The sequence below is a fragment of the Rothia sp. HMSC068E02 genome, assembly GCF_001813565.1.
Classification (GTDB): Bacteria; Actinomycetota; Actinomycetes; order Actinomycetales; family Micrococcaceae; genus Rothia.
Window position 1 is genome coordinate 335,066 of record NZ_KV812882.1, and the last position, 57,671, is coordinate 392,736.

The window sequence follows — 57,671 nt, forward strand, 5'->3', positions numbered from 1 at the left end:
TTATCTCTCGTGGCCAGTTTGTGGAGTATTTGTACCGTCTGTCGGGTTCTCCTGAGGTGAAGAATCTTCCAGCTCAGTCACCGTACGGTGATATTAAGACTGATGATCCGCGTTTTCCTGTGGTGATGTGGGCTCGTGAGCGGGGCATTACCTGGGGTTGGAGTGATGGGAATTTCCATTATGATACCCCTGCTAGTGAGTCTTCTACTGCCTTGATGGTGTATCGGTTGGCGGGCAGTCCAAAAGTAACGGTAGCTGCATATGACCCTGAGAAGTATTTCCCCCCTACTCCTTGGAAGGAAAAATGGCCGAATATGCCATATAATTCGGAGCTTCATAAGGCATACACCTGGTTACACTATGGTCTTCAGAATCCAAATAATGAAGATTCTATTGAGAACGTATCGTATCGACGGTATGGTATCGTATCGCCTAACGATGAATTTGAATGGTTGGCTTACGCTACTTATGAGCAGGCTATCGAAGTGATTCGTCTAGCAGATAAATCTTTCAAATTTAAATAAACTATGTGCGCCTCACCTAATGTTAGGTGAGGCGCACATTTTAGTAATTTTTATTCAGTGATTGGAAAATCTTTTTTATTAGAAATATCTGCTGAATCCTCAGTAGATTTATAGACATACTGATTAATTTCAATCTTGTAGGGTGGGTTCAGGGAATTTTTAATAGAAAACTTCCATTTATCGTTCAGAACCTTGGGTTTAGGTTTGTTATTGTCTTCGTAGTCCATGTGGCATTCGTCGTATGCGTTTGCTCCAATAATATTCAAACGCCTAACACTACCTTCAAGATAGAAGCCCCACAGTGAAGCGAGGATTCTTTCACGGGAGTACGTTCTGATAATCCCTACGAAGATAGTGACAATCCAGAGGATAAATTTTCACTTGATACGGCTCTCGCAGCACAATGGGGGTTCTATCTTGAAGGTGGTGCAAAGCGTCTTAGTATTATTGGCGCAAATGCTTTCGATGCTTGTCAGATGAGTGATAAGACCAGAACTGGGGCCCAAAAGAAAATTATGGGGGATAAATGGGTTCTTAAAATCAACTCTGAGCTTTATGAGCTATTAAGGATCGAAATTAATAATTTTAAATTTGAGGGAAAGCTTGTAGCGCCGAGAATCCCTAAAGCCGAGAATGAGTCCACAGAAAACTAGAAAATAGTTTGGTCCCCTGCATAGAAGAGCAGGGGACCAAACTATTTTTATAATCTTTTAAAATACGCCTCGAGTATCCGCCATGCGCAATACTTCAAAAGCCTGTTCATATGTTGCTTGGAAAGTCCATTGACTCACTCGTCGACCTTCAGAGTCCATGCTCGCTACGTCATGGTACCTAACTGATTCGTGGAAGCCAGTGTACTTCTTATCAGAGCCGGCTCCAGTGTATTTCAACCAAACATAGGCCCGATGCAACTCTGAGCCGTAAGGAAGATTGGGGTTCCGCTTGGTCCAGGGCTCTTCCTCATTCGGAGGATTCATATCGGGTAGCTTGACCGCCGGACTACCAGCTAGGCGGTATGCCATGATTACTGTCGTCGTTTCATGTGCGGGGGCATCGTAATGGAAATTCCCATCACTCCAACCCCAGGTAATGCCCCGCTCACGAGCCCACATCACCACAGGAAAACGCGGATCATCAGTCTTAATATCACCATAAGGAGACTGAGCCGGAAGATTCTTCACCTCAGGAGAACCCGACAGGCGATACAAATACTCCACAAACTGGCCACGAGAGATAACACTATCTTTCTTGACCATTTGGTGCTTCTGATACTCAGAAATCAGACCAATGCACTGCGCCCAATTAAAGATAACGCGACGCCCCAATTCACCATCGTTCCGATAGTACTCATATTCTGCACGGTCGTTACAGGTCACTGCCGGTTCATTCGGGTGCACAATGGGGGTCACCTGGCGAGGTTTCAGAACACCAAGAGAATATGCTGGCACGCTGCCGCACACCATGGCGCCTGCCAAGAGCACAGTGCCACCGGCCTGGATAGCCCGCTTCGTGGGGTGGGCGAATAATTGTCGAAGCATCATAGCTCCTTCAAAATAAGAGGGGAGGCACAATCTTTGTGCACCCTCATGAGTAGAACGTTCTCAGCGTATCAAAAATCCTAACCTTCAGGTAGAGATTTAGAGAATATGCAATGAGGTGAAAACAAAAGAGTGTGGGGCGGGTTCCTTATTGGGAATCCGCCCCACACTCTTAACACGTGCTCTCACGAATACGTGGAAAAGACCGCCTAGACGCTCTCACGCGACGCATGATGCTGCAACACCGCACCCGCAGCCGCCGCATCCAGCTGAGCAGCCGCACGCGCCGCACGAGCCTTAGCCCGCGCCTGATGCTGACGCTGACGACGCAACTCATCACGACCATCAATACGCATCTTCTTATCCACCGCATCCATCGACCAGTGACGCACAAACCGGCAGGACGCACCCTCAACCGGCTGCGTCGTCTCCGTCAACGTATCCAACACAGCCTTCAACGCATGACGGCTCGCCGCCGTCAACGCATCACGACTCGTACCGCCACGAACACCCACCGTACGCTTCGGCGTGAACAGCACACTCGCCCCACGCGGAACACCACGATACTCAGCGAACGACACCGGATCCACGCCCAGGCGCTTAGCCATCACCTCAATAGCCGGCGGATTCTGATCCACACACACGAACTTACGACCCAGCTGAGCCGCCGCCGCACCCGTAGAACCAGAACCAGCGAAGAAATCCAACACCCAATCACCCGGGCGGGAACTCGCCGCAATCATGCGACGCAACAAACCCGTAGGCTTCTGCGTGGGATAACCCGTCTTCTCCTTACCCGTCGGCGACACAATAGTATGCCACCACACATCAGTAGGGAGCTTACCGCGAGAAGCCTTCTCCTCAGTCACCAAACCGGGAGCCATATACGGTTCACGATCAACCTCCGCAGTATTGAAGTAATAGCTACGGTGATCCTTCGCGTACACCAAAATATTGTCGTGCTTCGTCGGCCAGCGGCGCGTAGACTTCGCACCGTAGTCATAAGCCCAAATCAGCTCATTAATGAAGTTCTCACGACCAAAAATCATGTCGCACATAATCTTCACATAATGAACCTCACGCCAATCCAGGTGCAGGTACAGGGTGCCGTCCTGCGCGAGCAGACGATGCGCCTGCTCAATACGCGGCGCTAGGAACGCCCAATAATCCTCGAACGAGTCGTTATAGCTCGCCAGAGTCTGCAGGGTGCTCGAATAGCTCTTGCCCTTAAAACCGGTGCGGTCACCCTTCTCAGAAGCTTCCGCGCTCAACGTGCGGCGCGTCTGCTTCTTACCCGTATTGAACGGCGGGTCAATGTAAATCACGGTGAACGCACCATCGGGCAGCTCACGCAGATACTCCAGGTTATCTGCCTGTACCAGCAGCGAGGGGCCCTGCGGATCGAAAACCGTCGAATCCGTGCGGGGCGACTCAGCGGCAGGGGAGGGCGCGGCGGGCGCCGGGGATGCTGAAATACCCAACCCCGGCCCTAGCCTTCAGAACCAGCACGGTCAGCGCCACGGCCCTTACCGCGAGAACCCTCAGCACGAGAACCCCCATCACGAGAACCTTCAGGGCGGCGGCGGGTACGGCGGCGGCCCTCACCCTCCACGGGCTGACCCTCAACACGGCGGGTACGGCGACGCTGACGAGGCGCACGCTCAGAACGCTCAGAAGAACGTTCGGATGCGCCCTGCTCGGTACGCTCCGCACGCTCAGAAGAACGCTCAGAACGCTTGCGGCCCTCGGAGCGGCTACGGCGCTCGCCGCGGCCCTCACCGGAACGACCGTCGCGGCCACCGCGAGAACGGCGCGAACCCTTCTCACCGTCACGACCGCCAGAACGGCCACCCTCACGGGAACCGTCGCGGCCACCGCGAGAACGAGCCGGACGGCCATCACGAGAATCGCGGGCACTCTCAAAGAACTCGTCGCCCATGCCCTCAGCCACACGCTCCTCGCGCGGCAGGCGACCCTTAGTGCCAGCCGGAATGTTCAGGTCGTAGAACAGGTGTTCAGAGGAAGAGTACGTCTCAACCGGCTCAGGAACACCCAGCTCCAGGGCGTCGTTAATGACCTTCCAGCGCGGCAGGTCATCCCAATCAACCAGGGTCACAGCGGTACCCTCATTGCCCGCACGACCGGTACGGCCGGTACGGTGCAGGTAAGTCTTCTCATCCTCGGGCACGCGGTGGTTAATCACGTGGGTCACGTCTTCAACGTCAATACCGCGAGCCGCCACGTCGGTCGCAACCAGAATGTCGACCTTGCCGGTGCGGAACGCCTTCAGCGCCTGCTCACGCGCAACCTGGTTCAGGTCACCGTGCAGGGGAGCGGCAGCGAAGCCACGGTTCACCAGCTCCTCCGCCACGCGGGCAGCGTCACGCTTGGTCTTGGTGAAGATGACGGTGCGGCCGCGGCCGGTAGCGCGCAGAATGCGGCCAATCATCTCGTCCTTGTCCAGGTGGTGCGCACGGTAGACGACCTGGCGGATCGACGCTTTAGTCTTCGAGGCGTCCTCGGGGTCAGCGGCGCTAATGCGCATGGGCTTGGTCATGTACTGGCGTGCCATTGCAATGACCGGGCCGGGCATGGTTGCGGAGAACAGCATGCTCTGGCGGTCCTCCGGCAGGTAGCTGAGGATCTTCTCAACCGACGGCTGGAAACCCAAATCCAGCATCTCGTCTGCCTCATCGAGGACCACGATCTTGACCTGCTTGAGGTTCAGGAAGCCCTGCTGGTACAGGTCGATAATACGGCCGGGGGTGCCCACCACAACCTCCAGGCCGCGGCGCAGCAGCTCAGCCTGAGGCTCAATCGGCACACCACCGTACAGGGTCGCGACGCGGGCGTTGCGCAGCTTCGCAGCAATCGCCAGGTCCTCGCCCACCTGAATGGCAAGCTCACGGGTCGGAACCAGAATCAGCGCCTGAGGTGCGCCGGGGTACTCCAAATCAGCCCAGCCCTCATCGTCGCGGCCGACCACACGCTGAATGGTGGGCAGACCAAAGCCGAGGGTCTTACCGGTACCGGTCTTCGCCTGACCAATGATGTCCTGGCCAGACAGAGCCACGGGAAGAGTCAGTTCCTGGATGGGGAAGGGGGAAGTAATGCCAACCGCCGCGAGGGCGTCGCTAATATCCTGGCGAACGCCGAAGTCGGCGAAGGACTTTGCAGTCTGAGTGGTTTCCTGCGTGTTCGTTTCAGTCACTGGACCGTATCTTTCTACCCCTGTTCGGGGTGTGTTTCTCCCCAGAATTGGGGGTGTACCAGCCAGCGCCCCAATGGTGGAGGCGGTGACGGGCGGGCGTCGAAAGCCGGCCGCGGGAAATTCTTACTCGGGAAATTCTTACAGGGGAAATTCTTGCCGAGACGCCGCCTGCACGCATGGTCAATGCACATGGTTAGTGCTCATGGTTATTCATGATGAGAAGGCGGTGCAGCCTCGGGGTCTTGAAAGGGGTACGACCGGTCATTCACTTAACCCCTCAATATTAACCCGGATTTGCTTCCGGCGCACCCCCGACCGGTTGTGGTGTGCGCCCGTGATGGGCGATATACCGCCCCAAAACCGGGTATCGCGAGGTTTTCGTGCGGGCGGTTTAAAACGCAAACCCCCGCATCCGGCACGGCGTAACCGTACGGCGCATACAGCGCGGTTACGCATCGTGACGGATGCGGGGGAAAGCTCAAGCTAAAGGGTAAACAGCTACCGAACTAATTAGGCGCCGATACCGAAACCAACGTGACGCTTAGCGTCGGAACCCAGCTCGACGTAGCCAATCTGAGCGCCAGAAATCAGGGTGGTGTTGCCCTTATCATCCATAATCTGCAGCAGCGAGCCGTCCTCAATAGCCTTCGAGACCTTCTCCATGAGGATTTCCTTAGCCTCACTGGTCTCAACAACGATTTCACGAGCAATGTGGCGAATGCCAATCTTGATTTCCATGAGTCTCCTCGCAGAATAGTCCGGTGCAACCAAACGTGCGCCGGGTATGGGAACTGTCTTATCTAGCATCTACTCTAGCGTGAATGCGCCCATCGGCACCGTGAACGGGCGGCACTTCGCCGGGGGCTAATAAAATACTCGCCGCAGGATGCGCAGAAACAGGCGCGAAAGTAGCGCCAAACAGTACAGGACACAGTGCAGGACAGGGGAGGGGGAGCGCAGGCTCTTAGGACTCCTCCACCTGAATACCGTAGAGAGTCTCCAGGGCCTGCACGTAATCCTCTGCGCGGCCCTCCGACGCCAGCTTCTTAGCGCGCACCGTCGGGGTGTGCAGAAGAGACTTCACCATGCGGCGCATTGCCAGCTCAAACTGCTCCGTCGCCGCCCCGCAACCAAACTGGTTACGCACCTTCTCCAGCTCGGAATCCAGTACATCCAGCGTGTGCGAGCGCAGGGCAACAATCGCGGAGTCAATCGTGCGGGAACGCTGACGAGACACAAACGCCGCCAGCTCAGACTCCACGATGCGCGTAGCCGTCGCCACGGATTCCTCGGTCTCCTCGGGTGCGGCAAGGCGTACCGACTCGAGCGTAATCAGCTCAACGTTCGGCAGGTCAGCGACCGACGGATCAAAGTCACGCGAAAGCGCCAGATCGAGGATCGTGTGGTGACCGCCCGGAATCTGCTCGGGAAGCAGCGGATCGGAGCCGCCAGAGCAGCCAATAATGACGTCGGCAGAAGCCATGGCCTGCTCCATGCCGTCCACCGGCACCGCAGAGACCTCGCGCTTTGCCGCGAACTCGGCGGCACGACCCGAACGGGAATTGACCCAAATATCGGTGCAACCGCGCTCACGCAGAGCCGCAATGGTTGCACCCGCGTAGGCGCCGGTACCAAAAATCAGGGCGCGGCGGGTCGACCAGTCCTTCTCGGCAACCTCATCCGCAAGATCCAGGGCAACAGACACAATCGAGCGGCCCTGGGCGCCAAGCGCCGTGTGCTGACCCACCTGACGAGCCGTATGCGCCGCATGCTCAAACAGCTGCACCAGCTCACCGGGAAGGGGGACGCCGTCCTCTTGCGCCTTCGCCTGCGCGGCAGCCAGGGCGCGGCGCACCTGACCGGCGATTTCGCGCTCGCCGACCACGGCAGATTCCAGGCCGGAGGCGACCGTCAGCAGGTGGCGTGCCGCCTCCTCATCTTCGAACAGGTCGAAGCTGGAGGCAACTAGCTCCTTATCCAGCCCGGAGGTCTGAGCAATCGAATCAACAATCAGCTCACGAACCATGGGGACATGGGCAGACACGTGCAGCTGAACATACATTTCAAGACGGTTACAGGTGGCAAGAACTACTGCACCCTTAACACCGAGCTGACGCGCTACATCCGCCGCCAGAACATCGGGTACGCCAGAGGCACCGGCGCTCAAGGCAGCGACGGTGGTCAGATCAACGGTGTGGTGCGATGCCACAAATGCATAAGTACTCACTAGAGATTAATCATAACCACGCCGACTAAGCCCCTGTAAAGCTCATAGAACCTAAGTTCCATCATCGTAGGGGGCAAGAAAATCTGTACGGTGGGGGAGCGGGCACGAAGAGTAGGTGCAAACTAAGGTTTCCCTCACCACTAAGAAAGCCACCATTAGGTAAGAGTCACCATGACATAGTGTCGCAAAAACGCCCACATAAACCTGTCACACTAGAGACTATGAGCGAAAACCAGCACACCACTCCCGCGTCGGCACAGGGCACCGCACAGGCACCTTCCCTGCCCGCACACCCCACCGACGCCCAGCGACCCCTACTCACCGACGAGCAGCTCGCACACCTACCCGCCAACCACCCCCTGCGCGCAGGCACCACCGCCGACTCGCCCATGCTCCGCGCCCTCACCGGCCGCCCCTCCAGCCACCGACCCGTCTGGTTCATGCGCCAGGCAGGCCGCTCCCTGCCCGAATACCGCCAGGTACGCGAAGGCATCCCCATGCTGGACGCATGCCTCACCCCCGACCTCGCCGCAGAAATCACCGTGCAGCCCGTCCGCCGCCACAAGGTCGACGCCGGCATCTTCTTCTCCGACATCGTCATCCCCATGAAGCTCGCGGGTGTCAACGTCGACATCGTGCCCGGTAAGGGCCCCGTACTCGACCAGCCCGTACGCACCCTCGACGAGGTGCGCGCCCTGCCCGAACTCAAAGACAGCGACCTCGACCCCATCCGCGAAGCCGTCGCCGCAACCGTAGAAATGCTCGGCGACACCCCGCTCATCGGCTTCGCTGGAGCCCCCTTCACCGTCGCCGCCTACATGGTCGAAGGCGGCCCCTCCCGCGACCACCTGCGCCCGCGCACCATGATGCACGCCGACCCCGCCGCCTGGCACGAACTCGCCGAATGGGCAGCCCGCACCGCAGGCCAGTTCCTCCGCGCGCAGATCGAGGCGGGCGCATCCGCCGTGCAGCTCTTTGACTCCTGGGCAGGATCCCTCGGCGAAAGCGACTACCGCCGCTACGTGCAGGCACACTCCGCAACCGCCCTCGATATGGTGCGCGAATACGGCGTGCCGCGCATCCACTTCGGCACCGGCACCACCGCCCTGCTACCCGCCATGCACGAAGCCGGCGCAGACGTCATCGGCGTGGACTACCGCCTGCCGCTGTCCGCAGCGAACACCCTGCTCAACGGCGCCGTACCCCTGCAGGGCAACATCGACCCGGCACTGCTCGCCGCAGGCAGCGAAAACCTCCACGCACACGTAGACGAGGTCCTCGCAGAAGGCAACGCCGCCCCCTCGCACGTGGTCAACCTCGGCCACGGCGTACCCCCGACCACCGACCCGCAGGTGCTCACCGACCTCGTGGCATATATCCACGAACGCACCGCGCAGGCATAGGATAAATAACGATAAATAGACGGCGCAGATGCTGGAAACCCTCCGGCATCTGCACCGAACATCTGCACCCCGAACCAACCACCACACCCGTTACCGCAATGGGCAACTCCACTGCAGGCAGACCAAAGGAGAACCACCATGGGCCACACCAACCAGGCACCGCACCGCACCGCACAGGTCAGTTCCTCCGCCGCGCCCCAGAACGCACGAGCTTTCACCCGCAACGAGAAGGCACCCACCGCCATCGTTATCGGCGGCGGCCCCTCCGGCCTCATCTCGGCACGCCGCCTCGCCGCAGCCGGTATGCGCGTCACCCTGCTCGAACAGCGCCACCACCTTGGCGGTGCGGTTGGTGCCCATGAAGTTGGCGGCCTTCTGCTGGACTCCGGCGCAGAATCCTTCGCAACCCGCAGCCCCATTGTCAGCGACCTCGTCAAGGAACTCGGCCTGGGCGACCAGATCGTCACCCCCAACTCCTACGGCTCGTGGCTGTACCTGCCGCAGGGCGCCCGTCGCACCCCCAGCACCGGCATCATGGGCATCCCCGGCAATGTGAACGATAAGTCGCTGATCCCCGTCATCGGTAAGAACGGTCTGCGCCGCGCCCAGGTGGACAAGTTCCTGCCCGTCTCCGCAGGCGAGAACGCGAAGACCCTCGGTGAGCTCGTGCGCATCCGCATGGGCCAGAAAGTGCTCGACAACCTCGTCGCACCCGTAGTCTCCGGCGTGTACTCCACCCACCCCGACAAGCTCGACGTCGATGCGACCATCCCCGGTCTGCGCGAAGCCTTCCGCAAGCACCGCTCCCTCGCCGCCGCAGCGCACGCTTTCCGTTCGGCAGCCCCCGCAGGCTCACAGGTCGCCGGTATCGTGGGCGGCATGAACCAGCTGTCCGAACGTCTCGTCGAAGACCTGTACGCCGCCGGCGTTCGCATCGTCACCGGATTCGACGTCATCGCCGTTGACCGCGACGAATCCACCGGCCAGTGGTTCATCATCCAGCGCCACACCACCGACGGCGAAAACACCCCCCTCTACGCCGACTACCTGGTGCTCGCCACCGACGGCCCGACCGTGGCACGACTCATCGGACCGCACGTCTCCACCGCACTACCCGCCCTGGAGCCCGGCCCTGAAGTCGCCCTCGTCACCCTCGTCGTTGATGCCCCCGCCCTGGACAAGCACCCCCGCGGCACCGGCCTGCTCGTCTCCGAAGAAGCCACCGCCGTACGCGCCAAGGCACTCACCCACGCCACCGCCAAATGGCAGTGGGTCGCCGAGGCAGCAGGCCCCGGACGCCACGTCGTGCGCCTCTCCTACGGCCGCGGCGGCGAAGACGCCCGCTTCTCAGAAGTGGCGCTCGCCGACGAACAGCTCATCACCCTCGCCCTGCGCGACGCCACCCGCATGATGGATGTAGCCCTCACCCGCAGCAACCTCGTTGACGCGGACGTCGTACGCTGGCGCGGCGTACTGCCCGCCTCCACCCCCGGCCACCGCGACCGAGTCAAGGAATTCCGTGAACGCGCTAGCGAACTCGGAACCCTCAGCACCGTCGGCTCCTGGGCGGCAGGCTCCGGCCTGGTCTTAACCGTCAAAGACACCTACGAGCAGATGGACCGCCTCATCTACCACGCGGCACAGGACTGGGAAGGCGTCACCGCACCCAAGGCCGCAACCGCCAAGTAGACGGCGCAGCGGCGGCAGAAGCTCAGCCAATAACTCAGCTCAGCCAGTAACTAGACCAAAAAATTGAGAAAACGCGCAGCTACGGAAGCCGCGCCTCCAGCACAGCGAACCCTCGCTGAAGAAAGGAACACACAATGTCTCACGATCACGCAGCACACGGCCACGGCGGCGCACACGGCGCAGGTCAGGGCGGCTACACCCACGCAGGCCACGGCTACGGCGGCGCACCCAAGGGCTACGCAGTCCAGCACTCCGCAGCTGACGAGAACCGCCGCGGCCGCGAAGAAGGCGAAACCCTGCACTACGCCCTGTACACCGTGTTCGCACGCTCCGGCGCACGCCCCGCAGAGTCCAACACCGACGAGGCACGCGCCGAATTCGAGCAGGTCGTTGAAGCACTGGCAGCAGACGGCGTGACCCTGCGCGGCATCTACGACGTCTCCGCAATGCGCGACAACGCAGACGTCATGATCTGGACCCACGGCGCAACCCCCGAAAAGCTGCAGGCAGCCGTCCGCAAGATCCGCCGCACCGCGCTCTTCGCAGGCACCACCATCGTCTGGTCCACCATGGGTGTACACCGCGAAGCAGAATTCACCCGCAACCATGCACCCGCCTACGCACGCGGCAAGGCACCCGAAGCATGGGTCTGCGTCTACCCCTTCGTACGCTCCTACGACTGGTACTACATGAACCCCGAACGCCGCGCAGAAATGCTCAAGAACCACGGCATGAAGGCAATCGACTTCCCGCAGATTCTGGCAAACACCGTCGCAACCTTCGGCATGAACGACTACGAGTGGGTCCTCGCCCTCGAAGCACCCCAGCTCGTTGACCTCGTCGACATGATGCGCCACTTCCGCAACACCGAAGCACGCCTGCACGTACGTGAGGAAACCCCCTTCTACACCGGCCGCCGCATCGGCGCAGACGAAGTAGCAGAGGTTCTGGCGTGAGCCATCAGCCGAACAACGGCGTAACCCTCAACGGCACGCTCCTGCCGGACGACGTGGTACCCAACCGCACCGACCCGGCGAACACCGCCTCCAACGGCCCTGCCGCGCTCAACGAGCAGACCCTCGGCGACTACCGAAGCGAACGCAGCATCACCCGTGAGCGCGCCGAAGAGGCGCGCCCCTACGACCTGGTGATTCTCTCCTCCTTCGGTGGCCCCGAGGGGCAGGAGGACGTCATCCCGTTCCTGCGCAATGTAACCGCTGGCCGCGGCATCCCGGATGAGCGCCTCGAAGAGGTCGCCACCCACTACCGCGCCAACGGCGGCGTCTCGCCGATTAACGAGCAGAACCGTGCCCTGCTTGCCGCGCTGCAGCAGGCGCTCGCCGAGCGCGGCCCGCACATCCCGATCACCTGGGCGAACCGCAACTGGAAGCCCTACGTGAAGGACGTGCTCGCCGAAGCCTACGAGAACGGCCACCGCAACGTGCTCGTGCTGGCGACCAGCGCCTACCCGGGCTACTCGAGCTGCCGCCAGTACCGTGAAGACTACGGTATGGCGATTGAACAGCTCGGCCTGGAAGGTCGCGTGCACGTGGGTAAGATCCGTCAGTTCTTTGATGTGCCCGGCTTCTCCCGCGCTTTCGCTGACGGGCTGAAGGACGGCCTTGCAACGGTTCGTGAACAGCTTGCCGCACGCGATAGCGGTTCGCTGAACCCGCGCCTGCGCATCATGTTCTGCACCCACTCGGTGCCGACCTCCGCTGCGAACGAGGCAGGTCCGCGCGGCGTGAACTACGAGGGCGGCTCCGCCTACGTGGAGAAGCACCTGCAGGTCGCTCGCGCCGTGCTTTCGCTGGTTCGCGATGAGGCCCCGCAGCTTCTGCAGAACGTCGAATGGGAGCTGGTGTACCAGTCCCGTTCCGGCCCGCCGTCCATGCCGTGGCTGGAACCGGACGTCAACGACGCCCTGGAGGCGCTGCCCACCCCCGCCAACCCGGCGGAGGACGGCGAAGCCCCCGTGGAAGGCGTCGTGCTGGTGCCCCTCGGCTTCGTCTCCGACCACATGGAAGTCAAGTGGGATCTGGACACCGAGGCGCTGGACACCTGCGAACGCCTGGGCATGGTTGCCGTGCGCACCCCCACCCCCGGCACGCATCCGGCGTACGTGGAGTCGCTGCGCCGCCTCATTGAGGAGCGTGTGGAGAACGGCGTTTCAGCCGACCTGCGCCCCGAAAGTGAGAGCGTCCTCGCCCCGAGCGCGAGCGGCCAGTACGGCTGGTTCGACGAGTGCGAACCGGGCTGTTGCAAGCCCGGTCGTGGCGCGCCGAAGCCGGTCATCGCCGAGTACACAGCCGGTGCTACCGGCGCTGAGGACAGTGCTTCTGCGACCAGCGCTTCTGAGAACGCACCCGCCAGCCGCTCCGGCGGATGCGGCTCCGGCGGATGCTGCTCCCACTAACACCACCCCTGTAGCTCCGGCTCGCCCCAACACCCCCCTGACCGGGGCGTGCGGGCGGGTCGGAGCGCACGTGCCTACAGGCTACCCCCCCCAGAATTTAGACAAACACACAGCGTCGCAAACACACAGCCTCTGGGGGAAACGCACACGCCTACGGGCTATCACACACATCACCGAAAAGGAGAGATATGAGCCATCACGAGTACATCTTGGGCACCCGCGGGTCTGCTCTCGCCCTGACCCAAAGCCGTATCGCTGCTGAAACCGTCACCGCCCTCTATGCCGAACACCAGACACACCACGGCACCGCAGACCACGACGCCGCTGAGGTCGTGGACTTCACCCTGCGCACCGTCAAAACCGAAGGCGACGTGCTCACCGGGCCCCTGGCAACCCTCGGCGGCACCGGCGTATTCGCCGCGGCACTGCGCCAGCGCCTGCTCGACGGCGAGAACGCCTCCGAAGAAAACCGCGTGGACATGGCAGTACACTCCCTCAAGGACCTGCCCTCCGCGCCCTGCCCCGGCCTGGTCGTCGCCGCAACCCTCAAGCGTGAAGACCCCCGCGACGCCCTCGTGGCACGCGACGGCCTGACCATCGACACCCTGCCGGAAAGCTCCCGCGTGGGCACCGGCTCGCCGCGCCGCGCCGCCCAGCTGCGCGCCCTGCGCCCCGACCTTGAAATCGTGGACATCCGCGGTAACGTGGGCACCCGCATCGGCCGCGTGAAGGGCCTGGAAGAGCACGCCGGTAAGCAGGTCGTGCTCCGCCAGAACACTGAAACCTCCGAACGCGCCGACCACGGCGTAGGCACCGAACGTAGCGGCGACTGCGATGCCGTGGTGCTCGCCGTCTCCGGCCTCAAGCGCCTGGGCAAGGAACACCTGATTACCGAGTACCTTGACCCCAGCCGCATGCTGCCCGCCCCCGGCCAGGGTGCGCTCGCCCTGGAAGTGCGCGAAAGCGAATTCGAGAACCCGGACCCCGCCGTACTCGCCGACCCCGAGGTAGCACGCCCGGTGCGTGCCCTCGGCCGTGCCCTGCTTGCCGCAAACCACTACGAAACCCGTCTCGCCGTCAGTGCCGAGCGTGCCCTGCTGCGCCGCCTCGAAGCCGGATGCGCCGCGCCCATCGGTGCCTACGCGCAGGTGGTTGAAGGCGACCTGGTGCTCAACGTTGTGGTGGCGTCCCCGGACGGCACCGACATGCTGCGCCACACCTCGGCAACCGCCGAGCTGGATGTGCCCGGCGCCGAACGCCTGGGCGTGCGCGTGGCAGAAGACCTGCTGCAGATGGGTGCCGCCGCCCTTGCCGGTTTGGACCTGAAGTAGGCGCCATGTCTGCCCCGCCTTCTGATACCCCGCGTTCTGAACCCCGGCAGGCTGATACCCCGCAGGCTGATGCCCCTCGCACGGTTCTGCTGACCCGCTCCGCCGCCCAGGGCGCCGCCTTCGCACGCGCCCTCGCCGAAGAAAGCGCGCAGAACGGGTTGGGGGAGCCCCGGGTACTCTTCGCCCCGCTACAGCAGGCACGCACCGTCGAACCGGGCGCAGACCACTCCGCCGCGCTGGAGGCGCTCGCCTCCGGTCACTACGCGTGGGTGAGCTTCACGAGCGCCAACACGGTTCGCGCCTGCGCGCAGCTGTGGGATGACGAGTTTGCCCGTGCGGTTCACGCCGGGGGAGTGCGGGTTGCTTGTGTGGGTGCGGCAACCGCCCGTGCCGTGCACGCCCAGCTGGGGCTGGACACGGATTTTCAGCCGCAGGTGCAGAGCGCCGCGGGAATGCTCGCGGAGTTCGAGCAGCCCGTAGCTGAAGCCCCCGCTGTGCTGGTTTTGGAGGGCTCCAACGCCCGCCCGACCCTGCGGGAAGGCCTCAAGGACCTGGGCTGGGACAGCCGCCGCTGCGTGCTCTACGACATGGTGCCCGCCGAGCAGGTGGCGCCCGGCGAGCTGAGCCTCAGCACCGCCCGCGCGCTCGTACAGGGGAATGCCGTAGATGCCGCCGCCCCGGAAACCCCCTCGCCGGATGTGCTGGTGGTGACCGCCCCCTCCCGCCTGCACGCCCTACTCGACGGCGCACCCGCGCTACCGCCCGAATCCGTGCCGCCGGTGGTGGCAATTGGGGCGAGTACCGCCTCCGCATGCCGCGCCCTGAACCTGCGCTACGTGCAGGCCGATTCGCCGTCACCGCAGGATTTGGCGCGCGCCGCAGTATCCCTCATTTACTAAGACCACATATTTTTATCGAGTTTTCAGGAGAGATCATGAACCTCACCCGCCGCCCGCGCCGCCTGCGCACCACCGCAGCCATGCGCTCCCTCGTCGCCGAGACCACCCTGCGCCCCGCGCAGCTGATTCAGGTGTTCTTCGTTCGCGACGGCATCGACGAGCCGCAGCCGATTCGTTCGATGCCCGGTCAGTACCAGCACACCCTGGAGAGCATCATCCCCGCCGTGCGTGAGGCGTACGAGGCGGGCATCCGCTGCATTGACCTGTTCGGCATTCCCCGCGATGAGGATAAGGACGAGGTTGGCTCGACCGCCTGGGATCCGCAGGGCATCCTGAACCGCGCGATTGCCGTGTGCCGTGAGGAGTTCGGCGACGACCTGGTGGTTATGGCTGATACCTGCCTGGATGAGTTTACGAGCCACGGCCACTGCGGCGTGCTGGTTGATGACGGCCACGGTACGCTCGTGGTGGATAACGATCAGACCGTGGAGCTGTACTGCAAGATGGCGGTTTCGCAGGCTCGCGCGGGTGCGCACACCGTTTCGCCCTCGGGCATGATGGACGGCCAGATTGCCGCAATGCGCGCCGCCCTGGACGAGGCAGGCTTTGAGGATGTGTCGATTCTGGCGTATTCGGCAAAGTACGCTTCGGCGTTCTTCGGTCCGTTCCGTGACGCGGTAGAGTCGACCTTCAAGGGCGACCGTAAGACGTATCAGCAGGATCCGGCGAACCGCCGCGAGTCGCTGCTGGAGGTGCGCGCTGACCTGGAGGAGGGCGCGGATATGGTGATGGTGAAGCCTGCCGGCAGCTACCTGGATATTGTGCGTGAGGTGGCGGAGTTTTCGCCGGTGCCGGTGGCGGCGTACCAGGTGTCGGGTGAGTACGCGATGATTGAGGCGGCTGCGGCGAACGGCTGGATTGACCGTAAGGCTGTGGTGCTGGAGTCGCTGCGTTCGATTCACCGCGCCGGTGCGGACGTTATTCTGACCTATTACGGTACGGAGGCGGCAGGCTGGCTGCGCGAGCTGGACGCCTAACCCCTCCCTGTTAGACGCTGAGAAGCCACATGTGTTTCGAAAAGCCACGTCTTATGTGGCTTCTCGAAACACATGTGGCTTCTCGCCGTTTATGATTGTTCTTCGCTGACTGGCTTGTACCCGAGGGAGGTACACACAACGTTGCCGTTGGTGAAGTATTCCGCGAGCTTTTCGCGGTCGGCGGGGGAGCGCAGGTCCGCCCAGCGTTCCTGCTCCAGGTAGAACGCAACCTGGGAGGTCAGGCAGACGACCCGCTCATCGTGTACCGCCACAATGTGCCTGCGCAGCCACGGCATACGCTTGGCAAGGTTCGGCGGGATTCTGGACGGCACCTTGATTTCTATCTGCCACTGCGAGGGCTCGTAGAAGGTCGGCTTGATCTGTTCGGGGTTCTTCGGGAAGACGCAGAACTCCTCAATATCGGTGTATCTGTACTTCTTCGCGGGTAGGAAAAGCCGCCCGACGTAGAACGAGTCGGGGTTGAACAGCAGGTACCGCCTCATATAAACCCACCGAGTTACTGCAGTTACGGTGGTAACAATTGCCAGCGTTATGGAAGCTCCACCAATGGGCATTGGCTGAACACCTAGAACTGTCCAACCGACAAGCGAATAGAAGAAGACGATGAGAGCCACAACCAACACAAAGTGGGTTTCAACGTAGAAATCATTCTTTGCCCGAACCGGTTTAGCTTGAGGATGAGCCCCATTCGGCACAGCAAAAACGTTGAGACGCATCAACGCTGTGCTATAGATTTGAGGCAACCCGGCTGTCATGTCATCCGTATCGATGCTGCGGGCTTTACGCCAAGTGCGGCGACCTGAACGTGCACCCACGAACACCATGTAGAACGGCAACAACAGAGCCGGTAGCAGAATGCCATTATGGGCAATATCTGTGTACAGACGAAAGATGGACCGTGCGACAAGGCATGCCCACACATACATGAGCACGTGGAACCACGCCTCAATCGAGGAGATACCGTATACGCTATCGATTTCTTTGCGGGCACGGGTGAGGTTAGAGCGCAGTTTATGTTTTGGTAGCGGGTTACCCTCCAGGGAACGACGTTCGGCATACCTCATTGCATTGTTGACGGGGGAGCCGTAACGGGCGATGTAGAGCTCCTTCGCCTTTTCCGTGCTGATTGTTGCGGGGTGAGTGATAGCGGGTACTATGCATAACCCTATGTAAACGATAAAGGCGATGAGCCATATGTAGCGCAACGGCTCTAGGGGTATCCCAAAAGCGCTTAGCTCCATGAATTGTCCTCTCTACGGGTATCGGTGATGGTGTGTCTACGGTGCTGAGAAGCCACATGTGTTTCGAAAAGCAACATAAAACGTGGCTTCTCGAAACACATGTGGCTTCTCGCGGTATGTAGGCTACAGGTTTACTTGTACTGCGCCTTCTGGAAGGACGCGCGGCGTGCCGCCTCCTCCGCATGCTTACCGGCAGGCTTGTACCCCATGGTCGTGCAGATCACGCGGCCGTCCACGAAGTACTTCGCCAACATTTCACGGTCCGCCGGCGAATCCAGCTGCGCCCAGCGTCCCTGCTCAATATTGAACGCAATCTGCGCCACCAAACAATCAATCTGGTGCTCATTCAGCGAATAGTCGTGCTTGCGGCCGCCGGGGAGCAGAATCTCCAGCGTCCACTGGCTCGCGTCCTTCGGGTTCAGCTTGATAGCGTCCGGGTTCTTCGGGTACACACGGAATGCGCGAACCTCAGAGTAGGGGCGGGACTTCGCCGGAAGGAGCAGACGCCCAGCCTGGAACGAATCCGGGTTGTACAGCACGTAATCGCGGCTACGCATCAGCAATATGATAATCAGCAGAACGCCCGCCGCCAGCAAGAACCAGGATGCGTGACCGATATAGATCGCTTCCCAATCCTCGTCAATGCTCCAGCCCGCCAACGAAACCAGGAAGACCGAGGCGAGCAGGAACGCAATACCGCCGAGGATCCAGTAGGCGGTGCGGTCGTCACGGATCGGCTCTACACCCGGCACCGTGCCGCGCACACGGAACGGTGCGCTCAGCTTACCCAGCGTCGCCGAGTAGATGCGCGGCATGCCCAGCACACGGTCGTCCTTGCTGTATCCGCGAACTGCACGCCACTGACGGCGGCCAATACGCGCACCCAGGTACACCATGAGGAACGGCAGAATCAGCGCCGGTAGTACAACACCGTCGTACACGATATCCCAGTACAGGGTGAAGATAGAGACCGCCACAATCCAGCCCCACAGGTACATGACCACGTGGAACCAGCCGCTAAACACGCCGGCGCCCTCAATAGAATCCAGCTTCTTCTTCGCCTTCTTCGTGGCGCTACCCTTGCGGGAGGAGCTCAGCGGCGCACCCATCGCGGTGCGTTCCGCGGTGGCGCGGCGCGCCTCATCAACGGGCGAGCCGGACACCTCAAGGTACAGTTCGGCTGCCTTCTCCTTCTTGATGGGCACCGGGTAGGCGATATCCACCAGCAGGCACAAGCCCAGGTACACCATGAAGGCGATCAGCCACACGTCGCGTAGCTGCTCCATAGGCAGTCCCAGAGCGCTCAGATCCATGAGCGGCTCACCTCCTTACGTCTCTCAAACTCCTACGCGGATGCGGCAGCAGCTGCGGCAGCCGGAAGAGCCGAGATGATGCGGTCCATGGCCGCGTCATCGTGAGCGGCAGAGACAAACCAGGCCTCGAACGCGCTCGGCGGCAGGTACACGCCGGACTCCAGCATCGAGTGGAAGAACGCGGTGTAACGGTTGGTGGCCGAGGCTTTGACATCCGCGTAGTTGTGCACGCCCTTCTCGGAGGTGCCGAAGGCCACCGAGAAGAGGTTACCGGCGTTCTGGATGGAGTGGTCCACACCGGCGGCGGCGAACGCCTCGGTCAGGGCTCGGCGCAGCTGGGCGCTGCGGGCATCCAGGGTCTTGTAGACCTCCTCATCGGCCAGGGTCAGGGTCGTAATGCCGGCGGCTACCGACAGCGGGTTACCCGAGAGGGTGCCGGCCTGGTAGACCGGGCCGACCGGGGCCAGGTACTCCATGATGCGGCGCTTACCGGCCAGGGCCGCGATGGGCATGCCGCCGCCGATGACCTTGCCGAAGGTGAAAATATCGGGAACCCAGCCGCCGTCCTCGGGGGCGGCGTAGCCCCAGTAACCGGCAGAGGAGACGCGGAAACCGGTCAGCACCTCGTCAAAGATGACGAGCGCGCCGTTGGCGTGGGCAATCTCGTGCAGGCCGCGGTTGAAGCCGGGTTCGGGGGCGACCACGCCCATGTTGCAGGGGGCCGCCTCGGTGATGACGGCGGCAATCTGACCCTCGTGGGTTTCGAAGGCCTCTCGCACGGCATCCAGGTCGTTGTAGGGCAGCACGATGGTCTCGGCGGCGGTCGCGGCAGTCACGCCGGCAGAACCCGGCAGCGCCAGGGTTGCCACGCCCGAACCGGCCTCGGAGAGCAGCGCATCCACGTGGCCGTGGTAGCAGCCAGCAAACTTAATAATCTTGTCGCGGCCGGTCACGCCGCGGGCCAGGCGAATCGCGGTCATGGTCGCCTCGGTACCTGTGGACACCATGCGCACCTGCTCAATCGCGCCGGGGATCGCGGCGTTAATGCGGTTGATGACCAGCTCGGCCAGCTCCGCCTCGGGGGCGCTCGCCGCACCGAAGGACAGGCCGCGCGCGGCGGCCTGCTGAACGGCCTCCACGACCTGCGGGTGCGCGTGGCCCAGAATCGACGGGCCCCAGGAGCAGACCAGGTCAACGTACTCGTTGCCGTCCGCGTCGTACAGGTAGGGGCCCTTAGCCTTCGCCGCAAACGCAGGAGTGCCGCCCACGGAGTTGAAGGCGCGCACCGGGGAGTTCACGCCGCCGGGAATCACCGCGCGGGAACGCTCGAATAGCTTCTCGCTGGCTTCGTGGTGTAGCGGGTGGGTGGGGGAGAGAGTCATCGTATCGGTGCCTTTCAAACGAGACGGCGAATTCAAGAATTACAGGGGACGAGGCGTGCCGGGCGGCAGAGCCCTCGCGCCGCTAACGTCCCGTACCCTAACCATCATAGGCGCTACAGATGAACCGCAGGTGACAAGCACCTGAACGTACCGAAAGGTGACGATAAAACACAACAGACAAGTTAGGGAACAGAGAGGACGCGCAACGCGCTAACGCAGGTGCCGGTCGGTATCCAGGCGGTTCAGAACCTGGGTGTCCTGATCGAACAGCCAGTTCTTGTCGAAGATTAGACGCACGAAGGCCAGGCCCATACCCAACGCCATGAAAATCAGCAGGGACTGCACGAAACCGCTTGCCGCCGAGTACATGTCACCGCTAGCAAAATGCGACATCGAACGGTAGAACGGAACACCCGGAACCATCGTCACCACCGCCGGAACCGACAGGGAAATACGGGTGTACTTACGCTGATGCAGCGGCGCCACAATCTCAGCCAAAATACCCACACCAAACACGGCAATCGTCGCTGCCATATGCGCGGGCATACCCGCCTCCACCATATGAATACGGATGGGGTTCGCCACCGCTGCAATCACGCCGCCCCACACACACGCCACCGGGGAAGCGGCAAAAAGCATCGCGAAGCCAGCCGCCGCAACACCCGAGGAAAGCACCTGCAACACCAAATACAGGGTCGGGTCAAGGTTAAGAGGCGCAGGAGCCGCCAACGGCAGGTGGAAGAGTGAACCCAAAACCCACACCGCAAATGACGCACTCAGCAACAACAAACCCACATAGGTTAGACGCGAAATACCCGCCAAAAAGTCCATGCGGGAAATATCGAGCATGCCCGTCACCATGGGGAAACCGGGCACCAAGAACAGTACCGACGAAATGAAACCAATCATATGGTTCGGGCTAATCCAACCCACCGCGACCAGCACATTAACAATCGCAATGTACAGGCCCGCCGCCAGGAAGCCGCACGCCATCCACGTTGCCAAATGGCTCACCCCGCGCTTGAGCAGGGTCGAACGCAAAAACTGGCCGGCACCCGCCGCGAAGAACACCACCGTGCACTCCACCAGACCGCCACGGTTCAAGAACGCGAACCCGGCACACGCCACCGCCGACGCCAGCGCCAACATCCAGCGGGTGTACAGAGGCTTCGCCGAATCAATAAGGTCAAGCTCAGCATTCGCCTCCGCAGGGGTGATCTTTTCAGGAAGCTCAGAAATGAACTTACCCAACTGATCCAGCTTATGAGCGTTAATGCCCATCGTGCGCTGCTCAGCGACCTCGGTACGGAAATTACCCTCCGTGTACGAAGAGGTCGAAATCTCGGTGAAGGTCACCTGCGCGTGATGCTCCTTCAACCCCACAGCCTTTGCCAAACGCGCCATCGACGCCTTAATACGGTATGCGCTCGCACCCGACTTCATCAGGATGCGGCCCAGGCGGAGCACCACCTGCGACTGCGCCACCAGGTGCTCATGAGCCAGACGGGTAGACCCCAGATAAATACTGCGCGTATTAGTGTCAGGGTACGGCTCGGTAGTGCGGGGCTGATCATCCATGAGAGGCCTTCCGGGTCGTGCTATTCACGTGCTATTCGTGTAGGTGTGGTTCCTTATCTAGCATAGGGGAGAAGCCCAAGCGGGGATAGTGTCAGCCCGTCAGCAAAGGAGAAGTAATTGGGGCGCTACCTAGGTTTTTAGCGGCGCAGGTTTAGCGGCGCACCGGCCAGCGGCCGTCAATGACCTCAGATTCCTTACCCGGCTGCGTGCGCAACCACGCCTGGAAGCTCGCCGCCTGCTCGGCCGCCCACTGAATCTGCTGCTCGTGCAGCTGGCGCGCATCCACGTTGAGAACCTCGGGGAACTGCTCGGTGAGCTTGACGAGCAGGCGCTCCGCAGCCAGGGCATCATCAGCGGAGGTGTGCGCATTCTCCAGGGAGACACCGTACTCGGCGGCAAGGACCTCAAGGGTGCGCTTGCCGCGCTTACGCGGAATCACGTGCTTATGCAGAACATACGGGTCGAGCACCACACCCGGCGGCAGCTCACCGTTGGCAATATTGTGGCGTAGCATCTCGTGGTGCAGTACCGAAAAATCGTAGGCGGCGTTGAATGCAATAATCGGCACGCCGTCAAGGTTCAGCGCACCAATCGCTCCGGCAAGCTCCCACACGACCTCGCGGGCGGGACGGCCGTGCTCACGCGCGTACTCGGTCGTAATACCGTGCACGGCGGCGGCACCGGCGGGGATCTCAACGCCGGGGTCGGCCAGCCACTCGCCACGGCGCACCACATTACCCTGAGGGTCCAGCAGGATCAGGGAAGCAGTCACGATGCGGGCGGTGGTGACGTCCACACCGGTGGTTTCAAGGTCAAAAGTGGCGCGCAGGCCGTTCATCCAGGTCATGCTATAAGACTAACCCAGCGGCGGTGCGGGCGCGCGCCCGGTTGTCACGCGGCTGTGGATAAACCCTCGGCGGGGCGGCATATTAAGTCACCGAGGCGGCACATAAGCAGCTGACGAGCCCACATGACCACCCACAAGGTACAACCGCGCTACAGCCGATAGACTGAAACCATGACAACCCAACTTCTCACCGGCATCCCCGGAACCGGTAAAACCCATCACCTCACCGAACGCGCCCTGCGCTACCTCGCCGACGGGAACGACCCCGCCCGGCTGCTCATCCTCGCACCCACCCGCACCGCTGCGACCCGCATGCGAGACACCATCGCCGCCTCCAGCGACCGCAGCCTCTCCGTAGCACCCACCCGCGCCTGGGCAGCATACGCCTTCGACCTGCTCAAACGAGCCCAAACCCGGGGGCTGCTCAGCGGCGTAGAAGGCAACCTCAAACTCCTCTCCGGCCCCGAACAAGACGTCATCATCGGCGAACTACTCGCCAACCACGCCGAAGGCATCGCACCCGGCCCCGCCTGGCCCGACGTACTCCGCGACGCCCTCGCAACCCGCGGATTCCGCCACGAAATCCGCGACTTCTTCGACCGCATGGCAGAATACGACCTCACCGCCGAAGACGTACACGCCCTCGCCACCGAACACAACCAGCCCGCCTGGCACGCCCTCGCCCAACTGCACACCGAATACCGTGCCGTGCGAGCCCTCCGCGCCAAAAACGCCTACGACCCGGCAGTACTCATCAACGACGCCTGCCGGCTACTGCTGCGTGCCCCCGAATTTCTCGCCGAAGAACGCCGCCGCTACGACCTGATCCTCATCGACGACGTGCAGGAACTCAGCCCCTCCATCTACCGGCTACTGCGCCTCATCGCCGCCGAAGTCGCCCCCGCAGACGCCGCGCACCTGACCGAAACCCACCCCGACCTCTTCGCTGAAGGCCCTCGGGTTGTCATGACCTACAGCGATGAAGCCGTCGTCCAGGGCTTCCGAGGCGCCCGCCCCGACCTCGTCACCACCCTGCAGGCAAGCTTCCCGAGCATGCGCACCCGCACGCTCACCACCTCGTACCGCCTGCCCGCGCTCATGATGCCGCTCGTGGCGGACATTCGCCGCCGCTTGCCGCGCTACACCCGGTTCGTGCCGCTCACCGCCGAACAGGCAGGGGAGAAGAACAGCGCGCAGGAGGGGGTAAAGAACGGTGCGCCCGCAACCTTCGGACGCATCAACACCACCCCCGCCGATGAAGCCCTCACCTGGGGCGCCGCCGACGAACCGCTGCTGCACCTGGGTGCCGACGGCAAAATCCTCGACCCCGCGCACTACCGCACCGCACCCGCTGGCGTGTATAAGTATGCGCTTTCCAGCTCTCAGGACGAGGCGAACCTCATCGCCCAAATGCTGCTCGAAGAACGCATCTACGGCAACCACCCCTACCGCGAGTCCGCCATCATCGTGCGTAGCAGCGCGGACGTGGCGCGCATCCGCCGCGTGCTCTCCTCGAACGGTATTCCCTCGCGTACCTCCGCGGCGCTCGTGCCGGTGCGCGACGAGCCCGCCGTACGCCCCTTCCTCGACGCGCTCAGCCTGCTCGTCTACGCACGCAAGCGCGGCGAGAAGGCGCTGAACCCCGCCGTGCATATGCTCGCCGCAGAAGGTGCAGAAGGTACGGAGGCAGCGGAGCGTGGCGGCTACGAAACCCTCAGCGCCACCGAAGCTGAAGAGCTCATGCGCCGAAGCCTCGACGACGTCATCGCCGAAGAAAGCCGCGCCAACCCCCTCGGCGGCGCGCAGAGCGCCATCACCCTGCTCACCTCCCGGCTCGGCGGCGCATCCAGCATGGACGTGCGACGACTCCGCCAGCAGCTACGATCCATCGAACTGCAAAGCGGTGGACACCGACCCAGCGACGACCTGCTCCTCGGCGCCCTGCTACACCCCGAAACCCTCCCCGAAGAGGGCGTAGGACGCGCCGTGCACCGTATCGCAGCCGTGCTCTCCGCCGGACGTAAAGCACTCGCCCGCCCCGAATCCACCAGCACCGAAGTGCTCTGGGCGCTCTGGGAAGCCAGCGGCCTCGAAAAGACCTGGGTCGCCCAGTCGCGCGGCGCAGGCCCCGATGCCGACGCGGCCCACCGCAACCTCGACGCCATGATCGGCCTCTTTGAAGCCGCCGACCGATTCGACGAGCAGATGCACGGCGCCGGTGCTGAGCAGTTCCTCGACTTCATCGACGCGCAGGACCTGCCCATGGACACCCTCGCCGCCCGCGGCGTACGCCAAGACGCGGTCGAGATTCTCACCCCCGCGCTCGCCGCAGGTCAGTCCTGGCGCACCGTATATGTATGCGGTCTGCAGGAAGGAACCTGGCCCAACACCACCGTGCGAGGCTCCCTGCTGAGCACCGGCGACCTTACGGACCTGTGCGATGCACGCCTCCGCCAGCGCGCCCAGCAGGCAGAACAACATGCGGGGGAGAGCGAGCAGCCTGTGCCGCCCGCCCGCATCCGCAGCTACCCCGAACGCGTGCGCGACACCCGCCACGACGAGCTGCGCATGTTCGCCGTCGCCGCCACCCGAGCCAGCACCCGCCTCGTGCTCACCGCCGTACGCAATGACGATCAGGCACCCGGCGAGTTCTTCGACTTCGTGCTACCCACCGACGCGGTTGGCGAATCCACGGACGTGCCCATCACCCGCGTGCGCCGCCCCGCCACCCTGCGTTCCCTCGTGGCGGAGCTTCGCCGCACCCTCGTTGAGGAATCGATGAACGCGATGCGTGCCGAAGACGCCCAGCAGGAGGACACACAGCAGAACGGCGCGCCAATGCACAACGCGCCGGAAGAGGCGCCCACCCCGGAGGCTTCCGCGTACCGACTCGATGCCGCCTCCCGCACTCTGGCGCGTCTGGCGAACGCCCAGGCACCCGGCGCCGCACCCGACGAGTGGTGGGGTCTGCTACCGCTTTCTAGCACGGAGCTGCTCTTTGCCCACCGCCCGGCAGACCACGCTGAGCTGGACGAAAACCATGGCGAAGACGGCGAAGAACAGGCTGAAAACCCCGGCCGCCGCACGATTACGCTTTCGCCCTCGCGCCTGGAAACCATCCACAGCTCCCCGCTGGACTGGCTGGTTTCCGCCGCCCGCGCGGAAGCCCAAACCGACCTGTCCCGCTCGCTCGGAACGCTCGTTCACGCCATCGCCGAGGAGTACCCGACCGGCACCCTCGAAGAGCTCCAAACCGCCCTCGACGAGCGCATTAGCTCCCTCGGCGTGCCCGCCCGCAAGGACGATGAGACCGATGAAGAGTACCGCGAGCGCGTGCCCTGGGAATCCTACGCCCTCTACGAGCGCGCCAAGCGCATGATTCTGCGCCTGAGCTACTACTACCGTCAGCACATGGGCGACGCCGGCTGGCAGAACCTCGGTGTTGAAGGCTCCTTCGCGGTGCGTGTGCCCGTGCCCTTCGACCCCGCCGGTGAGGTTGGCGAGCTGGATGCGCTGCTCACCGGTCGTGTGGACCGCCTCGAGGGTACCGCCCCGGCGGAGGACGGCACCCGCCGCTACGCCATTGTCGATCTGAAAACCGGCAAGTCTAAGCCGACCGGCTCGGAGATGGAGACGCATCCGCAGCTTGCCGCCTACCAGATTGCGGTGGAGGCTGGCGCCGGTGCGCAGCTGGAGGAGCGTTACCGCGCCGAAGCCGCCGCCCTGGAGGCGGGCGAACCGCTACCGGATGCCCGCCCCCAGGAGCTGGAGTACACCGGCTACACGGGTCATTCCGCAGGCGCGGCGCTCGTGCAGTTGGGCGCCTCGGGCGTGAACGACGAGAGCAAGACTCGTCTGCAGGTTCAGCCGGCACTGACGGAGCACGATTCGTGGGCGGCTGAGCTGGTGCAGCACGCCGCGGAGCTGATTGCTGGCTCGCAGGTGCAGACTCGTCACCGTGAGGGCGGCTATGGGTGCCGTCTGCCGGAGATCTGCCCGATTTGTACGCGCGGCCGTCAGGTGACTCAGCCCTAGTAGCCGCGTACCCTACGTTTACTTTCGATATCACTCACCCCGAACCTCCCATGAGAATGATCCATGAGGAAGAGGAATCATGACTGACTCTGGCGCATATAGCGCTGATATGCAGAGCGCTACTAACCCCGGCGCTCACCCCGGTTCTGGCACCGGCATGCTCACCCCCGCCCAGTGGTGCGAGCACAATAACTGGCAACTGCCCAACGGCATGCTCTTCTCGGCTGAAGCCGCCGCGAACGACCCCGCGCTGAAGCCTGCCGACTACCGCAGTGCCCTCGATATTGCCGAGATGCTCAACGGCGCGGACGGTAAGAAGCCGACCCCCGAGCAGGTCCGCATGATTGAGGCGGGTCCCGCCCCGACCCTCGTCATTGCGGGCGCCGGTTCGGGTAAGACCGCGACCATGGTCGACCGCGTGATTTGGCTGGTCGATAACGGTTTTGTGCGCCCTGAAGAGGTGCTTGGCGTGACCTTTACCCGCAAGGCGGCAACCGAGTTGCGCAGCCGTATGCGCGCCGGTCTGAACACGCTGCGCCGTAGCCGCCGCGTCGCCCCGAGCGATGAGGAGCTACGTGAGGGCATCGCTGACCCGACCGTGCTCACCTACCACTCTTACGCGAATAACCTCGTCAAGGAGTACGGTCTGCGCCTGGGCGTGGAGCAGGACGCGCAGATGCTTGGCGATGCGCAGAAGTGGCAGCTTGCCGCGCAGATTGTGCAGTACTGGGAGGGGGAGCTTCCCCTCGATAAGGACGGCGTGCCGGTCTCTGCGGCGACCATGATTAACCAGATGCTGCAGCTTTCTGACGAGTGCGCGGAGCACCTGGTGGAGCCGCAACAGGTTATTGACTTCTGCACCGAGCAGTTGGCGGCGTACGCGGCGGTGCCCGAGCCTCGCCGTGAGACGAAGACTGAGAAGGACATCCTGAAGGTTCAGCGTCTGCTGCGTAACCGCCGAGTGTACGCGCGCATGGTGATGAGCTATGCCCGCGTGAAGGCGCGTATGCAGGTGCTGGATTTTGGTGACCTGATGCGTTTTGCCGCCCGCATTGCGGAGGCTGACCCGGCGATTCGCGAGGGTGAGCGTGCCCGCTTCAAGGTGGTTCTGCTGGACGAGTTCCAGGACACTTCGCACGCGCAGATGAGCTTGTTCTCCTCGATTTACGGTGCCGATGAGGCGGCGGGTATTCCGGCGCATCCGGTGATGGCTGTGGGTGACCCGAAGCAGTCGATTTACGGTTTCCGTGGCGCTTCGGACGGCCAGATGTTCAGCTTCTACCGTCATTTCCCGACTAAGCATGTGCAGCCGCTGTTCCTGTCCATCGCGTGGCGTAACGACATTTCGGTGCTGAACGCGGCGAACCACGTGGCGGAGAAGCTGAAGGAGGTTCCCGAGTGGGTGCGTGCCGCCGACGGCGATATTACCGCCGCTCAGGTTCCTGACCTGCGCCCGCGCTGCGCCCTGGTGGGGGAGCCTGGTTCACCCGCCTTTGAGCAGGCTGCCGCGGGCATGGTGGGGCGCGTTGATTTGACGTACCACGACTCTGACCGCGAGGAGGCTGTGGCTATTGCCGAGCGTATTGCGGCGATGCGTGCGCAGGCGGTGCGCGAGTATGAGCGCGCCTACGCGGCGCATCGTTCCGGCGATGGTTCGGTGCGTCCGCGTTTGAAGATGCCTGAGATTGCGGTGTTGGCGCGTGTGCACGGTCAGCTGGACCCGATTCGTGTGGAGTGCGAGCGTCTGGGTATTCCGGTGCAGCAGGTGGGTTTGGGCGGTTTGCTTTCCCAACCGGAGGTTGTGGATTTGGTGTCGGCGTTGCGTGTGCTGGCTGATCCGAACCGTTCGGATGCTCTGGCGCGCCTGCTGACGGGTGCGCGTTGGCGTTTGGGTGCGGCGGATATGTTGGCGCTGGGTGATTGGGCGCAGTCGCTGGTGCGTGAGCGTGAGCGTGCCCTGCGCGAGCAGATGGCGTTGCGTATGCTCGCCGAGGCGGAAGACGCTGACGACGCAGCTGCTATCAACCTGCAGACGGAGCACCTGCGTGCCGCCCAGGAGCGCCTGGACGAAACCCTCAAGGGTGCGGTGGAGGATTCTTCCGGCTACGCCTCCCTGATTGAGGCGGTGGAGAACCTGCCGCAGGACGGCGCGGACGGCGAACCGCTCTACGGTGAGCAGTATCGCGGCCGCCGTTTCTCCTCGGCGGCGCTGGAGCGTCTGCGTGCTTTTGCGGAGCAGATGCGCGTGTTGCGTGCCGGTTTGAGCGAGGATTTGGGCACGCTTCTGTACGAGATTGAGCGGACCATGCTGCTGGATATTGAGCTGGCAGTCCGCCCGGGTACCGACCCGCTGGGTTCACGCGCGAACCTGGACGCTTTCCACGAGGTGGCCGCCGCCTACGGCATGTCGGCGCCTCGTATTAACGCGATGATTTACGCCGGTTCTGACGGCGTGAGCGCGGAGGAGGGCGACCCGGGTGCGCGCCGCTTCCTGCTGTCTTCGGGCGGCGTGAGCTACGTGATGGGTTTCCTCGCGTGGCTTGAACGTGCCGATGATGAGGAGAAGGGCCTGGCGCTGGGCACTGTGGAACCTGACCCGAACGCGGTGCAGCTGATGACCATGCACGCCGCGAAGGGCCTGGAGTGGGATCACGTGCTTCTGCCGGGCCTGTGCGGTAGCGCCACCGGCGGGCAGACCCCGAACCTGTGGCAGATGTCGGCTAATACGGCGCTGCCCTGGCCGCTGCGTGGCGACCGCGAGTACCTTCCCTCGATCCTTGAGACCCCGGAGGAGATTACCGCCTTCGAGAAGGCGAAGGACCTGGAAGACTACCTGGCCGAGCACAAGGATGATGCCGCCGAGCATGCCGGCATGGAGGACCGCCGCCTCATGTACGTGGCGATGACCCGTGCCCGTAACCTGCTGGCGTTGAGCGCCTACCGCTGGAAGAGCGCCGCTATGCTCCCCCTGCCGGTGCAGCCCTTCTGGGAGGAGCTGCTGAAGATGCTCTTCAACCCGTTCGTGGGTCTGGATGCGCCCTCTCTGCATTTCGAAGAGACAATGGATACCCCCTGGGCAGCGCCGCAGTTGGTGGGCATGGGCCTGTCGTACACGATGCCGAACCCCGCCGATAAGCGCAAGAAGGTGCACCTGAACCATGTGCGCCGCTGGGCTGAGCAGCTGGCTGAGTCGAAGTACCGCCTGGCGGAGCCGGTGACCCTGGTGCACGGTACGGTCGTGGATCCCTCGAACCTGCCGCCCGCCCCCGATGAGGCGGCACTGCTGGAAGAGCTGGAACTCTACCCCGTAGACGCCGACGAGCTCACCCCCGTACAGGCGGAGGCGCGCGCGAATGCTCGGGCAACCTACGCCGAGCAGGTGCAACGCTACGCGTGGGCGCTGGTTGAGGCCATGGCTCCTGCCCTCGCGCAGGATTGGCAGCTGGCGGCTCCTTCCGTACGAGCACGCACGGTGGCGGAGAACTGTACCCGCCTGAACCTGCCGGTGCCCGAATGGATTATCGAAGCCACCGAGCGGGAGAAATGGCGTGAGGCGCAACCGCCTCAGCCCGGTTTCTCGCCGACGGTGGCGGCGGCGCTGCCGATTGAGGTGCGCGGCCAGTTCGCCCAGAAGAACTACGAGGACAGGAACCCGAACCTGGGTGCGGTGCTGACCGCCATGTGGCCTTTTGATCCGCTGGAGCGCCCCGTGATTTGGCGTTGGGCTTCTGACGATGCCCTCAACCGGGGCACGGAGGCGGTGCTTCGTCGCGGCCAGCATGAGCAACTGGAGCGTGAGATTGCGATTAACTCCTCGAGCCGTCGTGAGGCGGTGGAGCGCGCCGCCCTGGCGGTGGAGCTCGCCGTTGGCGCGGGGGAGGATAATCTGCACCAGAGCGGGGATGCAGCGGGGGAGAGCGCAAGCCACCTTGCACCCGTCGAACCCGCTGCATCCGCTGTACACGGCGAGTCCGCTATTCCCGAATCCCTGCGTCAGCAGGCGGTGGACTGGGAACGCGAAGCCGACCTGCTACTGCTCATGATGGGTCAGACCGACCCGGTGCTGAGCGATCAGCTGCCGGGGCACCTGTCCGCATCCACGTTCATTCGCCTGAGCGAGGACCCGCAGGGCACGGTGCATCAGCTGATGCGCCCGGTGCCTCAGCGTCCCTCGCGCGCGGCAACGATTGGTACGGCGGTGCACGCGCTAATTGAGGAGCACTTCGGGGTGGCGTCGAGCGCTGACCCGCTGGAGGCACCCGACGCGGAGGACACGGTGGGCGTTGACCTGCCTGCTTCTGCTGCTGCCTCCGCCTCCGCCGCGCCCGCTGAGCCTGCAGATCCTGCTGACCAGCAGGAACAGGACGAGTTCACCTTCGAGGACGACTTCGAGGAATCCGAGAGCGAACTGGACGCCTCCGTTCAGCGCCTCTGGGAGCGCTTCGCCAACAGTGAGTGGGGCAGCGACGAGTGGAAGGACCGCATCTGGGCGGTCGAATACCCGGTCGAAACCCACATCGAGGGCGTAAGCCTGCGCGGCCGTATCGACGCGGTGTTCCGCACCGAGGACGAGGGCGGCGAACGCTGGGTGCTGGTGGATTGGAAGAGCGGTTCCCGCCCGAAGATGTCGACCATGCAGTCTCGACGCTTCCAGCTGGGCCTGTACCGCATCGCGTTCTCCCGCATTATGGGCGTGGACCCGGAGCGTATCAGCACCGTGTTCGTGTACCTGGGCGGCAAGGGTGTTGCGGAGGTGTGGGATCACCAGATCCGCGGCGGCCTGCCCTCGGAGGCGCAGCTGGCGAAGGTGATCCGCGAGGCGCGCAAGGGCTAGGTAGCGGATCTCAACAGCGAATCTCCCAGCGCCGGGCGGGCGGCGCTCGCGCGTTAGCTTGAGCCAATAACCGAATACAGAAAAGCAGCTCACGGAGGCATTGCGCCTCGTGAGCTGCTTTTCTGCGTGGACTTCTGCGGTTAATGGCAGAGAACGCCTCTTCACCCCACTGCATTAGGGTGATGAGGCGTCCTCAGCCGCTGAAGAACTATAGAGGTACTTCGTGCCCTCGCACGCTCCGGGAAAGAATCGCGCCGAACGACTGCCGCTCTCGCGGCCTCACTCGCGCCGCCGGCGCCCCGTGGGGTTTGCGTGCGTCTTTACTCTCAAACACAACCTCGAAAGTAACTCTATAGATTTCTGCCATCGGTGATTGGTTGCGCGGTGCATGAATCCGGCTCGGGTCTGACATGACCGGTCAGGGTCCCGTCCAATCTGTCTCCCCAATTTATCGCTGCCACGATATCAGCGCTGGTCAGTGCGCTATGGGGAGTGTGTCCGCTGGTATTCTCGCGGCACAGCAAAAGTATTCCAGGAGTTTTTGAAAAAATCTACAGGGTAAGTTTTTACCCTAAAATGCACTATTTTGAGCATAGTTCAAGGTGAAGTTGAGACTCTGTGGACTCCCGAGGTCAAAAGTTGGTTCATGTGGGTTTGTGGCGTATTAGCACCCGGGAAATATTGTGAATGGCGCCTTTAGCGCACCTTCAAGTCTCAGCCTTAATCTGAGTCATTCATGCACAAAAATGCAAAACTGGTGCTCAAAAGGTGAGGGGAAACACTTAAAGAAATTTCGGCAAAAAGCCCACTAAAGCCCCTCCACTAGCCCTTATAGGCATCATCCCGTCGGTTTGACAGACAGTCAGGAGAGCAGGTTTCACCGGGCGCGAGTCAGCGGATATACAACCCAGTAGGTACAGTTCAGCCCCGCAGCGCAGTACTGCGGGGCTGAACTGAAAATCTAGCTGAACCGAAAACCTATGCGGTAAGTAGCAACCTAACAGCTACCCGACCCAATACCTACTCGGTGGGGCCGACTAGCGGGCCGACCTCCTCCTGTCCGAGCAGTTCGCCGGAGGCGCGCAGGTCGTCCTGAATGTCCAGGAGCATGGACACCGCGTGGGTTGCGCCGTCGCGGTCGCCAACCTCCACGGTGTGGGTGAGCCACTGGGCGATCGCGAACTCCGCGTAGAAGTTCGCGCGCTGCGCCAGGTAGGCGTCGGGCAGCTGAGGCATCTGCTGGCGGTACACCTCGATTGCCTCGTCGGTGAAGTCGATGTCCTGGCAGGAGTACAGCCAGGCGAAGTCCTGCGCGGGGTCGCCCACGTGCACATCGGACCAGCCGGTGACCTCCACGATGCGCGCCGTCGAGGGCGTGACGTGCAGTACGAGGTTCTCGGCCCCCATGTCACCGTGGACCACGCGCGGGCGGAACTGCCACATGGGTCCGGGGGAGAGCACGGTACGCCAGTGTGCGAGTAGGTCGGCGGGCACCTTGCCGGTTGCGGCGGCACGCTCGAGCTCGGCGTTCTTGCGCAGACGAATCTGCTCCGAAGAGTAGGAGGGCAGATCGGCTTCGTAAATGATGTCTTCGGGCATCACGTGCAGGGTCGCAATGTCCTTGGCGATGATGGACGCCAGGGAGGGGCGGTTCGCCGCAACTTCGCGGCGGCTCAGCTCGGCGAGCTGGTCCACGTCGTAGATGGTGCCGGGGATGTGCGTGTACACGAACACGTTGCCGCCCGCGTAGGGTACGGTGCCGGCGACGGTGGGTACGGCGAAGGGCAGTCGGGCGCGCAGGCCGGGGCTGAACGACTGCAGGATGAGGTGTTCAGCTTCCAGACGCATGCTGGCGTCGGGGCGGCGCGGGGCGCGCACTCGCCAGCGGCGACCGGTGGAATCGGCGATGATTGCCGAGTCGAAGTCGTCGCTGTCTTCGCGGACCGGTTCGGCGCCGACGGGGTAAATCCCGGGCACTCCGGCGGAGACAATGGCTGCTAGCTGAAGGGGAGATAAAGTCACGGGTTAAGGTTACCAAACCAATGTGTGCCGTTTAGTAGTTTTTGGGATCTTTATGCCAAGTGGTGAAGATACTTGTGGATAAGCCTAAACGCTTCCGCCTGCGCTTCTTCCCTCACCTCTATCCGTGCTTCTACTTGCACGCCCCCAGATAGGTAGCGCCTCACGCCCTGAATGAAAGAAGCGACGGCTAAGAAGCCCCGGTGGACTCTGGGAGAATACAATGGAAGACCGGCTATCACCGCCTCGCGCGCCCGCATATCCATATGTCCAGCGCGAGCGCCTGCCGCCTGCCCGTACCGCCCGCCTTACTGATGGAGCATTATGACCGCCACACCTCAGCAGCCTCAGCATATGATCTCCGCAGACGATATTCTTGCCGGGCTTGACCCGGATCAGCGTGCGGTCGCCACCGAGCTGGACGGCCCCATGCGTGTGCTCGCCGGTGCCGGTACCGGTAAGACCCGCGCGATTACGCACCGCATCGCCTACGGTATTGCGATTGGTCGCTACCAGGGCCCGCGCGTGCTTGCCCTGACCTTTACCCTGCGTGCTGCGGAGGAGATGCGTACCCGCCTGCATCAGTTGGGTGCGCACGGCGTGCAGGCGCGTACTTTCCACTCGGCGGCGCTGCGTCAGCTGGTGTATTTCTGGCCGCAGGTGGTGGGCGGTACGTTCCCGTCCATCGTGCAGAACAAAGCCTCGCTCATTACGGAGGCGGCGAACCGTCTGCGCATTAGCACGGATCGTTCCCTGTTGCGTGATTTGGCGTCGCTGATTGAGTGGGCGAAGGTTCAGCTGCTCACCCCGGACACCATCATGCAGCGTTTGAGCGAGAAGCAGCTGCCCTCGGCGATTACCCCGCAGAATATGCAGCGTATTTTCCAGGCGTACGAAGACCTCAAGGATGAGCGTAACCTCATCGACTTTGAGGACGTGCTACTGCTGACCATCGCCATGCTGGAGGAGGACGAGAAGCTCGCCGCGACCGTCCGCAACCAGTACCGCCACTTCGTGGTGGACGAGTACCAGGACGTGTCCCCGCTGCAGCAGCGTCTGCTGGATGTGTGGCTGGGCGGCCGCGACGATATTTGCGTGGTGGGCGACGCCTCCCAGACGATTTACTCTTTTACCGGCGCGACCAGCCGTTACCTGCTGGATTTTCCGCGCCGGCACCGTGGCGCGCACATGGTGAAGTTGACCCGCGACTACCGCTCCCACTCGCAGGTGGTGGAGCTGGCGAACCGTCTGTTGGCGGCGCGTCGTCCGCATCCGGATTCGAGCCCGCATTCGTGGGCGCCGCCGCTGGAGCTGATGTCTCAGCGCGGCCCCGGCGTGGATGTGGAGTGGTTCGGTTACGCGGACGATGAGCAGGAGGCCGCCGGCATTGCCGAGGATATCCGCGACCTGATTGAGAAGGACGGCGTGCCGCCTTCGGAGATTGCGGTGCTGTTCCGCACGAACGCGCAGTCGGCGGCGATTGAGTCTGCGCTGGCTGCCGCCCACATTCCGTACCAGCTGCGCGGCGCGGAGCGCTTCTTCGAACGCCCCGAGGTCAAGCAGGCCATGCTCGCCCTGCGCGGCTCAGCCAAGTCCACCGATGGCACCGAAGACGTCACCCGCTACACCCGCGATGTGCTCGGCGGCCTCGGCTACAAGGAGGAGGGCCCCCTTTCGGGAGGCGCCACTCGCCAGAAGTGGGAGTCCCTCGCCGCCCTGGTGCATATGGTGGATATGATGGCGCAGCACCGCCAAGAGCAGCTTCAGGAGCACCGCGCGAATCCTCGCCCGGGCGTGCCCGAGCCGCTCCCTTTGACCATGCACGAGGTGGTGGCGACCCTGAACCACCGCAGCGAATTCAACGACGCCCCGCAGGTCAACGGCGTAACCCTCGCCTCCCTGCACGCGGCAAAGGGCCTGGAATGGGACGCCGTATTCCTGTGCGGTCTGAACGAGGGCCTCATGCCGATTACTTTCGCGACCACCCCGGATGAGGTGGACGAGGAGCGCCGCCTGCTGTACGTGGGTATTACGCGCGCCCGCAAGTACCTGTGGCTGACCTGGACCATGACCCGCACCGTGGGTGGTCGCGGTCAGCGTAAGCGTTCGCGTTTCCTGGACGATATTGATCCGGCGAAGCGCCGCCGCAGGGCTGAGAGCGCCGGCCCCTCGTATAGCCAGCCCCGCTCGGCACAGGCTCGTTCGACTCAGCCCCGTGCAACACAGGCTCGCCGTTCGTCGAAGGGAAGAGGAGACTATGGCTCAGCGTTTTAAACGTGAGATTCTGCCCGCCACCGAGGATCGACCGCAGATTGAGCTGGTCCGCTCGGCGCGCCGCACCCGCACCATCAGCATGCAGCGTGACGGCGTGGACGAGCACGGCAATCCCGCCTACCGCCTGCTCATTCCGGCTGCGAGTACGAGCGAGGAGATTGATGAGCATATTGCCCGCCTGCTGCCGCGCATTCAGCGTCGTGCCGCGCGCCGTGAGCGTGCCACGCAGCTGACGGTCACGGACGAGTACCTGCGCTCCCGCGCTCTGCACCTGGCGCAGAAGAACCTGCCGGAGCTGGTTGCCGCGGGCAGGCTCGAGAAGCTGTCGATTCGCTGGGTGAGCAACCAGCGTCAGCGCTGGGGTTCGGCAACCTACGCGAACACGCAGATTCGTATCTCATCGGAGCTGCAGGGCGTACCGGAGTACGTGCTGGATTCGGTGATTCACCACGAGCTCTGCCACCTGCTGCAGCCGAACCATTCGGCGGCGTTCCGTGCCCTGGAGTCGCGTTACCCGCAGCTGCTGCGGGCGCAGGCCTACCTGGAGGGGTACGCGCTGGGGCGCTCGCGTGCTGAGGGCGAGCGCGGCGAAAACAGCGCGGACTAAAATCCAGCCAGCTAAAATCCAACCGGCTAACGCGCTTCCCGAAAATCAAAGAATCAAAAACCAAACGAAACACTCGAGCGGGGGTGACTTGTACATTCACAAGCCACCCCCGCTCGAGTGTCAGCTATTTACTTTCGCCGCTCAGCTTTACTTCGCTCAGCTTTACTTTTCTTCGGGCGCGTTGCCGAAGCCGCCGTCCAGCAGCTTCTGCAGCTCCGAGTCGAAGTCCACGTCGTCCAGGCTGATTTCGTTCATGCGCGCATCGTATGCGGTGAAGTCTTCCAGCTCGGCGGGGGTGGGCAGGGTCTCCGGGGTGTCCCAGAGGCCGTCGCGCGCCTCAATGCCGTGGGATTCTTCGTACCAGCGCCAGAACTGCTGTGCCTCACGCACCAGGCGCGGGCGCAGTTCCAGGCCGACCAGGTTCTCGAAGACCTGCTCGCTGGGGCCGCCGTCGATGCGGCGGCGCGCCATGATTTCGGTCAGCTGCGGTGCCTTGGGCAGGTTGCGGGTCGCATCCTCGGTGACGACGGATACCCAGCCTTCGATGAGGGCGAGCAGACCCTCCAGGCGCTGTACCGCCAGTTCCTGGTCTTCGGTGCGCTGGGGGCTGAACATGCCGCCTTCGAATGCTTCCTGTACGGCGTCGGGGTTGCTCATGTCCACCTGGGAGGCGGCGTCCTGCATGCGGTTCATGTCCACGCGAATGCCGCGGGCGTAGCGCGCCACGAGCTGGACCAGGTCTTCGCGCAGCCAGGGGTTTGCCTTGTGCAGACGGATCAGCGCGGATTCACGCACAGCAAGGTAGAGCAGGACCTCCTGCGGGGGCACCTCGATACTGTCGGCGAGCTGCTGGTAGCCGTTGGGCAGCAGCGCGGAGGAGCCCGGCGCGAGGGGGAAGCCCACGTCGGTGGAGGAGTAGACCTCACCGGCGAGCTGCGCGAGTGCCTGCGCCATCTGCGCACCAAAAATTACGGAACCAATGTTGTTCAAGAAGCCGCTGTTGAGAATCTGAGAGATCTCTTCGGGTACGTCCTCGGGAGCGCCGGGCATGACCATGGACTGGGTGACTTCGGCTGCGACCGGCTCGACCATTTCGCGCCAGGAGTCGAAGGAATGCTCAACCCATTCGGCCTTGGACCATGCCTGCACCGGGTGGTTGTGGCGCTCAACGGTGGTCACCGCGTCCAGCCAGAGGTCGGCGAGGTTCGCCGCGTCTTCTACGGCGCGCTTGAGGTTTTCGGGTACGGAGGGGTCTTCACCCATGGATGCGAGCATCTGGCGGGTCTGGTTCTTCACGTTATCCCAGTTCACGCCGCTGGGGCTGTCGGATGCGCCCGCGCCGGAGAACATTGCCTGTACCTGCGCGAACATGCTCTGCATCATGGCGGGGTCGAAGCCCATGCCCATGTTCTTCAGGTCTTCGGGGTCGATGCTGATGCCGAAGGGGTTCTGACCGCCTTCGCCGAAGAGCGCGCCGAAGGGGTTCTGTGCGTTGGAGGAGGTGCCCTTGCCGCCCTGGCCGGTTGCCCCTGCGGAGGGGTCGAAGCCCTGCTCCTGCATCTTCTTAATGAATTCTTCGAGGGGGTCGCGCTCGTTGGAGGCGCCGCCGGTGGGGTTCTCAGACATGTGAAGCCTTTCGTAATCCGGGGGTGGGCGTAGCTGGCCCGCTCGCTGTCCAGCCTACCGATTTTTGCTGAGAATTTCCCGTGCCATTGCTGTGGAGGCGGGTTAATCAGCTAAGGGCACACAAGCTTGTCTTTGGGGTCGGGTTTTGGGCGCTTTTTCGTGCTGCCGTCACAGCGGGGCGCTGACATAGCGCGGCGCGGGTCAGAGCGTGAACGCCTCCTGGTTGCTCTATTTTTAGCGGGGTCACGGCGCCTGCCTGCGTGTTGTTACAGTGCCCGCCCGCGTGTTGAAAAGCAGGTTTATCCGGTACTGTAGAAACCATGACTAAGTCCACCCCTGATGCTGAGCAGCAGTCGAACGCCGCCTCCGCGAGCGTGAAGAGTAATGAGAAGGCGGCTAAGCGCCGTTCGCGTTTTGCGCCGCGCCGCGTGAACTTGCGTTCGGTGAGCGCTGTGGCGACGTGCGCCCTGCTGGCTGGTGCTTTTGTTCTGCCCAGTTCCTATGTGAAGGAGGGCCCCGGCCCGCTCTTTGACGTGCTCGGAACCTATCAGGAGAAGGACGTCATTGAGGTTTCTGGCGCGCCCAGCTATAAGACGTTCGGCAAGATGAACATGACCACGGTGTCGGTTTCGGGCGGCCCGTACACGGAGCTGTCCGGCGCGGAGGCGTTCTACGGCTGGTTGGCGTTTGACGGTAACCGCAGCCTCGTGGTGCCGACCGATGCCCTGTACCCGCACGTGAGCCATGAGCAGGCGACGGCGGCGACCGGCGCGCAGATGGCTGATTCGCAGACTCAGGCGAAGGTCGCGGCGATGCGCCAGCTGAAGATGGCGGTGACCGAGAAGGTTCAGGTGCTTTCCACGGTGGAGGGTTCCCCGGCGGCGAGCGCGCTGAGGGCTGATGACCGTATCGTGAAGGTGGGGGAGAAGCAGATTGAGACTCTCACCGATGTTCCGAAGGCGGTGAACGCTTCGAACGGCTCGCCGATTGATGTGACCGTGGAACGTGACGGCAAGCAGCAGACCTTTAAGCTGACCCCGGTTCGTTCCAGCGACAATAGCCGCTGGATTCTGGGCGCGGGTTTGAAGCAGAGCTATGACCTGCCGGCGCACGTGCAGTACAACCTGGACGGTGTGGGCGGCCCGAGCGCCGGTCTGATGCTGGCGCTGGGTACGGTGGATAAGCTGAGCGAGGGTACTCTGCTCGCCGATGAGGATGCCGGAGGCGACCCGTACCGCAGCTACATTTCGGGTACCGGCACGATTGATGCAGACGGTAAGGTCGGCGCAATTGGCGGTATCAAGTACAAGATTCTGGCGACGGGCCGTTACGGTGCGCGTTATTTCTTGGCGCCTAAGGAGAACTGCGATTCGATTGTGAAGATGCAGGCGCAGGACCCCGACCTGTTCAACTACTATCACGCCGGTCAGGTGCGCGGCACGATGGTGGTTGTGCCGGTGTCGACCCTGGATGAGGCGGTGAAGACGGTCGAGGCAATTAAGTCTGGCACCCCGGATGATTCTCTACCCCGTTGCGGTCCCTAACATAACGTTTCTCTCCGCAAGGTTCTCACCCGTATAGCGTAGAAGTCAGCCCCGGTACTTTACGGTACCGGGGCTGTTCTGCGCCCTCCTTACCTCTTTTATCTGCTGTATTTCGCCCCGAGCTTCTACGAGGTTCTGCCCTTCTGCTTGACCTCTGAGATACTTAAAGGCAGTTATTTTCTCTGAACGTATGATGAGCGAGGAATTGTGTCTGAGTCGACCAATAACACCGCGCATCCCAAGCCGACGAAGCCTGCCCCCAAGCGCCGTAGCCCCCTGAAGGCAACGATTGCTGTGGTGGCGGTGCTTATTGCTGCTTTTGTGGGTGCGTCCCAGGTGTACACGGACTGGCTGTGGTTTGATCAGCTGGGTTATAGCACCGTGTTCACTACCCAGATTTTGTTGAAGGCTGCCGTGTTTGTTGTGGCTGCCGTGGTGATTGCTGTGCCGCTGTGGGCTTCGATGTCCTACGCGGTCCGTCATGCTGATGTGGCGCCGGCGTCCGAGAAGAAGCCGCAGGAGGCGCCGAACCCGGATCAGAGCGTACCGACCAGCGGCACGGATGCTGCCGAGCAGATGCTTCGTGACGTATTTGGTCAGCAGCGTGCTGAGGAGAGTATGCGCCGCTACCACGAGAGCGTGGATAAGGCGCGTAAGGTTCTGCTGATTGCGGTTCCGCTGCTGTTGGGTCTGTTCATTGCTTCGGCGACGATGACTCAGTGGAGCACCGTCGCGCTGTTCTTCAATCAGCAGTCCTTCGGTAAGACGGACCCCGAGTTTGGTCTGGATTACGGTTTCTTCCTGTTTGCGTTGCCGTTCTTCCGCATGGTGGTGACTCTGGTGACCTCCGCTGTGGTGCTGTCGGCGCTCGCGGGTCTGTTTATGCACTACTTCTACGGCGGCATTAAGGTGCAGCCGGGTGGTGTGAGCACTACCGCGGCGTTCCGTCGTCATGCGGCGGTCGTGGCGGCTGCGTTCTTGCTGACTCGTGCGGTGAGCTTCTGGCTGGATCGCTATTCGTCGACTCAGCAGCAGGTGGGCCGTTGGGCTGGCGCAATGTATACGGACGTGAACTCGTCGATCCCGGTGAACGCTATTTTGGCGATTTCTGCTCTGCTGGTGGCGATCATGTTTATGGTGGCTGCTTCGATGAATCGTTGGCGTCTGCCGCTGATTAGCACCGCGATGCTGGTGATTGTTGCCGTGGTTGCTGGCGGCCTGTACCCGTGGATTGTCCAGCGTTTCCAGGTGGTTCCGAATGAGCAGGGTGCTCAGTCGAAGTTCATTCAGCGCAATATTGATGCGACCCGTTACGCGTACGGTCTGGACAAGATTGAGACCACTCCGTATGACGCGACGATTGATACCCGCGCCGGTGCGTTGAGCTCTTCGAGCGCGACCATTGCGAATATCCGTCTGTTGGATCCGAATGTTGTGTCCTCGGCGTTTGCTCAGATGCAGCAGTTCCGCCCGTACTACCGTTTTGATTCGCAGCTGTCGGTGGACCGCTATTCGGTGGGTAACACCACGCAGGATACGGTGTTGGCGGCTCGTGAGCTGAACCCGGCGCAGACGAGCGGCGATTCTTGGTATAACCGCCACGTGGTGTACACCCACGGTTACGGTGTGATTGCCGCGTACGGTAACCAGGTGGATTCTGCGGGTAACCCGAAGTTCTTGCAGTCCGGTATTAAAGCGACCGGTACCCTGAGCGAGGATTATGAGCCGCGTATTTACTTTGGCATGAGCTCGCCGGAGTACTCGATTGTGGGCGGTAAGGGCGACACCCTGGAGCTGGACCGTCCGCTTTCCGCTGAGGAAACCAACGCCTCCGATGCGAAGTACACCTTCACCGGTTACGGTGGTCCTCGCGTTGATTCGCTGCTGGCTCGCCTGTCCTATGCGATTAAGTTCCAGTCCTCTGACATTCTGCTGTCGGATGCAGTGCGTGAGGGTTCGCAGATTCTGTACGAACGTAACCCGCTGGATCGTGTGCGTAAGGTGGCACCGTACCTGAGCGTGGATTCTAAGCCGTACCCGGCGATTGTGAATAACCGCGTGCAGTGGATTGTGGATGCTTACACCACGAGTGACCAGTTCCCTTACGCGCAGGGTAGCTCCCAGGATGCGGCAACCGCTGCGGGTGCTCAGCGTTCTAACTCGGTGAACTACATCCGTAACTCGGTGAAGGCTACCGTGGACGCGTACGACGGTTCGGTGACCCTGTACGCGTGGGATGAGGAGGATCCGGTGCTGAAGGCGTGGCAGGGTGTTTTCCCTGGCACGGTGAAGAGCTACCGTGAGATGAACGCTTCGCTGATGAGCCACGTGCGTTACCCGACTGACATGTTCAATATTCAGCGCACCATGCTGAATAAGTACCACGTGACGAACGCGAATAGCTTCTATGCCGGTGACGACGTCTGGTCGATTCCGAACGACCCGACCAATGATCGTAACCAGCCGATTTCGCCCTACTACCTGTCCCTGCAGATGCCCGGGGATTCTCGTGCGCACTTCTCGTTGACGACTACGTTCATTCCTCAGCAGAGCGATTCGAACTCTCGTAACGTGATGTATGGCTTCCTTGCGGCTAATGGTGATGCCGGTACCGGTAAGGACGGTGAGCGTAGCCCCGATTACGGCAAGTTGCGTCTGCTGGAGTTGCCGCGTTCTTCGGTGGTTCCTGGTCCGGGTCAGGCTCAGAACATTTTCAACTCTGATGCTGAGGTGTCGAACCAGCTGAACCTGCTGCGCCGCGGTTCGTCTGAGGTTATTAACGGCAATATGCTGACTCTGCCGGTGGGCGGCGGCATGCTGTACGTTCAGCCGGTGTACGTGCAGTCGAGCGGTGACGCTAAGTACCCGCGTCTGCAGCGTGTGTTGGTGAGCTTCGGCGATAAGGTCGGTTTCGCTCCGACTCTGGAGGAGGCGCTGAACCAGGTGTTCGGTGGCTCTTCGGGTGCGAAGCTGGACGGTTCGGCGGCTAGCCCCTCGGCTTCTGCCTCTGGCTCCTCTGGTACTTCTGGTTCTTCGGGCGCTTCGACCGGCGGTTCGTCGGCTTCGCAGTCTTCGGAGCTGAAGCAGGCTCTGACGGATGCCTCGAAGGCGATGACCGATGCTGATGCGGCAATGAAGAAGGGCGACTGGGCTGCCTACGGTGAGGCTCAGAAGCGTCTGGAAGCAGCCGTGAAGAAGGCTCTGGAGGCTGAGGAGGCGCAGAGCGCGGCTTCCGCTAAGGCTTCGGCAGCGCCCAGTGCCTCTGCGGCTCCGAGCGCCTCTGCAGCTCCCAGTGCCGCGGCTTCTGCAAGCGCCCCCGCAAGCGCGAAGCCCAGCGCCAGCGCCTCGGCTTCTCGCTAAGACTAAGAGGCTAAGCCTAAGAGACAGCGGGGGAGTAGCCCATACCGGATGCTCACGGGTCTAGCGTCCTCGCTCTAGATCCGGGGCCTGCACTGGATACGGCTCCTACCGACTAGCTCTAGCGGTCTCTGCGGGAACGGGGTGGAAGTGATTCACTTCCACCCCGTTCCTGTATGTTCTACCCCTGGCACTGCCCCGTAGCCCCTATTCCTGCCCAACTGCTTTCTACCCAACTGCTTTCTACCCAACAGCCCCTATTTTTGTGTGCTTGGTTACAAATCGCGTTTTTGGCTTGCATGCCCGGTTTGGGGTCTGTATAGTTGTATGAGTCGCCGCGGGGTGGAGCAGTTCGGTAGCTCGCCGGGCTCATAACCCGGAGGTCGCAGGTTCAAATCCTGTCCCCGCAACCAGAAAAACCCGGTATCTCAACGAAAAGTCGCTGAGATACCGGGTTTTGTTTTGCCCTGACGAGACCGAATCCCTATGTTATTCCCTACCTTTCAGCCAAACTCAGGCCCGTCGTCGAGGTGGGGGGAGGGGGGACTATCACCCAACATCGAGGACTATCATCCAACGCCCCTTCGGGGCGTATGACTATCTTCGCTCGTGCATGATCTCGTGGGAGGGAGGTTGCAGAGGAGGATTTTCACCGCCTAATCGGCGTTGATACCGGCTGTTTACCGCCTGAAAATGCAAAAGCGGTATAGCATTTTCCCTCGTATCTCAACCGAATCCCAACCCTTTACCGCCTTCACCGCCTAAAACCGAAAACTTTTATATATACACACGCATATGTAGGAAGATGAACACTCGCGTGTACACTTTTTAGAAATTAGGCGGTAGAGGCGGCAACACACCATGTTTTGACTGATATACCAACGTTTTCGATATACCGCTTAGCCTCAAACAGGCGGTAACTAAGCGGTGAAAGAGTAGCGTCCCGCATAGTGGTGTAACCGTGGGTGGTCGGCCCGTTTGATATGGGTGCGGTCACCGTGTGATCCTTCGAGAAAGCTCTCTACTTCTGACTCGAAACGATTTGGAGGCACAACGATGACCGCTCCTCATATTATCGACCCTGCTGGCCTGCTTGGCGAGGCGTTATCCCAGGCGTCCCCAGATTTGATGCGTTTCCCTGCTCCAGCACGTGATTAACGCGTTGCTCTCAGCGGACGCTGACACCGTGTGCGGGGCCCAGTGGGGCCAACAAGACCCGCAGCGCCAGGCCCAGCGCAATGGGTATCGCCACCGGCCCCTGGATACCAGGGTCGGCACCATTGACGTGGCGATCCCCAAGCTACGCTCAGGCACCTACTTTCCAGAGTGGCTGTTGCAGCGCCGCAAACGCTCCGAAAACGCCTTGATCACAGTGGTCGCTGACTGCTACCTAGCAGGAGTATCCACACGCCGCATGGACAAGCTCGTCAAAACCCTGGGGATCACAGGACTGTCCAAGTCCCAGGTCTCACGGATGGCAACAGACCTCGACGAACACGTGGACCAGTTCCGCAACCGGCCCCTCGACGACGCTGGGCCTTTCACCTTCGTCGCCGCTGACGCACTGACCATGAAAGTACGCGAAGGAGGACGCGTCGTCTCGTGCGCGGTCCTGGTTGCCACCGGAGTCAACAATGACGGACACCGCGAAGTACTGGGGGTGCGCGTATCCACCAGCGAGACCGCTCCAGCCTGGAAGGAGTTCTTCGCCGACCTGGTCGCCCGAGGCCTGACCGGCGTGCGCCTGGTCACCAGTGATGCCCATCTGGGCCTGGTTGAGGCCATCGCCGCCAACCTACCCGGAGCCACCTGGCAACGATGCCGTACCCACTACGCCGCTAATCTCATGTCCGTCACCCCCAAAGCACTATGGCCCGCTGTCAAAGCGATGCTGCACTCGGTGTATGACCAGCCCGACGCGGCATCGGTCAACGCTCAATACGACCGGCTCTTGGACTACGTGAACGACAAGCTCCCCGCCGTGTGTGATCACCTCGATCAAGCCAGGGCAGACGTCCTCGCGTTCGCGTCCTTCCCCACCGGGGTGTGGACCCAGATCTGGTCCAACAACCCCAATGAGCGCCTCAACCGCGAAATCCGCCGACGCACCGACTCCGTGGGGATCTTCCCCAACCGCCAGGCCATCATCCGCCTGGTCGGAGCCGTCCTCGCCGAACAAAACGACGAATGGGCCGAAGGCCGACGCTACCTCAGCCTCGACATCCTCACCAAATCACGACTCACACCACAACCCACCGGGCAGGAGGACACCCCACTCCAACTCAGCGCATAACCCAACCCGAAGGACACAAAACGATTACACCACTCCACAGGACTTGACCTGAGCAAGAGCACGTTCTACAATTGACGCATGAGTTCAAGGAGGTTCGCATGACCGCTTACGACCACTCGTCGGGGTACACCTACGGCACCGATGCCGTCCCCACGTCTCCGCTCACACTCGAGGATCTACGCCAGATTGAGGCCGCCGCGCACGTCCAGCCCGGTGACGCAGAGCTGCTCGCGCGAGCAGAACCCATCCTGGCGCCGCATGCCATGGAAATGGTCGACACGTGGCGCGGGATTTTGGCTCAAAAGACCTACCTGGCAGCACATTCCGCGCATCCGGATGGACAGCCGAACCCCGAGTACGCGCAGGCGTCAAAGCCCCGATTCGCCCAGTGGATCATCGACATGTGCACGCGCGAGCGGGATCAGGCGTGGTTGGACTACCAGTACCTGATCGGAGCTCGACACATGACCGCGGCGAAGAACGCGGCGGATGGGGCGGACTCGACGCCATTCGTGCCTCTGCGCTACGTGCTCGCCTTCATCGCGCCGACTGTGGAGGTCGGGCACCGTCTCCTGGCGGAGGGCTTCGAGGGCGCAGAACTGGACGCTGTCCGTGACGCGTGGACTCGCGCTGTGACTGTCGCCGTGACAGTGTGGGCGTATGCCTACCGCGATCACCCCGAGCAATTCTGATCCGGCGCTCGCCACCTACGACTCCCCCATCGGCCGCCTCACGCTTGATAGCGGTGTATTCGTCTTTCGCACTCTCTGACTGCTCTCCCTGGAAGCCTCAGTGGCTTCCAGGGAGAGCTTTCTTTCTGGGTTATAGGACACTACGTGTTGCTGGTTGGGTGACTTTTCGGCTTTCTGGTGCGGGAAAGTCACTCTTTCAGTTGGTCGTGTTTGCCTCGTTCCTGTGAATACTGCATCGTGCTCTGTGTGTGGCTGCCCCATGATCCGTCACGGTAAGAAGTCAACAGGAGGTCCTTTGAAGATCGCGGTGGTAGAAGTCCGCTCATCATCAAGGACCTCGACCTCTACCCACAACCCCCGACCAATACCTGGTCACCCACACTAGTACCACCCAAACGAGGCAGGTACACGCTAGAGGACCGCGTTGCCGTCCACCGCTGCTGCATCGACCTAACCCTGCTCCAAATGGCCACAGGGCTGCGCGTAAGCGAAGCAAGAACTCTCATGTGGGACGACATCATCACCGACGACCAAAACCGCCCAGCGTGCATTATTCGGGCTGAAAACGCCAAGACAGGCACCACCCGCGTCGCGGCTCTCGTCGAGCCTGCGGTCTATGAGCACCTTACCCGTAGACGAGATGAAGTCGGTGGAGCCTACGTTGTGGGCGCACCGCTCAACCCAGACACCGAGTGGGACAGATACAACGCTCAGAAGGCTCTCAAGGCGTTCTACAAGGATCTGGCTCGCGACTGCGGAGTGCCTCTGCTGGAGACCCACCGCACCCACGTCTGGAGAACCACCCTCAACACCATGTACCGCACGGACGTAGACGCGCTACTGCGTGCTCGAACGCTCGGCCACTCGGTCGATGTGAACGCACAGGCATACTCAGACCTGTCAGACCTCACAACGCTGTACGAGGCAGCCCGAGCACGGCGTAGGGAGGAAAGGTAGTCCCTACCTTATTCCCTATCTTTCGTGAGGATATGCCGGTAACTTCAAGTATCTTTAGGGAAGGATAAGGGGACGGTTACCGCACAATATCAACGATTACTTGGCTGTATCTCACTGTTTCATTAAAAAGAGATGCAGACCCCGGAGGTCGCAGGTTCAAATCCTGTCCCCGCAACGGATAACTCCCGATAGCTTTTAGCTATCGGGAGTTTTTTTATTCCCCAAAACCCGTACCCCCCCCGCTGACCTATCTCCTTCTGCCGTCCTCCTGTCACTCTCCGACTCACCCTCCGACCGCCGGCCTGCCTTCTTTCGCCACCTTCCTGCACCTTTCCTATTGGCGACCTGTCTTCATTTGCCGCCTACCTTTCTTCTTCTTGTGCTACCTTTCTGCCGCCTGCTGGGCGGCTTTCTTTATATCCCCTGCCTTCTGTAATCTGCGGAGGGGGTCTTCTGAGCCTTGTTGGGGCGGTGCTTCGGGGAGACTGATAGGGGCTTGCCCGCTGCCCCTTCGGGGTGTTTGGGGTGGATCTTCCTGCCTCTTGAAACCTCCTCACGGAACCTCCTTATGGAATTTCATAGAACCGTCGTGAAAGTTACCCTGGACTGGTTTCGGAACGTCTCCCGATGTGTCTTTCGAGGTATTCCTCAGCGTGTCTATCGGGGCTTCAAGCGGATGTGCTCATGGGGGTGGCGGAGCCACTTCCGAGTGGTTATTGGGGGATGGTTATGCCTTCTTGAGACGCTGCTTTTGGGGGTTCTGAAATGGGGCTTGAAAGGGGTTCTGAAGGAGACTCTGGGGCGGGTCTCAAGGACCCAACGAGGGGTTCGAAGGGTGCCTGAGCGGGGGAGTGGCGAGGGGGATATTTTTGCCTCAAAGTGCATTCTCAAAGTGGAATATGCGAAAGATGCCTATATTCCGGGCTTGGAAATCACCCGTTTTGCCCCGGAATTCCGCGGTTTTTGGCAAAAATTTGGCTTCGAGTGCAACAATTCACTCTGAAAGTGATTGTAATCACATACGAAACATTCAAGTTAATTGTAGAGTTTTTTGAAACTCTTTCAAAAAACGCTCAAAAACCCCGGAAAATCAAGGAAAAATAGCCCATTCAACCTCTACTTGAGGGTGATTCAAGTTAAACTAGAAGCTTAGAAAAAGCTCTTGTTAAGATTGAATCTTGTTCGATACCCAAAAATAGCCCCAAAAAACCGCTGGAAAAGGCTTTTTGACCTGGTAGCTTTGAGTACGTGGTCACCGCGGTCCGCCGCGTAGCTCTCCGAAATGAATACTGCACCCCTCCATCACACGAGGAAACCCCCGCAACACACACGGGACGGTTACTGGACTTGCTCCATGCGGCATCACATTCGCAGGCCGACCGCCTATAGGCTTCTCACCTATAGACCACCTATCACTCAACCACTCTCGGGCGTCCGCGCCCCACGAAACACCAACAACGAGGACAACCCATGGCACTTCGCCCCCGCACCGTTAAGGCTGGCTCTCTCGCAGCCATCGCCGTACCCTCCGTGCTCGGTAGCACCCTGGTAGCACCCGCTTCCGCATTCGCACCCGTCGTTCAGGACATCCCCGGCGCAGCTACCCAGGCTCCGAAGTCCCTGTTCACCTCCACCGTGCAGCCCACCCTCTCGCAGGTTGCTGTGCAGATCCGCCAGCAGGCAGAACAGGCAAAGCAGACTCAGCAGGCTCCCGCAACGACCGCGGTTCAGCCCATCCAGAAGACCTACACTGCCCAGGCAACTCAGCAGACAACCCCCTCGGCTACCTTCCAGTCCGCACAGGCGGCTCAGCCTTCCGCTCAGCCCACCCTGGCACAGGTTGCACAGACCCCCGCAGCTACCCAGGCTCCCGCAGCTACCCAGGCTCCCGCAGCTACCCAGAGCGCTGCAACCCCTGCCGCGCAGCCCGCGCAGACCGCACAGGCTACTCAGGCGGCATCCGGTGTGGCAGCAACCCGCACCAACCAGACTTTCCTGTCCTACACCTCCCCGGCTGGTACCACCTCGCAGTACCACGTCTACGCTGAGGGCGTGGACTTCTCCAAGCCCGTTGGCGTGGTCTTCTACTTCGACGGCGACTACTGGCGCAACGACCAGTCCAAGGTCTACGACCCCTCCGGTGAGCTGGCTCAGATGGCTGCATCCGCAGCGGCACAGAACATGCTGTTCGTGCCCGTCATCTCCCCGGACGCCAACCGTTACGACGCTGGCGTGACCTGGTGGGAAGACATGGAGCGTAACGGCGAGTTCTTCCGCTCCTTCGCTTCCTCCTTCATCGCGGCTAACGGTGTGGACTCCTCCAACGTGTGGACCATGGGCTACTCCGGTGGCGCTGAGTTCATCACCTACGAGCTGAACACCAAGCCCCAGACCTGGCGTAACGGCGGCGGATCCATCATGGTCGCTGGTGGTGGCCTGGACGAGGGTACCCCCTCGGCTGCGCTGAAGTCCCAGCCCATGTTCTGGTACGCAAACTCGAACGACGGCTCCGGCGAGACCTACCCGCAGACCTGGAGCGCACGAGGCGCCGTTGAGGGCGGCTACAACGCCTACCGCAACGCCGGCTACACCAACGCTTCCGCGACCGTTCTGAACGGTTCGGGCCACTTCGACTACAACTTCTCGCAGATTCTGAGCAACTCGCTCTCCAAGGGCAAGGCAACCGCCGCTCCCAGGGTCGAGCAGAAGACCGAACAGAAGGCTGAGCAGAAGCAGCAGAACACTCAGCGTGCCCGCACCATGAGCTCCGCAACCTACCAGAGCTACACCTCCCCGGCGGGCACCACCTCCCAGTACCACGTGTACGCGAACAACCTGGACTACTCCAAGCCCGTTGGCGTGGTCTTCTACTTCGACGGTGACTACTGGCAGCGTGACGAGTCCAAGGTCTACACCCCCGACGAGGGCATGCTCGCGGCGATGGGCAAGATTGCTAACGCCCGCAACATGGTCTTCGTACCGATTATCTCCCCGGACACCAACGCATCCGGCAACGGCATCACCTGGTGGGAAGACATGGACGCTAATGGCGAGTTCTTCCGCTCCTTCGCGAAGTCCTTCGTTAGCCAGAACAACCTGGACGCTTCCCAGGTGTGGACCATGGGCTACTCCGGCGGCGCTGAGTTCATCACCTACGAGCTGACCGACCACAACACCTCCTGGCGTAACGGCGGTGGCTCCATCATGGTCGCTGGCGGCGACTCGGACGGCTCCGTGGACGCTGATGCAACCACCAAGGCATCCCCGATGTACTGGTGGGTTGGCGCGAAGGACACCTCCGGTAACACCTACCCCGTCACCTGGAGCGCACGTGGCGCAGTCGAGTCTGGCTACAACGCATACCTGGGCGCAGGTTTCTCTGACGCCCGCGTGAAGCTGATTGACGGCTTCAGCCACCACGACTACGACCTGCCGCACATCCTGGCGTCCTCCCTGGACTTCGCGGGTAAGACTCCGGCGCTGGGCTACAGCGACCTGTCCGACTCGAACCCGAACTACAACGAGATCAGCTGGAACTCTGATCACCGCATCATGCTCGGCTTCGCGGACGGTACCTTCCGCCCGAACGCATCGGTCAACCGTGCACAGCTGGCAACTTACCTGTACCGCGTGGCTGGTCGCCCCGCAGTGAACGCACCGGCTGTTTCGCCGTTCAGCGATGTTCCGGTCAACCACCCCGCGTACAAGGAGATTTTCTGGCTGAGCCAGCAGGGCATCAGCGGTAGCGACTTCCGCCCCCTGGAGGCCGTCACCGAGTCCAACATGGCTGAGTTCATGTACCGTGCGGCTGGCTCCCCGGCACAGGCTCAGGGCGGCTACGCGTCCCAGGCTCTGGCGTGGGCCGCCTCCAACGGTATTGGTACCGGCTCCACCTCTTCGGATGCGATCACCCGCGCCGCTATGGCAGGCTACCTGTACATCTACGCGAACTAAAGCTCGCACCCCATAACGCATAAAGATCCGCCCCGTTCCTGAACTCATCAGGAACGGGGCGGATCTTTATAGGTTTAGCTCAAGAAGCTATGCGCTAGACCGGGCTTAGAGAGTCCCAGGCTTAGAGAGTCTGGGTGGGAGCTTCCACAGCCAGGGGAGCCGGAGCTGCCGGAGCGTTCTTTGCCTTCAGAGCGGCCAGGCGAGCGTCCAGCTCGGTCTCGCGCTCCATCTGGTCCAGGGTGTTGAACTGTGCGTCCAGGGAGGAAGCTGCCAGCTCCTGCTGACCGATGACGCGTGCCTCTTCGCGGCGAACCTTCTCTTCGAAGCGGCTCATCTCGCTGGTCGGGTCCAGAACGTCGAACGCCTTCAGAGCGTCGTTCACCTGGGTCTGAGCTGCTGCAGTCTTCTGACGTGCGGTCAGCTCATCGCGCTTGTACTTGACCTCTTCAAGCTTGGAGCGCATCTTCTCCAGGCCGTCCTTGAGCTGGTTGACAACCTGAGTCTGGGAAGCCAGCTGAGGCTCAACAGCCTGTGCAGCCTTCTCAGCCAGCAGCTGCTTGTTCAGAGCAATCTTCGCGAGGTTATCGAACTTGTCAGCGTTGGCAACGTCGCCAGCTGCGCGGAACTCATCAGCCTTGTTAGAAGCTGCCAGAGCCTTGGTGCCCCACTCCTGAGCGGCCTTGACGTCCTCAGCGTGGTCCTTCTCGAGCAGACGCAGGTTGCCGATGGTCTGTGCTACTGCAGCCTCCGCCTCGCGGATGTTGTTGGTGTAGTCACGAACCATCTGGTCCAGCATCTTCTCCGGGTCCTCAGCTGCATCAATCAGAGCGTTGATGTTTGCCTTAGTGAGCTGTGCAATACGGCCGAAGATGGTCTGCTTAGCCATAATCTCCTACTTTCTGTTCACGGGCTGCGGGGGAGCACTACGCTCCTCGTGAGCCGTGCCCGTATAACTAATTATGTGGCAGATTTCTGGGTGCATGCTGTGAAAATGATGCACGCCTGATTTCTGCAACCTAAACTTTTGGTAAATTACCTCAGGTGTTTTCCGACTGGGGAAGAAAGCGGTGAGGTAAGCTATGCACCCCGCCGGTCAGACTGTAGAAAAACCTACAGAAACCGACCGGCAGGATTTGTAGCGTGGAGGCGGTTAGAAGCTGCCGCCGTCACCGCCGCCGCTACCCCAATCGCCGCCACCGCCGCTGAAGCCGCCGCCCCAGCTACCGCCGCTACTACCGCCACTGCTGTGGCCGCCGCTGCTACCCCAGCTACTGGTGCCGGAGTTAATAGCGGTCATCAGAGCGCCCAGCAGCAGGCCCTTCGCCAGGTCTCCACCGAAGCCGCTACCGCCGCGGTCGTTCTGGTTGTTGTAGTAGTTGCCGACCTCGCTCTGAGCGCGGTTCTGCGCATCGGTCGCCTTCTGGATCGCCATGTTGGCTTCCTTCATAGCGTTCAGCGGATCCGAAGGGGCCAGGCGCTGAGCCTGACCCAGGTGACGCTCCGCCTCAGAAACAGCCGTCAGCGTCATCGGACCCACCGCAGCACGGCGGTTATTGATGTAGCTACGCGCACCGTTCACCGCAGCGTAGGCAGAACGCATCGTACGATCCAGGTTCTGCGAAGCCGCACGAGAACGCTCGCGGGTAGCACGCATATTGGTCATTGCCTTATCCAGCTCGGCGGAAAGCTGACGCAGCTGGTTCGCCAGAGTCAGCGGGTCATTCGGACGAGCCGAAGCGCTCTGATTGACCTGGTTGAGCACCGCCTCCATACCGGCAGCGACCGCACCCAAATCATCGCGACGCTGAGACGCCGCGAGGCTCTTAGCCTCCGCCACGTCACGCTGAATGCTCAGCAGGTCGGTGCTCAGACCCAGCTGAGCCTGCTCCAGCTCCTGCGCGCGGGTATTGACCGCAGCGCCCAGCGCCTGAATCTGCGAGGCGGCTTCCTCAGCGGTACGCAGGTGAGCAACCGCCTCCGAACGGGCGGTAGCAACGGTCGCCTGAGCCTTCTCAAGCTCCGCAGCGCACAGCACCATGTTCGAGTCCAACAGGGTGGGGGTCTTCGAAATGGGCTCCAGCGCGCTGGGCAGGTAACGTTCCTTCAACGCGCGGTACTGGGCGGCAATCTCCTCCACCGAGGCGCGCAGCTGCGGCAGACGCTGAGCCAGAGCCTCAATAGCCTGAGGCGCCTCCTGCTCCAGGTTGCGCAGCTGAGCCAGCTTAGCGTCCTGCTCCTGAGCAATACGGGTGACTTCCTGAGAGTTATCAATAATCTCAGTCAACCAGGCACGCTGCTCTGCTTCGGTATCGGGAATGCTGTCGGTCAGAAGCTGCTGACGCTGGAAGGACTTACGCATCAGATCCTCAGCACGCGCAATCTCCTGAGCGAACTCAGCAACCTGCTGATCGCTGTACTGTGCGCGCGCAAAATCCAGTTCCTGCTTCGCGTGGCTCATCGTCGTATCAGCCTGCAGCAGGGCGCTACCGGCGCGGGTGCGCAGCTCCTCCAGCGGAACCTCCGGAATGGGGGAGTAGTTACGAGGTGCACCGTAGGAACGCTGAGGCTGCTGCTGAGCGTTCTTCTTCTTGCGGCGGCGGTACATCGCGTAACCGCCAGCACCCACGGTCGCCGCCGCACCCACACCGAGCACGCCGGTTACAACACCCGAAGAGCTACCGCCCTTCTGAGCCTCGATACCCTCAACTGCGGCAAGAGCCGCACCCGAATAGTCGCTATTCTGCAGCTTCGGCTTAATGTAGTTCTGGTACACCTTCGTCTGCTGGTCACTCGACAGGGTCTTCGTGCTACCCGCCAAGAAATACGCCTGGCGAGACTCGGTAGCAATCACCAGCACCACATCGGCAGAACCCCAATTGTTCTTCGTAGCAAGCGCCTTCGTCCAGCTCGAAGAAGTAGACGGGTTCTCAAACTTATCGATGACCACCACGTGCAAATCCACGTTGTGCTTCTTCGACAGAGCAGAAATCTTAGACTTCAGGGTAGCGGTATCACCCAAAGAGTTCGTGGAATCGTACACGGTGGTGCCCGTAATCTGCATCGGGTCAGCAGCCTGAGCAGACGTGCTCAAAAATGCAGAACCAGCCGGCAGAACCACCGGGGCACAAGAAAGACCTGCCGCCAGCACTGTGGCGCCCAAGATAGTGCGCAGGCGAGGGCGTGCGGGACGAATCTGACGCGCAAAGGCGTGCTCGGTCATGGTCTTTCCTCCGTTGTCGTGAAGTATGAACGGACCTGCACTTCACGGCGTGCTTGAACATCGCGCACCTTAGTGCTGGTCACATTATTAGTGTAGCGGTGGCATAGCTACACAGACGCACAGATACGAGAATATTGCGCCGCTGTTTGCCGACCGTTTACCGTCTTCCCAGGCTTTATACAGGAAAGCCGGAATATAGGAGAGCCGGGGTCTAGCCTCACGCCAGACCCCGGCCCACCGGCTATTCAGTTAGTTAGCGCCGACGGGCAATCTTCAGATTGCTCATCAGGTGCTCCACTACCTCCGCGGCATCAACATCGTGGATACTCTGCGCCACGCCGTTCACCACCTGAACCCGCGAAGACGAGGCGAACATCCAACCCAAGAACTGCACAGTATTCAGCAGCCTAGAACTGCGTTCTGCCTGCTTTCGCATCTGTGACCACAAAAAGGGCGTAGTCGGCACACCACGGCCCTTATACACCTGGGAATTAGAATGGGCATCCAGAAGCTCAGCGAGCGCCTCAATATTTTCGGTCAGCTCCTTCAAATCCTCATCCCCGGCAGAAGGGCCGACGTAATACCGATCAACCAGGCTCAAAGGCATGTAACCGCTACAGCTACTCACCCACGCCAGCTTCAACCGTAGATTCTGCAGACGAAGCACCTGCCGTAGAAGCCGCGAATGGGTGCGCAGCACTGACAACGGCATGGAAGATAACCTTTTCTCCTCCGAAAGCAGACCCTCGGCACTCTCCCCGGAAAACGCCTTATACGGATCCGAGACGCCCACCAGAAGCACCGGTCCCTCGTAGTGAACGAACGCCAGAACCTCGGGAACACTCGAGAGGGAACGGATGCGCTCGCCAATGGTCGGCAAATCCTCCCCATCCGGGGCGTACTGTTCGCGGCTGAACATCAACGTCTGGATAGGCTGCTCGGCAAGGTCGGGCGAGTCATGAGCAAGCGCTCGCAAATCGGTCACAACCTCCGCCAGAACGCCGTCCTGCTCAACCTGCAGAAGCTCCTGGAGAAGCTCAATGACAGAGCGCGCCTGCAAGCTCAAGACCGCGGCGCAGAACTCCGCATCCTGAAGCTCAAGACGCACCTTCTCCAGGCGCTCTTCCAGCGTGGACTGCACGCCCTTGAGCTCAAACTCGCTCAGCTGTTCCGGGCGGAGCATACGGTGCGTACCGTCCTCGCCGGAACGGTAGAAAAGCTCGCTAAACTCCAACGTAGACTGAACGCCCTTCAACGCCCGCTCTCGCAACTCGGGCAGAACGTCAAAGGCAACTTCGGTCATCTCATTCCAGACCTTGACCTCATCGAGATTCGAGTCCTTACGAACAGTCTTCTTCCAGGTCTCGGCAAGCTGCATGGCGCGATCAAAATCGCTCAGCTCCACAAAAGCCGCCAGCTTCTGCGCGCTCTCACGTAGATAACGCACCGCGTAGAGACGGTCGCTCAAAGAGTCCGGGAGGGTATCCTCCAGCAGACGCCACCGGAAGGTGCGCTCAAAGCACTCCTCGGTCAGGCTAATGACGGTGGCGCTCAGGGAGAGCGCATGATCGCGAGCAAACGCGAAAGAGCCCGGGGTATCCGCCAGACGAGGCAGGGACGTATAAAACTCCAGCGCCCCGCTCAGCTTCAGCCGAGATACCCGGATGGTTTCTTCCAGCTCAGCGGCAAGTACCGTGCGGTCAGCCTGGGCAGTCTCCTTGAAACTGTGCAACGGAGAAACCTGCGCACGCTCCAGCGTCTGCAGGTTCATGACCGCACGCATGAGGTAGTTCTCAAGAATATTAATCTGCTGTAGGCGCGGACGCTGATTCAGCGGAACATGATTCTCCTGCGTGCCGACCAGCAGATGCTGCGGCACACCGCTAATCGACGGCAGCGCAAAGACCTCATCCTCTGATGTACTGACAGAAAGCACCATGGGGTAGCGGCTGCGCTGCGCGTTCTCTAGAGGGGGAATGAGCTTGAAGTTGGTGCTCAAAGAGAAATGGTCGGAGGGCGCCGGGTTACTCTGTGCCGGGTTACTCTTGGGAGCCTGCTGGGCGGCCTCCTGCTGCGGGCGCTCTTCAGGCTGCGCCGGGGTGTTCTGGGACATGCTCTGCTGCTCCTGGCTTTCTGCTGATTGGCTTTCTGCTGAATGGTTCTGCGCCGAAGAACCGGAGATACCACCGGCCTGCATCGGCTCCAACGGCGAAGGTGCAGCCACCGGCTGAGGAGGCTGAGGTGAGGCAGGGTGAGGCGAGGGTGCCTGAGCCTGCTGTGCCTGAGCCTGTTGAGCTTCGACAGCCTGATCCTGCTGGGGGAGCGGGGACTGCGCCTGGGGCGCTGCAGATACCGGGGCCTGCGCGGGGTTCGGTACCTGGTTCTGAACAGGATCCTGCACCGACTGCTGAGCGCTACTGCCGGGCTGTGCCGGCTTCGGCTGGTAGTGCATCGGGTAGCTCACCGCGCCCTGTACTTGCTGATTGGGTGCCTGGTGAGGGGGAACCTGCTGATTCATCGCCTGGTTCTGCTGTTGCTGCTGCTGTTGCAATACCTGCCGCCTAATCTCACGCGCACGACGGCGCGACGGGCTCAACGACGCAAACAACGCTACTACCGCGCAGATGAGTACAAACAAAAGTAGCGCGTACAGGCGTGTTGCGCCATCCAAAGAAGACGCCACCGCCGCAGGCATGACCGACAGCGCGCCAACAAGAGCGAAAACAGCAGAAATAATCCTCATGACTTCACCATAACCCAGCTAAATCCCGGGTGCTCGCAACGCCGTTGCCTTACCGCATACTAAAAGGGAAGTAGCCGGGGTGCCGGGTACTCTCCGACAGTGCTTCCTGTGCCCCGCATCCGCCTCACAGTTAAAGGACGATGCGGCGTGCGCCCTCATGTAGGGGCTCACGCCGCATCAATCATCACTCAACTCATTATCACACCCGGGCCGGTCCTCACACCGACCCTTCGGGACATACTGGGGATTCTCGCCCCTCCCGGTGCAGGGCTCTCATCTCCCGCCCCGGAAAACTATCAAACTCTCTACGCTACCTACCGGCAGTCAGTGCGTGGGTAGCCATCTGCTGAGCCAGCTCGGAGGCCTTTTCCGCACGATGACGGCGGTACACCATTCCCGAGCAACACGCCACAATACCCGCACCAATACCGATGGAGCTTGCCAAGATCGCACAGAAAATCAGGGTGCCGATCATCATGGGTTTCTCCTTTACCTTTGTCCTTTGCCTTTGTTCTCGGCTCTATGTGCCTTCAACATTACGGACTGACCCTGTGTTCAAGCTGTGTACCAAGAAGCATCATGCTGTGTAAACCGTGGAGAAAAACTGGGCGCTTTAAAAGAGAAACATGAGAGCGAGTAGCGAACAAAGCCCCAAAACAAACTAGCCGTCGGGCAAATCTCCGGGTATCTCAGACCCGCGAATCAGCTGCCGATGAAAGGGTGTGAGGAAAATTCCCAGGGAACTCCCCGATAACCAACAGCAAAAAAATATAGAACGCCATAAAACACCCTCTACAGTAGAAAGATAGCGTGCGCCCAGGGTGAGGCACACGCGCGACTCTAGGAGAACTTATGACTC

The 57,671-nt window shown here is 61.6% G+C and carries 33 protein-coding genes, 1 tRNA gene and 2 pseudogenes (1 of these 36 cut by a window edge); 20 read left to right on the forward strand and 16 right to left on the reverse strand.

The genetic code is table 11. From position 1 onward, the window contains the following. A pseudogene (locus tag HMPREF2919_RS03135) lies at nucleotides 1-524 on the forward strand (S-layer homology domain-containing protein); the annotation flags it as partial. 710 nt (nucleotides 525-1,234) lie between these two features. Here the strand turns inward: HMPREF2919_RS03135 and HMPREF2919_RS03140 are convergent. The 5 genes from HMPREF2919_RS03140 to HMPREF2919_RS03160 form a co-directional block, all read right to left on the reverse strand. Next, nucleotides 1,235-2,065 carry an S-layer homology domain-containing protein gene (locus HMPREF2919_RS03140; protein ID WP_246824042.1) on the reverse strand — a complete coding sequence of 277 codons (831 nt, stop codon included), beginning with the start codon at nucleotides 2,063-2,065 and terminating at the stop codon, nucleotides 1,235-1,237. A 206-nt stretch (nucleotides 2,066-2,271) separates the two neighbouring features. Beyond that, nucleotides 2,272-3,543: a DNA-methyltransferase gene (locus HMPREF2919_RS03145; protein WP_049349398.1), complete on the reverse strand. Its 1,272-nt coding sequence runs from the start codon at nucleotides 3,541-3,543 to the stop codon at nucleotides 2,272-2,274. Between the two features lie 8 nt (nucleotides 3,544-3,551). Beyond that, complete coding sequence (locus HMPREF2919_RS03150) at nucleotides 3,552-5,273, reverse strand: DEAD/DEAH box helicase (protein ID WP_070666166.1); 1,722 nt, start codon at nucleotides 5,271-5,273, stop codon at nucleotides 3,552-3,554. A gap of 510 nt (nucleotides 5,274-5,783) precedes the next feature. Then, nucleotides 5,784-6,011, reverse strand: coding sequence for a DUF3107 domain-containing protein (locus tag HMPREF2919_RS03155; RefSeq protein ID WP_005505268.1), 228 nt, complete (start codon nucleotides 6,009-6,011; stop codon nucleotides 5,784-5,786). Between the two features lie 226 nt (nucleotides 6,012-6,237). Then, nucleotides 6,238-7,500, reverse strand: a complete 1,263-nt coding sequence (locus tag HMPREF2919_RS03160) for a glutamyl-tRNA reductase (RefSeq protein ID WP_070666169.1) — start codon at nucleotides 7,498-7,500, stop codon at nucleotides 6,238-6,240. 221 nt (nucleotides 7,501-7,721) lie between these two features. Here HMPREF2919_RS03160 and hemE point away from each other — a divergent pair, with 221 nt between their 5' ends. The 7 genes from hemE to hemB all read left to right on the forward strand — a co-directional run bounded on the left by hemE (nucleotide 7,722) and on the right by hemB (nucleotide 16,275). Further along, complete coding sequence (gene hemE / locus HMPREF2919_RS03165; protein WP_070666174.1) at nucleotides 7,722-8,903, forward strand: uroporphyrinogen decarboxylase; 1,182 nt, start codon at nucleotides 7,722-7,724, stop codon at nucleotides 8,901-8,903. Between the two features lie 138 nt (nucleotides 8,904-9,041). Further along, nucleotides 9,042-10,592, forward strand: a complete 1,551-nt coding sequence (gene hemG, locus HMPREF2919_RS03170) for a protoporphyrinogen oxidase (RefSeq protein ID WP_070666177.1) — start codon at nucleotides 9,042-9,044, stop codon at nucleotides 10,590-10,592. Nucleotides 10,593-10,726: 134 nt separating this feature from the next. Further along, nucleotides 10,727-11,548 carry a hydrogen peroxide-dependent heme synthase gene (gene hemQ, locus HMPREF2919_RS03175; RefSeq protein WP_070604129.1) on the forward strand — a complete coding sequence of 274 codons (822 nt, stop codon included), beginning with the start codon at nucleotides 10,727-10,729 and terminating at the stop codon, nucleotides 11,546-11,548. Beyond that, nucleotides 11,545-13,008, forward strand: coding sequence for a ferrochelatase (locus tag HMPREF2919_RS03180; protein WP_070666180.1), 1,464 nt, complete (start codon nucleotides 11,545-11,547; stop codon nucleotides 13,006-13,008). The genes hemQ and HMPREF2919_RS03180 overlap by 4 nt, the downstream gene beginning before the upstream one ends. Nucleotides 13,009-13,196: 188 nt before the next feature. Next, nucleotides 13,197-14,339, forward strand: a complete 1,143-nt coding sequence (locus HMPREF2919_RS03185; protein WP_070642794.1) for a hydroxymethylbilane synthase — start codon at nucleotides 13,197-13,199, stop codon at nucleotides 14,337-14,339. Nucleotides 14,340-14,344: 5 nt separating this feature from the next. Continuing rightward, nucleotides 14,345-15,238 (forward strand): uroporphyrinogen-III synthase, encoded by an 894-nt coding sequence (locus tag HMPREF2919_RS03190; protein WP_083309202.1) that lies wholly within the window; start codon nucleotides 14,345-14,347, stop codon nucleotides 15,236-15,238. Nucleotides 15,239-15,273: 35 nt separating this feature from the next. Next, nucleotides 15,274-16,275, forward strand: a complete 1,002-nt coding sequence (hemB, locus tag HMPREF2919_RS03195) for a porphobilinogen synthase (protein WP_070666183.1) — start codon at nucleotides 15,274-15,276, stop codon at nucleotides 16,273-16,275. Nucleotides 16,276-16,364: 89 nt separating this feature from the next. Here hemB and HMPREF2919_RS03200 read toward each other — a convergent pair whose 3' ends face one another. From HMPREF2919_RS03200 to HMPREF2919_RS03220, 5 genes are all read right to left on the reverse strand, one after another. Next, complete coding sequence (locus HMPREF2919_RS03200) at nucleotides 16,365-17,537, reverse strand: hypothetical protein (protein WP_049349423.1); 1,173 nt, start codon at nucleotides 17,535-17,537, stop codon at nucleotides 16,365-16,367. Between the two features lie 131 nt (nucleotides 17,538-17,668). After that, a complete protein-coding gene (locus tag HMPREF2919_RS03205) occupies nucleotides 17,669-18,850 on the reverse strand; it encodes a hypothetical protein (RefSeq protein WP_049349425.1) in 1,182 nt (393 codons plus the stop codon). 32 nt (nucleotides 18,851-18,882) lie between these two features. Beyond that, entirely contained in the window at nucleotides 18,883-20,232 is a 1,350-nt protein-coding gene (hemL, locus tag HMPREF2919_RS03210) for a glutamate-1-semialdehyde 2,1-aminomutase (RefSeq protein ID WP_070666186.1), read from the reverse strand. A 210-nt stretch (nucleotides 20,233-20,442) separates the two neighbouring features. Further along, on the reverse strand, nucleotides 20,443-21,810 hold the full coding sequence (locus HMPREF2919_RS03215; RefSeq protein ID WP_070666188.1) for a threonine/serine exporter family protein: 1,368 nt from the start codon (nucleotides 21,808-21,810) through the stop codon (nucleotides 20,443-20,445). Nucleotides 21,811-21,961: 151 nt separating this feature from the next. Next, nucleotides 21,962-22,657: a 3'-5' exonuclease gene (locus tag HMPREF2919_RS03220; protein ID WP_012903182.1), complete on the reverse strand. Its 696-nt coding sequence runs from the start codon at nucleotides 22,655-22,657 to the stop codon at nucleotides 21,962-21,964. A 171-nt stretch (nucleotides 22,658-22,828) separates the two neighbouring features. Between HMPREF2919_RS03220 and HMPREF2919_RS03225 the strand changes: the two genes are divergently transcribed. Further along, nucleotides 22,829-26,692 carry a UrvD/REP family ATP-dependent DNA helicase gene (locus tag HMPREF2919_RS03225; protein WP_070666190.1) on the forward strand — a complete coding sequence of 1,288 codons (3,864 nt, stop codon included), beginning with the start codon at nucleotides 22,829-22,831 and terminating at the stop codon, nucleotides 26,690-26,692. Between the two features lie 79 nt (nucleotides 26,693-26,771). Then, nucleotides 26,772-31,526: an ATP-dependent DNA helicase gene (locus tag HMPREF2919_RS03230; protein ID WP_070666191.1), complete on the forward strand. Its 4,755-nt coding sequence runs from the start codon at nucleotides 26,772-26,774 to the stop codon at nucleotides 31,524-31,526. Between the two features lie 1,020 nt (nucleotides 31,527-32,546). Here the strand turns inward: HMPREF2919_RS03230 and HMPREF2919_RS03235 are convergent. Then, nucleotides 32,547-33,548, reverse strand: coding sequence for a phosphotransferase (locus HMPREF2919_RS03235; protein WP_070541642.1), 1,002 nt, complete (start codon nucleotides 33,546-33,548; stop codon nucleotides 32,547-32,549). Between the two features lie 321 nt (nucleotides 33,549-33,869). On the opposite strand from HMPREF2919_RS03235, the gene HMPREF2919_RS03245 reads away from it, so the two are divergent. Both HMPREF2919_RS03245 and HMPREF2919_RS03250 read left to right on the forward strand, forming a co-directional pair. Next, complete coding sequence (locus HMPREF2919_RS03245; RefSeq protein ID WP_070593623.1) at nucleotides 33,870-35,819, forward strand: ATP-dependent helicase; 1,950 nt, start codon at nucleotides 33,870-33,872, stop codon at nucleotides 35,817-35,819. Further along, the gene (locus HMPREF2919_RS03250) at nucleotides 35,803-36,426 is read left to right on the forward strand and encodes a M48 metallopeptidase family protein (protein WP_070593621.1); all 624 of its coding nucleotides are present in this window, start codon (nucleotides 35,803-35,805) and stop codon (nucleotides 36,424-36,426) included. The genes HMPREF2919_RS03245 and HMPREF2919_RS03250 overlap by 17 nt, the downstream gene beginning before the upstream one ends. A 162-nt stretch (nucleotides 36,427-36,588) precedes the next feature. On the opposite strand, the gene HMPREF2919_RS03255 is transcribed toward HMPREF2919_RS03250, so the two are convergent. Further along, complete coding sequence (locus HMPREF2919_RS03255; protein WP_070666195.1) at nucleotides 36,589-38,052, reverse strand: zinc-dependent metalloprotease; 1,464 nt, start codon at nucleotides 38,050-38,052, stop codon at nucleotides 36,589-36,591. A gap of 320 nt (nucleotides 38,053-38,372) precedes the next feature. Here HMPREF2919_RS03255 and HMPREF2919_RS03260 point away from each other — a divergent pair, with 320 nt between their 5' ends. From HMPREF2919_RS03260 to HMPREF2919_RS03295, 7 genes and pseudogenes are all read left to right on the forward strand, one after another. Continuing rightward, the gene (locus tag HMPREF2919_RS03260; RefSeq protein WP_070666198.1) at nucleotides 38,373-39,596 is read left to right on the forward strand and encodes a YlbL family protein; all 1,224 of its coding nucleotides are present in this window, start codon (nucleotides 38,373-38,375) and stop codon (nucleotides 39,594-39,596) included. A gap of 207 nt (nucleotides 39,597-39,803) precedes the next feature. Next, entirely contained in the window at nucleotides 39,804-42,956 is a 3,153-nt protein-coding gene (locus HMPREF2919_RS03265; protein ID WP_070666200.1) for a UPF0182 family membrane protein, read from the forward strand. 333 nt (nucleotides 42,957-43,289) lie between these two features. After that, nucleotides 43,290-43,366 (forward strand) — tRNA-Met (locus HMPREF2919_RS03270). 643 nt (nucleotides 43,367-44,009) lie between these two features. Next, nucleotides 44,010-45,246: pseudogene (locus HMPREF2919_RS03275) on the forward strand (IS256 family transposase). A gap of 98 nt (nucleotides 45,247-45,344) precedes the next feature. Next, nucleotides 45,345-45,938, forward strand: coding sequence for a protoglobin domain-containing protein (locus tag HMPREF2919_RS03280; protein WP_005505324.1), 594 nt, complete (start codon nucleotides 45,345-45,347; stop codon nucleotides 45,936-45,938). Between the two features lie 456 nt (nucleotides 45,939-46,394). Continuing rightward, complete coding sequence (locus HMPREF2919_RS03285) at nucleotides 46,395-46,895, forward strand: site-specific integrase (RefSeq protein WP_256370628.1); 501 nt, start codon at nucleotides 46,395-46,397, stop codon at nucleotides 46,893-46,895. Between the two features lie 1,470 nt (nucleotides 46,896-48,365). Continuing rightward, on the forward strand, nucleotides 48,366-50,849 hold the full coding sequence (locus HMPREF2919_RS03295; RefSeq protein ID WP_070666215.1) for an S-layer homology domain-containing protein: 2,484 nt from the start codon (nucleotides 48,366-48,368) through the stop codon (nucleotides 50,847-50,849). Nucleotides 50,850-50,970: 121 nt separating this feature from the next. Here the strand turns inward: HMPREF2919_RS03295 and HMPREF2919_RS03300 are convergent, their stop codons facing one another. From HMPREF2919_RS03300 to HMPREF2919_RS09175, 4 genes are all read right to left on the reverse strand, one after another. Continuing rightward, nucleotides 50,971-51,735: a PspA/IM30 family protein gene (locus tag HMPREF2919_RS03300; protein WP_049342210.1), complete on the reverse strand. Its 765-nt coding sequence runs from the start codon at nucleotides 51,733-51,735 to the stop codon at nucleotides 50,971-50,973. A gap of 264 nt (nucleotides 51,736-51,999) precedes the next feature. Beyond that, nucleotides 52,000-54,069: a TPM domain-containing protein gene (locus tag HMPREF2919_RS03305; RefSeq protein WP_070666216.1), complete on the reverse strand. Its 2,070-nt coding sequence runs from the start codon at nucleotides 54,067-54,069 to the stop codon at nucleotides 52,000-52,002. Nucleotides 54,070-54,322: 253 nt separating this feature from the next. Then, entirely contained in the window at nucleotides 54,323-56,812 is a 2,490-nt protein-coding gene (locus HMPREF2919_RS03310) for an atrophin-1 family protein (protein ID WP_070666217.1), read from the reverse strand. 310 nt (nucleotides 56,813-57,122) lie between these two features. After that, nucleotides 57,123-57,290 (reverse strand): hypothetical protein, encoded by a 168-nt coding sequence (locus tag HMPREF2919_RS09175; protein ID WP_168160863.1) that lies wholly within the window; start codon nucleotides 57,288-57,290, stop codon nucleotides 57,123-57,125. Between the two features lie 374 nt (nucleotides 57,291-57,664). On the opposite strand from HMPREF2919_RS09175, the gene HMPREF2919_RS03315 reads away from it, so the two are divergent. Next, nucleotides 57,665-57,671, forward strand: partial view of a S1C family serine protease gene (locus HMPREF2919_RS03315; protein ID WP_070666220.1) — the beginning only. Its footprint extends 1,322 nt past the window's final position; the window shows 7 of its 1,329 coding nt (coding positions 1-7); it begins with the start codon at nucleotides 57,665-57,667; its stop codon lies beyond the right edge, outside the window.

Bases quoted from the DNA above. Each gene is read 5' to 3' on its own strand.
- HMPREF2919_RS03140 (WP_246824042.1), bottom strand. From the start codon at position 2,065: ATGATGCTTCGACAATTATTCGCCCACCCCACGAAGCGGGCTATCCAG.
- HMPREF2919_RS03155 (WP_005505268.1), bottom strand. From the start codon at position 6,011: ATGGAAATCAAGATTGGCATTCGCCACATTGCTCGTGAAATCGTTGTT.
- hemE (WP_070666174.1), top strand. From the start codon at position 7,722: ATGAGCGAAAACCAGCACACCACTCCCGCGTCGGCACAGGGCACCGCA.
- hemG (WP_070666177.1), top strand. From the start codon at position 9,042: ATGGGCCACACCAACCAGGCACCGCACCGCACCGCACAGGTCAGTTCC.
- hemQ (WP_070604129.1), top strand. From the start codon at position 10,727: ATGTCTCACGATCACGCAGCACACGGCCACGGCGGCGCACACGGCGCA.
- HMPREF2919_RS03185 (WP_070642794.1), top strand. From the start codon at position 13,197: ATGAGCCATCACGAGTACATCTTGGGCACCCGCGGGTCTGCTCTCGCC.
- HMPREF2919_RS03190 (WP_083309202.1), top strand. From the start codon at position 14,345: ATGTCTGCCCCGCCTTCTGATACCCCGCGTTCTGAACCCCGGCAGGCT.
- hemB (WP_070666183.1), top strand. From the start codon at position 15,274: ATGAACCTCACCCGCCGCCCGCGCCGCCTGCGCACCACCGCAGCCATG.
- HMPREF2919_RS03200 (WP_049349423.1), bottom strand. From the start codon at position 17,537: ATGGAGCTAAGCGCTTTTGGGATACCCCTAGAGCCGTTGCGCTACATA.
- HMPREF2919_RS03205 (WP_049349425.1), bottom strand. From the start codon at position 18,850: ATGGATCTGAGCGCTCTGGGACTGCCTATGGAGCAGCTACGCGACGTG.
- hemL (WP_070666186.1), bottom strand. From the start codon at position 20,232: ATGACTCTCTCCCCCACCCACCCGCTACACCACGAAGCCAGCGAGAAG.
- HMPREF2919_RS03215 (WP_070666188.1), bottom strand. From the start codon at position 21,810: ATGGATGATCAGCCCCGCACTACCGAGCCGTACCCTGACACTAATACG.
- HMPREF2919_RS03220 (WP_012903182.1), bottom strand. From the start codon at position 22,657: ATGACCTGGATGAACGGCCTGCGCGCCACTTTTGACCTTGAAACCACC.
- HMPREF2919_RS03225 (WP_070666190.1), top strand. From the start codon at position 22,829: ATGACAACCCAACTTCTCACCGGCATCCCCGGAACCGGTAAAACCCAT.
- HMPREF2919_RS03230 (WP_070666191.1), top strand. From the start codon at position 26,772: ATGACTGACTCTGGCGCATATAGCGCTGATATGCAGAGCGCTACTAAC.
- HMPREF2919_RS03245 (WP_070593623.1), top strand. From the start codon at position 33,870: ATGACCGCCACACCTCAGCAGCCTCAGCATATGATCTCCGCAGACGAT.
- HMPREF2919_RS03250 (WP_070593621.1), top strand. From the start codon at position 35,803: ATGGCTCAGCGTTTTAAACGTGAGATTCTGCCCGCCACCGAGGATCGA.
- HMPREF2919_RS03255 (WP_070666195.1), bottom strand. From the start codon at position 38,052: ATGTCTGAGAACCCCACCGGCGGCGCCTCCAACGAGCGCGACCCCCTC.
- HMPREF2919_RS03260 (WP_070666198.1), top strand. From the start codon at position 38,373: ATGACTAAGTCCACCCCTGATGCTGAGCAGCAGTCGAACGCCGCCTCC.
- HMPREF2919_RS03280 (WP_005505324.1), top strand. From the start codon at position 45,345: ATGACCGCTTACGACCACTCGTCGGGGTACACCTACGGCACCGATGCC.
- HMPREF2919_RS03295 (WP_070666215.1), top strand. From the start codon at position 48,366: ATGGCACTTCGCCCCCGCACCGTTAAGGCTGGCTCTCTCGCAGCCATC.
- HMPREF2919_RS03300 (WP_049342210.1), bottom strand. From the start codon at position 51,735: ATGGCTAAGCAGACCATCTTCGGCCGTATTGCACAGCTCACTAAGGCA.
- HMPREF2919_RS03305 (WP_070666216.1), bottom strand. From the start codon at position 54,069: ATGACCGAGCACGCCTTTGCGCGTCAGATTCGTCCCGCACGCCCTCGC.
- HMPREF2919_RS03310 (WP_070666217.1), bottom strand. From the start codon at position 56,812: ATGAGGATTATTTCTGCTGTTTTCGCTCTTGTTGGCGCGCTGTCGGTC.
- HMPREF2919_RS09175 (WP_168160863.1), bottom strand. From the start codon at position 57,290: ATGATGATCGGCACCCTGATTTTCTGTGCGATCTTGGCAAGCTCCATC.